Below are 57,281 nucleotides of genomic sequence, written 5' to 3' on the forward strand. Positions count from 1 at the left end.
TCTAAACAGAGAGGTTTTAATACCCGCCTACTGCTCAAGGGCAACAGGAATTTCCTTAAATTTGCCACAATCGGCCACCGACTAATTTACCTTTAAGCGCTATTGTTAAGGGCTATGGTTGTTAAGGACTGAGGTTGTTAAGGACTAAAGTTGTTAAAGGCTGTGATGCAAATAAGTAGTCGTTAATTTAACGAGCGTTAGCGGGAGTGGCGGCAATGGCGGGAAACATTCGAAATACGGCGGTACTGGGCAGTGCCGTTTTGCTGGGCGGGCTGCTGGCGCTGGGGCTGGTATGGAGCGGTAGTTATATCAAGGGAGCAGCGGAAGTATGGCAGCAGTCGTCACGTAGCGTCACAGTGCGTGGCTTAGCCGAGCGAGAAGTGCCTGCGGATTTGGTGCTGTGGCCGTTCAACTACAGTGTCAGCGCCAATAGCTTGAGCGAGCTTGAGCAGCAGTTATCCAGCGATGAGCAGGCTATTCGTGATTTTCTGGAGGCGCAGGGGTTTGCAACGGAGCATGTTAGTTCCACTCCACCAAGGATTACCGATCAATTTAGCAATCAGTACGGCGGTCAGCGCCCGGATGAGCGCTACCGCGCTGAAGCGACGCTGCTGCTGCGCTCACCGGATGTTGAGGGTGTGATTGAGGCGATCCCCCGTGCGACTTCATTGGTGCGCGAGGGCGTATTGCTCTCGCCCAGCTACGAATATCGCACGGAGTTTCTATTTACCGGTCTTGATGCTATCAAGCCCGACATGATCGCGGCGGCCACTGCTGATGCGCGCAACGCCGCACAGCAGTTTGCCGAGGATTCCGGTAGCCAGGTGGGCCAGATTCGTCAGGCGACCCAGGGCTATTTTTCCATTGAGGACTTGGATAGCTACACGCCGCAAACTAAGCGTGTTCGCGTCGTCACCACAGTGGACTATTCCTTACAAGACTAGGTCTTACAAAGCTAGGCGTTAAAGGAACAACGCGTTAACGGAGCAACGGTTAGCCAGTGTAATCAATAGCGGTGATGGTATAAAACGTATCACCGTTAGGCGTGAGCACCTTTGCTTCGTCACCCACCTGTTTGCTAAGCAATGCTTTGGCCATGGGGGCATCGATACTGATCCAGCGCTTCTTGGTGTCGATTTCATCGTGGCCCACAATCCTAAGATGAACCTTCCCGCCGTTTTCATCTTCCAGGCTGACGTAGGCGCCGAAAAAAACCTTACTGGTGTCGGCAGGTAGGCGGTCGACGATTTGCAGCTCGTCCAAACGTTTTGTCAGGTAGGTAATCCGGGCAATAACGCGGTTGAGCTCTTTTTTGTTATAGGTGTAATCGGCATTTTCACTGCGGTCACCCTGGGCGGCCGCTTCACCTACTTTCTCTGAAATAGCGGGGCGCTTAACCCGCGACAGGTGATCCAAAATAGCGCGCAAACGAGCCGCCCCCTCTGGAGTAATCAGGTTGCTCTTAGGGGCTTGACGCGGATCTTTGGCTGGATCGCGCCAGCGGGTCATATTGCGGCCTTTCATTACCTATTCCCTATCGTGTTTCGAGCTATCTACCTTACGTTAATTGCGCGAAGCAACCAAGCAGCATACTGTTGGTAAATCATTCAAACGTTCGTTAGGTTTTTTGCTATATTGGGTGAGAGGCCCGCTGTTGGTGGGTCTCATGGTAGGTAAGAGCAGGACAACAATAATTTAGGAGCAACTATGCGAACTCCCTCTTTTTCACGTATATCCTTATCACGCTCATTGATCGCTGCCGCTATTGGCAGCACGCTGGTGCTATCTTCGTTAACCGCTAGCGCATTTGAAGGTGAGTTATTCTCGCTGAAGAACCGCTGGGAGCATACCGTGACTGAGATGCCCGCCAACGAACGTGAACGCACCCTGAAGTCCTTGGCTGGCGAAGCGGAGCAATTAGCCGAGCAGCACAGCGACGAAGCTGACGTACTTGTCTGGCAGGGTATTATTCTGGCTTCTTATGCCCGTGAACGCGGTGGTTTAGGCGCATTAGGTACCGCCGGTGATGCGCGTGATGCCTTGGAAAAGGCGATTAAAATAGATCCCCAGGGGTTGAATGGCTCAGCCTATGTCACGCTAGGGGCGCTTTATGACCGTGCTCCGGGGCGACCACTTGGCTTTGGCAATAGCGATACCGCTGAACGCATGTTCCAGCGTGCCCTGGAGATCCGCCCAGACGGTATTGATGTGAACTACTACTATGCCGCCTTTTTGAAAGAAGAGGGCAATGAGCAGGCCGCCCGCGAGCACGCCCAGCGTGCGGTTAACGGCACCGCTCGTGAAAATCGGCAAGTCTCCGATGAGGCGCTACGCCGCGATGCCGAGGCGTTGCTTAATCAACTGTAAACTACCCACTGAATTGGCATTCCCGGTGGCAAGCATTGATAATAGATCGATTATCACCACTGGGAGTGCCTCATGGCGTCCAACTCCAAGAACGATTCTGTTCAGAATTCTCTCCTTCAGCGCTCTCCTTTTAAAAACACGGCGCTTAGCGTTCCAGATTTAAAGCGCGATGATGTTGAGCTGCTTAAGCGTGAAACGCTGCACCAGGGGTTTTTCCGCTTAGAAGCTTTAGAGCTTCGCCACCGGCTATTTGAAGGCGGTTGGAGCGAACCTATGCGCCGCGAAGTGCACAATCGCTTTGATGCGGTGGGTGTCCTGCTTTACGACCCCGAGCGCGACTCACTGGTGCTCATTGAGCAGTTTCGTGCTGGCGCCATTGATGACGCCGTATCTCCCTGGAAGCTTGAGATCGTCGCCGGTTTGGCAGAAAAAGACGAATCGCTGGAAGACGTGGCGCGTCGCGAGGCGTGGGAAGAGGCCGGTTGCAAAGTGGCCCAACTGACCAAACTACACACTTATTATCCCAGTCCTGGCGCCTGCAACGAGCAAGTAACACTATTTTGTGGTTTGGTAGATACCCAAGGATTAGGTGGGATACATGGCTTAGACGAAGAGCATGAGGATATCCGTGTTCATGTCATGCCTTTTGCGAACGCCTGGGAACTCTTAGAGCAGGGGCGACTCGACAACGCCATGTGTTTAATTGGTCTACATTGGCTTAATAGCCAGCGAGCTTCACTGCGTGCCGCCTCTCAGCGAGCTTTGTCGACAAGTGAGACGACGACAAGTGAGACGACGAACAGCGAAACGACGCAAAGCGAAACAGATAAGGAGTGAACATGGCGAGAACGGCCTATGTCACCGATTTAAAATCGCTCCAAGGGGAGTGCAGCGCCAACTATTTACGCTTGGTGCGCCTGGTGGGCGATATGGAGACCGGCCAGCGCCGTGATATTGCCCTGCGCGGTGATAAACAGCATTTCGGCGATCTGCATCTCTATATTCAACAGCAGGCGCCTTACACCACCATGGTGGATGTGTCCCAGACCGGCCCGCTAGACGCTGTTCTGGAAGGGCCGCGTATGCGGGTACACCTCTATCACGATGTGCGTATGGCGGAGGTGACCGACTTTCAGCGCGAGCGCCACTTTAGTGGCCGCTATCGCTATCCCAACGCTCGCATGCATCAGCCGGATGAGAAGCTGCAGCTCAATCGTTTCTTAGGCGAGTGGCTGGCTCACGGCCTTGCCCACGGCCATACCGCTGATGTGCCGGAGATGCCCTAATGCGGGTAGTACAGATTACCGATGCTCACTTGTATGCGGATACTCAGGCACGCTCCCGCGCTGGCATCCCTTGGCGGCAGTTTCAGCAGGTGTTGAGCGCCGTTGTCGCCGCAAGGCCCGATATCGTGCTGTTTACCGGTGACGTTAGTCAGGACGGCTCAGCCGCATCCTACGCTTTAGCAGTGCAGGCGATGGAACAGTTGCCTTGCCCCTGGTACTGGCTGCCGGGTAATCACGACCAGCTCGAGTTGATGGCTGCCGAGCGCCCGATGGTCGACCAAGTGGACATGGGGGCGTGGCGCATACTGCTGCTCAATACCCAGGTAGAAGGCAAGCCCTATGGGGAACTGGGAAGCGAGCGACTTGCCAAGCTCGCTGAGCAGCTTGAACAGGATGGGCGACCCACGCTAATCGCCATGCACCACCCGCCTGTGGACGTAGGCGCGGTGTGGATGGATGCCATTGGTTTGCAGGATCGCGACGCGTTTTGGCAACTGCTAAGCCAATGCCCACAGGTCAAAATCGTCCTATTTGGTCACGTACATCAAGCCTACGCCGAGCACCATAGCTTAGGTGAAGGTTTAGGCGAAGGTGCAGGCGAACCCACTATTGATGTGTATGGCTGCCCAGCAATGGCAGATCAGTTCCTGCCTGCCGCTGAGCAGTTCGCCGTTGATGAGGCCTCTCGGCCTGGCTATCGCATTGTTGATTTGACTGGGAGTGATGCTCAACAGGGCGAGTGGCAAAGTTGGATTGAGCGCATCGAATAGAAGACAGTCTCCAGAAGTTATCTCTTTCTCACTCTCAGATAGGTGATTTAGGAATAAAAAGATAGTTATTAATTCTTTTGGGTTATTATCAGCTAGGCGTTACCCTAACTGCATACGAACGTACAATATTAGAACGTACACTGTTTCTAGCTTGTGTGACGAGCATGTTTTTGTGAGGTAAGGGGCCATGACCCAATTGTCTACTGTTTCTTCAGCGACGCAGGGGGAAGCTTTTAACGCCCCTGATGCTGCGCGTTTGACCCACCTTAAGCAGTTAGAAGCGGAGTCTATTCATATTATCCGCGAAGTCGCCGCTGAGTTCTCCAACCCAGTGATGATGTACTCCATTGGTAAAGACTCATCAGTCATGCTGCATCTGGCGCGTAAAGCCTTCTACCCAGGTACGCCGCCTTTTCCGCTGCTGCACGTAGACACCACCTGGAAATTTCGCGAGATGATCGAGTTCCGTAACCGTATGGCTGCTGAAGCGGGTATGGAATTGCTCGTGCACACCAATGAAGAGGGGCGGGCGGCGAATATCAATCCGTTCGACCACGGCAGCGCTAAATATACCGACATCATGAAAACCCAGGCGCTTAAACAAGCGCTGGAAAAGCACGGGTTTGATGCAGCCTTTGGTGGTGCCCGTCGCGATGAAGAGGCGTCACGGGCCAAGGAGCGTGTCTACTCGTTCCGTGATAAGTATCACCGCTGGGATCCCAAAAATCAGCGTCCTGAGCTGTGGAATGTGTATAACGCCAAGGTTAATAAAGGCGAATCGATTCGCGTGTTCCCGCTCTCCAACTGGACTGAGCTGGATATCTGGCAGTACATCTATTTAGAGTCGATTCCTATTGTGCCGCTCTACTACTCGGCCAAACGGCCTATCGTTGAGCGCGACGGTATGCAAGTTATGGTGGATGACGAGCGTATGCCGTTAGCGCCCGACGAAGTACCGGAAATGAAGTCGGTGCGATTTAGAACGCTTGGCTGCTACCCGCTGACCGGTGCGGTGGAGTCCGAAGCGGCGACGCTGCCGGAAATTATTCAAGAGATGCTGCTGACCCGTACCAGCGAGCGCAGTGGCCGCGCCATTGACCGTGACCAAGTGGGTTCGATGGAGAAGAAAAAGCGCGAGGGGTACTTCTAATGTCTCACCAATCCAATTTAATTGCCGACAATATCGAAGAGTACCTGCACGAGCATGAAAACAAAGACCTGCTGCGTTTTATTACCTGCGGCAGCGTTGACGACGGCAAATCGACGCTGATTGGTCGGCTGCTTCATGACTCGAAAATGATCTTTGAAGATCAGTTGGCGGCGATCACCCAGGCCTCTAAAACCAGCGGTACCACCGGTGATACCGTTGATCTGGCGCTATTGGTGGATGGCCTACAGTCTGAACGCGAGCAGGGCATTACCATTGATGTGGCGTACCGCTTTTTCTCTACCGATAAGCGTAAGTTCATTATTGCCGATACGCCGGGGCATGAGCAGTACACCCGCAATATGGCCACGGGCGCTTCCACGGCCAGCCTGGCGATTATCTTGATCGATGCCCGTTACGGTGTGCAGACCCAGACTCGTCGTCACAGCTTTATCGCCGACCTGCTGGGTATCCAGCATCTGGTGATTGCGGTCAATAAAATGGATCTGGTGGGCTTCTCCGAGCAGCGCTTTAACGAGATAGTCGATGAGTACCGTGCCTTTGCCACTAATCTCCAAGCGTCGGATATTCGCTTTGTGCCAATGTCGGCGCTGAATGGCGACAATGTGGTCAATCGTAGTGAACAAACGCCCTGGTACTTTACCGGCAGTTATCAGGGGAAAACGCTGATCGAGCTGTTGGAGAGCGTCGAGATAACCCGCGATCAAAACCTCACTGACCTGCGCTTGCCTGTGCAGTACGTCAACCGCCCAAACCTTGATTTTCGCGGTTACTGCGGCACTTTGGCGGCTGGTGTGTTGCGTCCCGGGCAAGCTGTTAAGGCGCTCCCGTCGGGTAAAACATCGCGGGTTGAGCGGATTGTTACCTTTGATGGCGACCTTGCGGCGGCTTATCCTGGCCAAGCCATCACCGTAACACTGGAAGATGAGATCGATATCTCCCGTGGCGATTGGCTGGTAGCGGCAGATAGCGAACTGCCGCTCTCCAATAGCTTTAAAGCCGATATTGTCTGGATGCAGGACGAGGCTTTAACGCCGGGTAAGCTGTATGATTTCAAGCTGGCGACCCGCGACCTTTCCGGCCAGGTCAGCGCGATTGATTACCAAATCGACGTTAATACTCTGGAAAAGCATGCCACGCACTCGCTGGACTTAAATGCGATTGCCCGCTGCGATGTGGAGCTGACCGCGGCCATTCCGGTGGATGACTACCGCACCAGCCCGGGCACCGGCAGCTTTATCATTATCGATCGGCTGACCAATGTGACCGTAGGCGCAGGTATGATTCGTGGCACTGCAAGCGCTTCAGGCAGTGCATCAAGTGCCACCGACTGGGCGGCCTTTGAACGCGATCTGAATGCCTTGGTGCGTAAGCATTTCCCCCACTGGGAAGCGAAAGATATCAGCGGCTTGTTTAACCGCTAAATGTAATCGCTTAAAGCAAAACGGCACGCCTGCAAGGCGTGCCGTTACTATTTTGGGGGCTTGCAAGATTACTCGGCGTTAGGGAAAAACAGCTGCTGCCCATCCACCTCGTAATCGGCAATCGCTTGCTGCCCCTCGTCTGATACGAGCCACTCGTGCCACTGGGCAGCGAGGTCGTGTTTCAAGTGCGGGTGACGGTCGGCTGAAAGCAGCAGGCTACCGTACTGATTGAACAGCGCTTCATCGCCTTCAAACAGTAGCGTTAAGTCTTGTGGATTTTCAAACGCAACCCAGGTAGCGCGATCGGTAAACGTGTAGGCGCCCATACCCGCGGCGGTATTCAGCGTAGGGCCCATGCCACTACCCAGTTCGCGGTACCACTCGCCCTGGGGCGTGATGCCCGCATCTTCCCATAGACGCAACTCAGCGCGGTTGGTGCCGCTATCGTCACCCCGTGAGGCAAAGGGCGACTCGCTCTCGGCGATGCGTTGCATGGCATCGGTGACTGATTCACTGGCGCTGATGCCAGCAGGGTCATCGCTGGGGCCAACGATGACAAAATCGTTGTACATCACATTAAGGCGCTCGGTGGCGTAGCCATCGGCCACAAACTGCTCTTCGCCCGCGGTGTCGTGTACCAGCAGGCTATCGGCATCGCCACGGCGACCAATTTCAAACGCCTGCCCGGTGCCTACGGCTACCACGCGTACATCAATCCCTGTTTCTTCAGTGAAGGTAGGAATAATAGCGTCGAACAAACCTGAGTTTTCGGTCGAGGTGGTCGAGGCCAGTGTGATGTAGTCATCCGCTGCCAGCAGCGTGCCGCTCCAGGAGAGCCCTAGCGTGCCTGCGATTAACAATGCAGTAGTCTTATTCATGGTATGGCTCCTTGATCGTTTTTCATTTATCTAGCTGTTTCAGGGCTACCAAACGAGTTCGCCGCGAATAAACGCACCAGCCTCACGTGAGGAGGGAGCGGTAAAAAAGTCGTTGGCGGAGGTGTGTTCCAGCAACTCGCCGTTATGCAAAAACAGCACGTCATCGGCCAAACGGCGTGCTTGGTGTAGGTCGTGGGTGGTCATCACAATGCGCGTGCCGCTGTGGTGAAACTCAAGCACGGCATCTTCAACGGCCTTGATGGCGGCAGGGTCGAGTGCGGAGGTGGGTTCATCTAGAAACAGCACCTGTGGATTGAGCAGCCAAGCACGTGCCAGTGCCAAACGTTGCTGTTCGCCGCCAGATAGCACCCGCGCTGGCCGTTTGGCGAGATGCGCCAGACCAAACCTCTCTAACGCACTCATTGCCTGGGATTTGCGGTTTTGACGGGCTGTTTTATGAATGGCTAATACGTAGGTCAGGTTATGTAGCGCCGAGCGGCGCAGCAGCACGGGGCGCTGGAAGACCATGGCTTGGGCAGGTGGCGCGCCTTGCCAGCGTACTGTGCCGCTGGTAGGCGTTAATAGGCCATGGGCCAAGCGCATGAGCAGGCTTTTGCCCGCGCCGTTGGGGCCCATGATGAGCGTTCGCTGGCAGCCTGTCAGGCGCAAGGTAGTAGGCTTGAGCAGCGTATGGCCGCGATGGATAAAACCCACGCTATCGAGCTCTAGGGTGGCGGTGGGAGGAGCGTAGTGTGCGTTCATCCCAGCCGCCGTTTCGCCGTTTCGCCGATTATATGGGCGATAGCATTAATCAGGGTGACCAGGGCGAGCAGAATAATCCCCAGGCCAAGCGCCATAGGCAGGTTGCCCTTGCTGGTTTCCAGCACAATGCTGGTGGTCATTACGCGGGTAACGCCATCGATATTGCCACCCACAATCATCACCGCGCCGACCTCGGCGCTGGCGCGGCCAAAGCCGGCCAGGATCACCGTGATCAGCCCAAAGCGCGCATCCCATAGCAGAGTGGGGATCATGCGTAGGCGCGTAAGCCCCAGTGAGTTCAACTGCTCGGCATACTCGCTGTGGAGCGCTTCAACCTGTTGGCGGGTAAGGGCGGCGATAATGGGAAGTACCAGAATCACCTGAGCGATCACCATCGCCGTCGGCGTAAATAGTAGCCCCCAGGCGCCTAGCGGGCCTGCCCGTGAAAGCAGCAGATAAACGCACAGCCCGGCGACTACGGGTGGCAAACCCATCAAGGCATTAAGGGCAATAATCACTACATTGCGACCGGGAAAGCGCCACAGCGCCAGCGCGGCGCCTAAGGGCAGCGCTATTAGGCTGGCAATAATCACCGCCACCAGAGATACCTGCAGCGAGAGCACCACAATGGAGATTAACGCGTTATCCATACTCAGGATTAGGGCGAGGGCGGTACTAAAGGCGTTGTCACTGGTCAGCATTGAGCATCGGCGTCATTATTATGTGATATTGAGCATGATGTACTGAAAAATGACCTAATGCACTTGAGGCTGAAATTCATGCAGTCTTATGCAGTAAATTGCTTATACCCAGCGAAGGGCTCGTTGCGATGGCTGAACAATATGCTTACCTGACCACCGCAGAAGTCGCTGACTATTTACGCTTAAAAGAGCGCAAGGTCTACGACCTGGTTCGCCAAGGCCAGATTCCTTGTAGCCGGGTAACGGGAAAGCTGCTGTTTCCCCGCCAACAGATTGATTTATGGGTGCTGAGCCATTTGGAAGGCGACCAGGCGCAGCGTTTTTCGGTACCGCTGGTCGTCGCGGGGAGTCAGGATCCGCTGCTGGAATGGTCGATTCGAGAGAGCGGCTCTGATTTAGCGATGCTCTGCCAGGGCAGCGGCGACGGTGTACGGCGTTTGATTGATGGCAAGGCGATGCTGGCAGGTATTCATCTGCTGGATGCTTCCACCCAACGCTACAACGAGCCCAGCCTGCTTGGTTTAAGCGGTATGAGCGACCTGCTGATAGTGCACTGGGCCAAGCGACGCCAGGGGTTGCTCTTGCCCACAGATAACCCGCTAAAAATCCATGGGCTGAACGACTTGAAGCGGCCCGATATTCGCGTGGCATATCGCCAGCCAGATGCGGGAGCAGCGAGGCTGCTGAGCTGTTTGCTAGCACGGGCGGGGATTGATAGCTCCGCGCTTAACTGGGCGCCACACGCTTCATTAAGTGAGGATGATTTGGCAATTAGCATCAGCCAGGGCGAAGCTGATGTAGGGCTTGGCATTGAAGCTGCCGCCCATCGTCAGCAGTTAAGCTTTATTCCGCTATGCGAAGAGCCATTTGATTTAATTATGCAGCGGCGTAGCTATTTCGAACCCGCCCTGCAGCGGCTGTTGGCATTTACTCATCAGGCACGCTTTGCTGAGCGAGCGAGGCAGCTGGGCGGCTACGATCTTGGTGAGGCAGGCAAGATTGTCTATAACGCTTAGTGCAGCCAGTTAACTCGTTAGCAGGTTAGCTTGACGCTGTTACTGTATGCGCCACAATGGTGAAGCGTTACTAACGCAAATCATCACGAAAAGGAGAGCATGATGAAACAAGCATTAAACGGACAACGCGTGGCGATTTTAGCCGCCGATGGTTTTGAAGAGTCAGAACTCAGCGTGCCGCGTGCTGCCCTGCAAAAAGAGGGTGTCGAGGTTCACATCATCACTCCCGATGGAAAAGGGATTCGCGCTTGGGCGGAAACCGATTGGGGGGATACCTACGAGGCAGATAAAGCGCTTGCTGATGTCAATGAGTCCGACTACCACGGCTTGGTTCTTCCCGGTGGCCTATTCAACCCTGATGAGCTGCGCACCAATGAAGAAGCTCTACACTTCGTCAAAGCGTTTTTCCAGGCGGGCAAGCCCGTCGCGGCTATTTGCCATGCGCCGTGGATTTTAATCAACGCAGGCGTGGTCGAAGGGCGTCGCATGACCTCGGTACCCAGTGTTGCCCAGGATTTGCGCAATGCAGGCGTTGAATGGGTCGACGAATCGGTTGTAGTTGATAGTGGCCTTGTGACCAGCCGCACGCCGAAAGACTTGGATGCCTTTAACGCCAAGTTACTTGAGGAGCTTCAAGAAGGGCGTCATTCTGGTCAGCACGCTTGATGAGCTTATTGCGTGAGTGGGCAAGCTTTGTCAAAAGGCTTGTCCACGTAATTGCCAAACCTATCAAAGGTGACAGTGGTCGCGGTGGTATGGTGGTGCATCCTTACCGTGGCTATGGATCTCAGCGTGAAGTGTTTGTCATGGGAAGGGTGTTTCGCCAAGCCGCGCTAGGACGCATCATCCCTCGCCATGGCATGCTGCGCGACACCGCCGATGTTGCACGGCGGGTTTTGCGCCGAGGGCTGGCTGATGCTCAGGTTGAGATACATATTGGCGAAAACCAGCTCTGCGTGGGCACTGATCGCGATGGCTATTTTGATGTGCACTTGCCGATTAGCCATACGCTGCCGATCGACGTTTCCTGGCACCGCGCTGATATCTTGGTGCATTGCCCCGGTCAGACCCCGGTACGCACCCATGTAGAAGTTTACGTGCCACCGCCAGAGGCGGACTTGCTGGTGATTAGCGATATTGATGACACCGTCATGTTTACCGGCGTAGCAGAGAAGCTGAAAATGCTTTATCGCCTGTTCGTTAAAAAACCTCACCGGCGTACGGCTTTTCCTGGTGTCGCATCGCTTTATCAAGCGCTGCATCGCGGTGTAAGCGAACGCGCTGAACGCCCCATTTTGTATGTCTCTCGTGGGCCGTGGGCGATATACGAAATGCTCGAAACCTTTTTTCAGATTAATCGCATTCCTGTCGGGCCGATTATTTTTTTACGCGAGTGGGGTATTTCTTTGCGCCGCCCCTGGCCACGCCGTGCCGAAGAGCATAAGCGCGACCTGATTGATCGTATGTTGACCCTTTACAGCGAGCTGCCGTGCATACTCATCGGCGACAGCGGCCAGCACGATCCAGAAGTGTATATCGAAATTGTCAAAGCCTACCCAAACCGCATTAAAGCTATCTACATTCGGCGTGTGGATAAAGATCCTAAGCGGGAGGAGGCCATTCAGCGCTTGCGCGATGAGCTGGTGGGTACCCAGTGCGAGCTGGTACTAGCTGCCGATAGCGTGCTGATCGCCGAACACGCCCACGCCCAAGGTGATATCTCTTCACACGGCTTGCAGGCGGTTCAGCGCGACGTAGAAGAGCACCGCAACGATCCTACCTAACCACACTCCCGCATAACGCTGTTGCCAAGTCAGTCCCCGTGGTAAAACAGCCATTCGGTCTGTGAAAAATATGTGCGTGTGGCTATTCGCGTGCATTGGCTTATCAACAGGGGCTGCCATGGTTGTTCTGCTGATCATTTTTGCGCTGGCGGTTTTTGTGCTCCCCAATGTGTGGGCTAAATGGGTGCTCAAGCGCCATACCCGTGGCCGAGACGATTATCCCGGCACGGGGGCCGAACTGGCAGATCATTTGCTGCGCAGGCTGGGCATTGAGGGAGCAAGTGTAGAGCGCACCGAATTTGGCGATCATTACGACCCCGAAACGCGCTGCGTGAGGCTTTCCCCAGACAACTATGATGGCCGCTCGCTAACTGCCGTCACCGTGGCCGCTCATGAGGTCGGTCACGCTATTCAACATCATCAGGGCTACGCGCCACTGCTGGCGCGCAGCCGATTAGTCGGCGTTGCGCAAAAAGCCGAAAAACTCGGCGCTCTATTGATGATGGCCGCCCCGTTCCTGTTTCTATTGACCCGTTTGCCGGGTGGCCTGGCGATTGTGATTGCCATGGCGGTCATCAGCTTTGGCACCGCGGCATTGGTGCATCTAGTGACCTTGCCGGTAGAGTTCGATGCCAGCTTTAACCGTGCACTACCGCTGCTAAAAGAGTATGTGCCACCTTACGATATGCCCGGCGCCCGGCATGTGCTTACCGCCTGCGCATTTACCTATGTGGCAGCCTCACTCGCTAGTGTGATGAACTTAGGGCGCTGGCTGGTGATTTTGAGAAGGTAGCTTTCACCCAGGCTTATTGGCCAAAATCACCGCTCTTCGCGGTGCGGGGTAGCCTTCAATAGTGCGGGTGCGGTCTTCAGGGTCGAGAAAGTCGGCCAACGATTGGTAAGTCATCCACTCGGTTGATCGCTGCTCGTCTAGCGTGGTAACGGCTTCATCAACCACGCGTACGTTAGTAAAGCCGCAGCGCTCCAGCCAGTGGCAGAGCGCTTGGGAAGAGGGCAGGAAGTAGACGTTGGGCATGGCGGCGTAACGCTCGCCGGGTACAAAGACCGTCCGCTCATCGCCTTCGACCACTAGGGTCTCCAGCACCAGCTCGCCACCCGGTGCCAACGCCGCTTTTAGCTGCTGAAGATGTTCCAGCGGAGCAGGACGGTGATAGAGCACGCCCATGGAAAACACCGTATCGAAAAAGCCTAGGTTGTCTGGCACATCTTCTATACCCACGGGTAAAAACTGCGTTCTACCGTCATCGGCATCGCCGACGAAGTGGCGAACCGCCTGAAACTGCCAGTAGAAGCGTGGCGAAGGGTCGATCACCAACACAAAAGCCGCACCTGCCCCAGCCATGCGCCATGCGTGGTAGCCGCTGCCGCCGCCCACATCGAGCACCTTGCGATATTTTAGCGGTGCCAGGTGTGGCGCCACTCTCTGCCACTTCCAGTCCGAGCGCCACTCAGTGTCAATATGGATGCCACCCAGTTGAAAAGGGCCTTTACGCCAGGGGGCAAGCTTTCTCAGCAGATTGAAGCATTGGCGCCGCTGGCTGTCGCTAAGATCGAGATCGACGCTGACAGTATCGCTGTCCAGCTGGACGTGCCGCTCATTGGGGAGCGCAGGAAGTTTGGCCACGGCCTTTTCCCAGGCAGACAAGTCGCCGTGGCGGTTGCGGTCAAGCCCATAAGCTAGCTGCTCGGGCAGCTTCGCTAACCAGGGTGTTAGCGAGGCATCCAGGCTAGCTTGATCTAAAAACGCCTGATAAATCGCGCGATGATCGTCGGATAACGGCGACACCTTTAACCCTCCTTAAACGCAATCAGCGAGGCAAAGTTGAGGTACTGAAACCAGGTCATTGAGCGCGGAAAGCCTGCCTGCTTTAGCCGCCCATGCAACGCGTCCAGCGTGTCTGGCACCAGAACGTTCTCCAGGGCTGTGCGTTTTTGGCTGATTTCCAAATCGCTATAGCCATTGGCGCGCTTAAAATCGTGGTAGCGTTCGACCCGCCAAGCGTTATCGCGCTCGTCAGCATCCACGGTTTTCTCAGAAAGAATCAGCACGCCGCCAGGTTCCAGCGCTGCATACAGCCGTGCCAACAGCGCATCGCGGTCGGCAGCAGGCAGAAACTGCAGGGTAAAGTTGAGAATGATCATGCCGGAAGGCGCATACTCTAGGGTACGAATGTCGGCTTCTTCCACCTGGATAGAGTACGCTGGACATTCATCCGCAAAGGTTTGCCGTGCCTGAGCCACCATCGCGGGTGAAAGATCGACGCCTGTGTAGCGAAAAGCGTCAGGCGCCAACGCCCCCGCCAGCGCAAGGCCTGAGGCGCCCAGCGAGCAGCCGAGGTCATAGACATGGGCGCCATGGCGAAGATGGCGCTGGGCAATTAAACTCAGCATGCCCAAAATTTGCCCATAGCCAGGCACTGATCGGCGGATCATATCAGGAAAACAGGCGACTACCTTCTCATCGAAAGAGAACCGCGCTACGCGGTCAAGGGGTGTCGAAAAGATAGCGTCACGGTAAGATGCATCACTCATGGGCAAGCCGGTATTGTAAATGAGGCTGAGTAGTTTACGCGCCCTTTGTATGTCAGAACAGTATGTCAGAACAGTACGCCAGAACAGACCTTGCACGGAACGACGCCACTGGAGATGCCACATGGCCTCAGCATCAAGCGCTACCCCCGATACGTTACCTGCGTGGCAGACGTTAAAGCATCACGCTGAAACGCTGCAGCACGTTCACCTAAAAACGCTGTTTGGCACCGAACCCTCGCGCTGGGAGAGCTTTACTCGCCAGGTGGCGGGCTTGACGCTGGATCTTTCCAAGCAGCGCTGGGATGACGATACGCTCGAGCATCTGTTTACGCTGGCTACTGAAGCGGGTGTGCCTTCAGCGATTGAGGCACTGCTAAGCGGTAAGCGAGTGAACGTTAGCGAAAACCGTCCGGCGTTACACACGGCGTTGCGTTTACCTGCCGATGCCACGCTCGAGGTTGAAGGTGAAAATATCGTTGCTGCCGTGCACGAAAGCCTTGCCCAAATGGAGCGCTTGGTCAGTCGGCTGCACGCAGGGCAGTGGCGGGGCGCCACCGGCAAACCGATTCGGCATGTGGTGAATCTTGGCGTTGGCGGCTCCGACCTGGGGCCATTGATGGTTACCCACGCCTTGGCAGACTTTCGGCCGAAAGGTATTCATCCGGTTGAGGTGCATTTTGCCTCTACCATGGATGGTTCGCAGTTGGCGGATTATCTAAGCCGTTTGAACCCTGAAACCACTATCTTTGTGCTGTCGTCCAAGTCGTTCACGACCATTGATACGCTCTCTAACGCTAACACTGCCCGGGAATGGCTGTTGGGCCGTTTGACCCAGCATGGTGCGACTCCGATTAGTGCTGAGTTAGTTGTTCGCCAACACTTCATCGGGGTGTCGGCGAGTCCTGACAAAATGACCGAGTGGGGCATTGCGGACGACCACCAGTTAACTTTTTGGGAATGGGTAGGTGGGCGCTACTCGCTGTGGGGCACTATTGGCTTGCCGATTGCGCTGGTGGTGGGGATGGAGAACTTCCGCGAATTTTTGGCCGGTGCGCACGCCATGGATCACCATTTCGCTAAGGCAGAAATGTCGGAGAACCTGCCCGTGCTGCTGGCGTTAGCGGGGATTTGGAACGTCAATTTTTTGGATATCCGCGCGCACTCCATACTGCCTTATGACGGGCGATTGGAATATTTCGCCGCCTACCTTGAACAGCTGGAGATGGAGTCCAACGGCAAGTCGGTTACCCGTCAAGGCCAGCCGATTAACTACTCGACTTGCCCGGTGCTTTGGGGCCAGCTTGGCCCTAATGCCCAGCACGCGTTTTACCAGTTGCTGCACCAGGGCACGCAGCCGGTGGTGTGTGATTTTATTGCACCGCTCAAACGCTACGATGAGGTGGAAGACCCGGATACCCGGCGCCACCTTAAAACCCAGCACCGTCTGGCGCTGGCCAATTGCTTTGCCCAGTCCCGTGTATTGATGCTTGGTGACGATGCCTTGGAAGATGACGGCCCAAGGCCGGAGCATAAGCGTTACCGGGGTAATCAGCCCTCCACCACGGTGCTGCTTGATCAACTCACGCCTTCTACGCTGGGTGCGCTTATCGCGCTTTATGAGCATAAGGTGTTTGTTCAGGCGGTCATTTGGGATATTAATCCGTTTGACCAGTGGGGCGTTGAGTTGGGTAAACAGATTGCCACCGATACCCAGAAAATCATCGACGGTGAAGGCGATCTATCGCGGATGGATGCCTCAAGCCGCGGGTTGATTGAGGCATTCTGGGCGGCAGAGCAGGAGTGACCTATCCTTGGCGCCCCTGGCAATAAGCATGGCTAGATATACAGCTTTTTGCTTTTCCGCTATCCTGTGCTTCTTTGCAAGCCGCCAATGACTCGTTTCAGCATTCAATATGGCTGCCAGTACGATTTGCTAAGCACGAATTGCTAAGTACGAATTGATAAGTACGCTTTTTCAGGGAACCGACGTTACATGACCCAGTTTGATGCCTCTCAGTACGGCGCGAGTTCCATCGAAGTCCTGTCGGGCCTCGAGCCGGTTCGTAAACGTCCCGGTATGTACACCGACACCACACGCCCTAACCACCTTGCTCAGGAAGTCATCGATAACAGCGTCGATGAGGCGCTGGCGGGCCATGCCACCGAGATCAACGTTGTGCTGCATAGCGACGGCGGGATCGAAGTGCAGGACAATGGCCGTGGTATGCCTATCGACCTGCATCCTGAGCATGGCGTTTCTGGCGTTGAGCTTATTTTTACCAAGCTGCATTCAGGCGGTAAGTTCTCCTCCACTAGCTACCGCTTCTCCGGCGGCCTGCACGGTGTCGGTGTTTCGGTGGTGAATGCGCTTTCGCGCCGCTTGGATGTGGAAGTTACCCGCGATGGCGCACGCCATGCCATGGCCTTCGAGTTCGGTGAAAAAGTCGAAGAGCTGCATGAAATTGGTAAAGCGCCCAAGCGGGCGAGTGGCACACTAGTACGTTTCTGGCCCGATGAGAGCTACTTCGATAGTCCCAAGCTAGCGCTAACCCGGCTCAAACATCTGCTGCGTGCCAAAGCGGTGCTTTGCCCCGGGCTCAAGGTCAAGCTGGTAGAGCCCGAGGGCACCACCACCGAGTGGCAGTTCGCCGATGGCCTGCGCGACTATCTCGTTGAAGCCACAGACGGCTATGAAGTGCTGCCTCGGGAGCCCTTTGTTGGCCATTTTAACGACGACGAACACGGCGTGGACTGGGCGATTCAGTGGCTACCCGAAGGCGGCGAAGCGCTGTTGGAGAGTTACGTCAACCTGATTCCTACACCCCAGGGCGGCACCCATGTAAACGGCTTTCGTTCTGGGCTGTTGGACGCGTTACGGGAATTCTGCGAATACCGCAATCTGTTGCCCCGCGGCATCAAGCTCACCGCCGATGACCTTTGGGAGCGCACTTCCTTTGTGCTCTCGGTAAAAATGCTCGACCCGCAATTTGCCGGGCAAACCAAAGAGCGTCTCTCGTCGCGAACTATTGCGGGCTTTGTCTCCGGCGTGGTTAAAGACGCTTTCTCCCTATGGTTGAACCACCATGTGGATCAAGCCGAAGCGATTGCTGAGCTGGTCATCAGCGCGGCGCAGAATCGCCAGAAAAAAGCTAAGAAGGTTGCCCGTAAAAAGGTCACTTCTGGCCCGGCGCTGCCCGGTAAGCTCGCGGACTGCTCCGGCCAAGACCCCGCGCAAAGCGAGCTGTTTTTGGTCGAGGGAGACTCTGCCGGCGGCAGTGCCAAACAGGCGCGAAACCGTGAAACCCAGGCGATACTGCCGCTGCGCGGTAAGATCCTGAATACTTGGGAAGTGGAAACCCACGATATCTACGGCTCCCAGGAAGTTCACGATATTGCGGTGGCGATTGGCGCCGACCCCGGCAGCGCCGATCTGGAAAAGCTGCGCTACCACAAGATCTGTATTCTCGCCGACGCCGACTCCGATGGTCTGCACATCGCCACGCTGCTGTGCGCGCTGTTTGTGCGCCACTTCCCGAGCTTGGTCGATGCGGGCCACGTCTATGTGGCGATGCCGCCGCTTTACAGGATTGATCTGGGCAAAGAAGTGCACTACGCCCTGGATGAGAGCGAAAAAGCCGCCATTCTCAAGCAACTGGCCAGTAAGCGCGGTACGCCTAATGTGCAGCGTTTCAAGGGCTTGGGGGAGATGAGCCCGCTGCAGCTGCGTGAAACCACCATGTCCACGGAAACCCGGCGACTGGTGCAGCTCACCTTGACCGATGGCGATGGCACCATGGAGATGATGGATATGTTGCTAGCAAAAAAACGCGCGGGCGATCGTAAAAAGTGGTTGGAAGATTACGGTAACCTTGCCGATATCGAGGTGTAGATAAAACAGCTAAGCGTTAATAAGGCGTTGTTAAGGCATCGTTACAGTAACGCGTGCTTTAGCCGATAGTTGAATGTAGGGCTTACAAATTCTAATAACCGCACATTCATAGGGGAAAAAAATTGTTTAAAACCATATCTAGGCAGCTAACACTGGCTGCACTTGCACTTATGCTACTGATGGCCGCCAGTATCTACGCCGTGATGGCGTGGCGGGGGCAACCGCTGGTGATTGAAGCAAGCCAGTCGTTGGTGGATCGAACAGGCGGATCGATCGTTAACGCTTTGGATGCGCAGTTATCGCGGGTTGAAGGCAATACATCGAGTCTTGCCGCGTTGGCTGAGTCGTTACCTCGCGAAGAAGAACTTTATTTGCAAGCCTTCCCTAGAGTGGTGGATGACAATGGTAACAGCGTCATTGTCGGCGGGGGGATTTGGCCAGAGCCTAATGCATTTGAAGCAGGGGTTGAGCGCTTTAGCTTCTTTTGGGCAAGGAACGAGCAGGGCGGGCTTGAGTTTTTAGATGATTACAACGCCCCCGGTATGTCGCCCTATCAGGATGAAGAGTGGTACAGCAGCGCCCGTGACGCCGAACCAGGGCAGTGCGTGTGGTCAACGGCCTATCGTGATCCTGCTACGGGCGTGGCAATGGTGACGTGTAGCGTCCCTTACTATCTCGATGATGAGTTTGCGGGCGTGGCCACTATTGATATGCAGCTTGAGGGTGTGGCCGAGTTCTTAACTGAAAACGGCGGTGCGACCGGTGGTTATGCGTTTGTGCTTGATAGCGCGGGCAATGTGATTCATTTCCCGGGTGCTGATCTGGAAACGGATGAGATGCAAGGTCTGGCGAATTTAATAAGCAGTATGCCTTGGTTGCAGCCGGTAATTGATGGCCTAAATGAAGGGCGTGACGAAGTCAGCGTTGAAACCGCAGGTGTGCTGAATGCCCCCGCTTCGGTGCGTTTGTTTGATATGCAGGATACTGGCTGGACGCTTGGTTTAATGACGCCTCAAGAGGAAGTGACGGCGCTGGCGCGTACCCTAACGCGTGATTTGTTGGTTGTCATTCTGCCCTTGTTAGCGCTGTTGCTTGCTCTTGGTTGGTGGGGTGGACGCATCCTGTTGCGGCAAATTCGCAGTACCACGCTGCAGATTGATCAGTTAGGGCAGGGTGGCTCTAGCCGTGAGCTGACTATTTATCGCGACGATGAAATTGGCGAGCTACGCAGCGCTGTCAACCGCTACTCGGATAAACTGCAGCATCTATTTGGCGACGTGCGCAGCGTGGCGGATGCCATCGCCAGTGAGTCGACGGAAATTGCCGCGGGTAATACCGAGCTTTCTAGCCGCACCGAAGAGCAAGCAGCTTCTCTGCAAGAGACCTCTTCCACGATGGAAGAAATGGCGGCAACGGTGAAGCGCAACGCTGACAACGCCCAAGAGGCAGACCAGCGAGCGAAGGAGTCAGTGGAAAAAGTTAAGCAAGGTGGTGAGCAAGTATCGCGGCTGGCGCAATCCATGGAAGCGATCAACGAAAGCTCCGGTGAAGTGTCTACCATTGTTAGCGTGATTGAGAATATTGCCTTCCAAACCAATATATTGGCGCTAAACGCCTCGGTAGAGGCAGCGCGGGCAGGTGAGCATGGTCGTGGGTTCGCCGTGGTGGCTAGCGAAGTCCGCGAGCTGGCGTCACGCAGTGCTGCCTCTGCCAGAAACATTAATGGGCTGATTAAAACCACTTCTGAGCAGATTGCGACCGGTAGTGGCTATGCTCAGGCGGCTGAATCTGCCATGAAAGAAATTGTAGTGGCGATTGAAGAGGTGACCGCGCGAATTAGTGAAATCAGCCAAGCGTCTGGCGAGCAGACCAACGGCATTGACGAGATCAACCGGGCCGTTACCCAAATGGATACGGTAACGCAACAGAACGCCGGTTTGGTTAGCCAGGCCGCTGGTGCTGCTAATGAGTTGTCGCTTCAGGCCCAGCGCTTGAAAGGATTGCTTGATGAGTTTCACGGCAGTTCTCAAACGGCAGCACTAGCACACGAAACGAAGGCATCAAACGAAAGGTATCAATTAACCTAGCGAGCCATGTTAAGTGGCCGCGCGTCCGCTTATCAGCCGCCCCGACTGGGGCGGTTTTGTTGTTAAGGTAGGATATGATCGATATGGATATTCAAGTAGCGGAGGGCGACGTCGAACGTCTCTCCCTGCGCGACTACACCGAAAAAGCGTACCTCGACTACTCGATGTACGTCATTCTCGACCGCGCTCTGCCCAACATTGGCGATGGTATGAAGCCCGTGCAGCGGCGGATTATTTACGCCATGCGCGAGCTGGCGCTGCATGCCAACGCCAAGTACAAAAAGTCGGCGCGTACCGTCGGCGACGTACTGGGTAAATTCCACCCTCATGGCGATAGCGCCTGCTACGAAGCCATGGTGCTGATGGCGCAGCCGTTTAGCTACCGCTACCCGCTGGTGGACGGCCAAGGCAACTGGGGTAGCCCCGACGACCCTAAATCCTTCGCCGCCATGCGTTACACCGAGGCCAAACTCTCCAAGTTTGCCGAAGTGTTGCTGGGGGAGTTGGGTCAGGGTACCGTCGATTGGGCGCCTAATTTCGATGGCACCATGCAGGAACCGCTGGTGCTGCCCGCCAAGCTTCCCCATGTGCTGCTCAACGGCGGTACCGGGATTGCCGTCGGTATGGCTACCGATATTCCGCCCCATAACGTTTCGGAAATTGTCGAAGCCACTTGCCATCTGCTGCGCAACCCCAAGGCTACTACCGCGGATTTGATGGAATTCGTGCCCGCGCCGGATTTTCCCACCGATGCGGAAATTATTACCCCGCCCGCGGATCTGCGTAAGCTTTATGAGTCCGGCCGTGGCTCGGTTAAGCTGCGCGCCCGCTACATCCGCGAAGAAGCCAATATCGTTATCACCTCGGTGCCGTATCAGGTCAGCGGCGCCAAGGTGCTTGAACAGATTGCCGCCCAAATGCAGGCCAAAAAGCTGCCCATGGTGGCCGACCTGCGCGATGAATCGACCCACGAAGAACCCACTCGTCTGGTGATCGAACCGCGCTCCAACCGCATCGACGTTGAGTCGCTGATGGCCCACCTGTTCGCCACCACGGATCTTGAAAAGAACGTGCGGGTGAATATGAACGTGATCGGCCTGGATGGCCGCCCACGGGTGATGCCGCTGCCCGAAATGCTCGGCGAGTGGCTGCAGTTCCGTCGCAGCACGGTGCGCCGCCGTTTAGAGCACCGCTTAGGCAAGGTCGAAGACCGCCTGCATATCCTGGAAGGCCTGCTGATCGCCTACCTGGATCTGGACGAAGTGATCCGCATTATTCGCGAAGAGGATGACCCTAAAGCTTCGCTGATCGAGGCCTTTAGCCTCTCCGAGCGTCAAGCCGAAGCCATTCTAGAGCTGCGCTTGCGCCACCTTGCCAAGCTCGAAGAGATGAAAATTCGCGGCGAGCAGGACGAGCTGGAAAAAGAGCGCAAATATTTAGAAGGCTTGTTAGGCAGCGAAGCCAAGCTCACCACCCTGATCGAAAAAGAGATCCGCGCGGCGGGTAAAGAGCATGGTGATAAACGCCGTTCACCGCTGGTCGAGCGCGAAGAGTCCAAAGCGCTGTCTGAAGTAGAGCTGCTTGGCGCTGACCCGATTACCGTGGTGCTGTCTGATAAAGGCTGGATTCGCGCGGCGAAAGGGCACGATATCGACCCAGAGGGGCTCTCCTATAAAGCCGGGGACAGCTTCCAGCTGGCAGCGAAAGGCAAAACCAATCAGCCGCTGGTGCTGCTGGATGACACCGGGCGTGCCTATACGCTATCGGCGCATAACCTGCCGAGTGCCCGGGGGCAGGGTGAGCCGGTTACCGGGCGAGCTAATGTGGCGGCTGGAGCGAAAATGGCAGGGCTGATGTTTGCACCACCCGAACGACGCTTTGTGCTCGCTACCGACGGCGGCTATGGTTTTGTGGCGCGGCTGGATACGCTCACCGGTAAGAACAAAGCTGGTAAAGCGGTGCTTAGCCTGCCCAAAGGCTGCAATGTGATGGCGCCGGTTGAAGTGCCTGAGAGCGACGAGCTGTGGGTGGCCTCGGTTTCCAACGAAGGCCGACTGCTGCTGTTCCCGCTAGATCAATTGCCGGAGATGTCCAAAGGCAAAGGCAATAAAATGCTCGATATACCAGGCCCCAGGGCTGCGCGCAGGGAAGAGTTTGTTTGCGGCCTCACCGTACTGGCGTCTAACGAAGCATTAATGATTCATGCCGGTAAGCGCAAGTTAACCCTAAAAGCCGACGATCTGGCCTATTATCGTGGCGAGCGGGGCCGACGTGGTAGCAAGCTGCCCCGCGGCTTCCAAAAAGTTGACCGTTTAGAGGCAGGGGAATAAATGATGGTAGGAGCTAAGTGATGGCAAACGGTGACTTGATCCTAACCGTTTTAGCGCCGCGATTAAGCGCGGATATTCAGGCCCAAGTAAACGCACTTATCGGGCAGTTTGGTCTACAGGAAATCAGCACCCAGCGCCTTGCCGATAGACAGCAGGGCGAAGGTATCGACTGTGTTGAGCAACGACTGGTAGGCGGGGTAGATGTTGAGGCCGTGCGCAATGCCGCATTGGTACTGAGCGAAACCCTGGGCGTTGATATTGTTATCCAAGCCGACACACGCAATCACGTTAAGCCCCGTTTGGTTTGTTTCGATATGGACTCCACGCTGATCAAAGCCGAGGTCATTGACGAACTGGCTCGCCGCCATGGGGTTGGCGAAGAGGTCGCAGAAGTCACCGAGCGGGCCATGCGCGGCGAGCTCGATTTTAAAGCGAGTTTCCGCGAGCGGATGAGTAAGCTGGCCGGTTTGAATGAGTCCGTGCTAGCGGAAATCGCTGAAGAGCTGCCGTTGATGGAGGGCGTTGAACGGTTGATGGCCAACCTAAAGCGCTTGGGCTACCGCACGGCGATCCTCTCAGGCGGTTTTACCTATTTTGCTCATCACTTGCAGGAGAAGCTTGGTTTTGACGAGATCCATGCCAATGAGTTGATCATCGAAGAGGGCAAAGTAACCGGCGCTGTGAGCGAACCGATTGTCGACGCCGAGCGCAAAGCTGCACTGTTAGAAACCATTGCCTTGCGGGAAGGTTTTAGCCTGGATCAAACCATTGCTGTGGGTGACGGTGCCAACGATCTGAAAATGCTCGCCAAGGCGGGTCTGGGTATCGCGTTTCGCGCCAAACCTTTAGTGCGCGCCCAGGCGCGCCAGGCGATATCGTCGGTGGGCCTTGACGGTGTTCTCTACCTGCTGGGTTACCATCAGCAGGATTTAACGCCATAAAAAAGGCGGTGCCATTAGGCGCCGCCTTGTTTTTTATTTTGATGTGATTTTACCCGTTTTAGCCATGGCCTTTATCGGGGTGCGGTACCGGCTTCTCGCCCACTTCTTCAGGACGTAGCTCTACCGGCTTACCCTGGGTTTTATCAGCGTGTTTTAAGCGCAGGTGCAAGCCGGATTTGGCTAACAGGTGGGCGCTGACGGGGGCGGTAATAAACAGGAATAGCGTAATCAGCAGCTCTTGAGCATCCGGTTTACCGTCAATGCTCCAGAAATACAGCATCGAAGCAATCAGCATGCAGCCGATGCCCAAGGTGGTGGCCTTGGTAGGGCCATGTAGACGCATATAGAAATCGCGCAGGTGCGCCATCCCCAGCGAGCCGATAAACACAAACACACCGCCAGCGATCAGCAGCAGCGAAATAAGCGCTTCTATGATGACTGGCATAGTTCCCCCTGACGCATATTTATCAAACGACCGCTTGTATTCATCATTCGACAGCTCATGTTAATCATTCGATGATGTCTCCGCGTAGAATATATTTGCACACCGCGACGGTGCTGATAAAACCTAGCATCGCGATCAGCAGCGCCGACTCAAAATAGGTTTTACTGTTCAACCAAAGCCCTAACAACACAATTAGCGCAATCGAGTTGACGTACATAGTGTCTAGAGCCAGTACCCGGTCGGGCAGGCTGGGGCCGATGGTCAGCCGGTAGAGGTTCATCAACAGTGCCATCACCACCAGCGCTAAGGTGATATAAAGCGCAATGCTCAGCATTCGTAAATCTCCTTGAGCGGGCGTTCATAGCGCTCACGAATCTGGTTAATCAGCGCTTCTTCATCGTCGACATTTAAGGCGTGAATTAGCAGAGACTTACCATCCATACGCAAATTGGCCGATACGGTACCTGGGGTCAGGCTGATCGTGTTGGCCAGTAGCGTGATGGTGAAGCGCTCTTCGAGCATTAGCGGATATTCAATAAAATGAGGCTTAAGTCTGCGCCATGGGTTGGCAATTAAGTAAGCCACTTCAAAGTTGGCGGTGATGATGTCGCCCAGTACCCGGAAGATAAACCGCAGCAGCATGAAGGGCTTGCCGATCAGTGGACGGGCATCCCAAAAGCGGTGGGTCAGTAGGGGAATCAAAATAGCTAATGAGCCGCCGAGTACGAACTGACCAAAAGCGTAGCTGCGTACTAACAGCAGCCAAACGACCAGCAGCAGTAGGGATAATACAGGCGTGGGTAGCCAGGAACGCGGGGCGATCATTGGGCATCTCCAGCATCAGGTAGTAGCGTGCGAATCAGCACTTGAGGGTTGGCTAATTGCTCAGCCGTGGCTTGAGTGTAGCTGCTCACAGGCCCTGCAAGTGCGACTAATAGCGGGGCTGCACTGAGCAGCCAGATAACCCCAAACCATTGGCAACGGGGCAGTGAGCTACCGCTGATCGTGCCCCGGTGGCTGCGCCAAAACAGCGTAGAGCCTGCCCGGGAAAGGGCAATCAGCGAAGCAAGGCTGGTCAGCAGCAGCAACGGCCAGAGCCATAGGCGCTGGGAGCCCTCGGCGGCATTAAGCATTAATGCCTTGCCGAACGCGCCGGAAAACGGCGGCACGCCTGCCACAGCGATGGCGCCGACAAAAAACAGCATGGCGAGTCCTGCGCCTTGCACCATAGGGCGACCCTTGACCAAACGGGTGCCGGCTTTACCACGCTGTAGGCCAATCATTTCTGCTAGCAGGAATAGACCACCGGTGATCAGCGTGGTGTGGATCAGGTAATAGAGTAACGCCGAGACCGCCTGGGAGGAGCGCATGCCGATACCTGCCAGCAGCGTGCCCACCGATACTAACACCAGGTAAGCCACCAGCAAGCGCAAATCCCGTGCGGCCATTACCCCAACGCCAGCGGCGGCCAAGGTGCCGAGCGACAGCCACCATACCCAGGGCTGCTCCAGCGCCTCCAAGCCGCCAGCGCTATCGCCAAAAATAAGTGAGTAGACGCGCAGAATGGCGTAAATCCCCACTTTGGTCATAATCGCAAACAGTGCAGCCACCGGCGCGGGGGCCGAGGCGTAGGCTTTGGGCAGCCAGAAGTAGAGCGGCAGAATCGCCGCTTTTAACCCAAACACCACTAGCAGCATGAGTGCACCGGCGGTCACTAAACCATCGCGCTCTGCCGGTAGGTCAGCGACCCGGATCGCCATATCGGCCATGTTTAGCGTGCCCGTGGCGCCGTACAGAATCCCCACCGCAATCAGAAACAGAGAAGAGCCCGCCAGGTTGAGCACTACATAGTGGACGCTTGCCTGAATGCGCGCTTTGCCGCCGCCGTGCAGTAGCAGGGCGTAAGACGCCAGCAGCAGCACTTCAAAGAAGACGAACAGGTTGAACAAATCGCCAGTTAAAAAAGCGCCGTTGATGCCCAGCAATTGCCACTGAAAAAGGCCGTGGAAGTTACTGCCTTTCTCGTCATCGCCCGCGCAGGCAAAGACCACTGCGCCAACGGCCAATAAAGCAGTCAGCAGCAACATTAAGGCCGAGAGACGATCAAGCACCAGTACGATGCCGAACGGAGCTTGCCAATCACCGAGTGCGTAGTAAGTGATTTCACCGCTAGCCGCTTGGCGTAACAAGCCAATCGCTACCAGCAGCAGTAGCGCGGTGGCGGTAACACTCACTGCGCGCTTGTAACGTACTAATCCTTGGCGCTGATAAAGCAGTAGAATACCTGCCACTAACGGTAGAACAACAGGAAAAACAATCAGGTGCTGCATCATTCTCGGTCTTCCTTTTTACCGTCGACGTGGTCGTTACCCACTTCGCTACGTGCGCGCATCGCCAAGATCACCACAAATGCCGTCATCGCAAAGCCGATCACAATGGCGGTGAGCACCAGCGCCTGGGGGAGCGGGTCGGCGTAGTCAGTTCCTTCAGACACAATGGTGGCCCCGTCAGTGGTCAATCCACCCATCGAAAACAGGAAAAGATTCACGGCATAAGAGAGCAGCGTAAGGCCCACTACGACCGGAAAGGTGCGGCCGCGAAGAGTGAGGTAGAGCCCACAAGCGGTCAATACGCCGGTGGTCATCGCATAGAGCAGTTCCATTAGCGAGGCTCCTTGGCAGAGGGCGTTGCAGCGCTGGCTTCGGCATCTTTTTCAGAAGCTTCGGTCACAGGGCGGTGGGCGGTGGTCACTTTGCCCAGGTTGGCAAGAATCATTAACGTAGCGCCCACGACGGCTAAGTAAACGCCGAGGTCGAATAGGAGTGCGGTGGCTAATTCAAAGGTACCGATCAGCGGTAGCGTGAAGTAACCAAATGCGGAGGTTAAGAACGGGTAGCCAAACAGCCAACTGCCTAACCCTGTTAGCGTGGCAATGGCCACCCCAATGACCGCCACTGGCTGGAAGGGGAAGTTTAAGCGCTCTTGCGCCCACGCCACGCCTCGCGCCATATACAGCAGAATCAGTGCTACCGCGGTAATCAGCCCGGCAATAAAGCCGCCGCCAGGCTCGTTATGGCCGCGCAGGAAGATAAACGCTGACACCAATAGCGCCAATGGAAGTAGCGTCATTGAGATGGAGGTTAGAATCGCCGGGTAGCGATCAGGTGACCATACTCGGCCTTCACCATCACTGTGCGGTATAAACAAGCGTAAACGATTTAGTAGCTTGAAAATCGCCAGACCTGCGATGGCGAGTACGGTGATTTCACCCAAGGTATCGAAGCCCCGGAAGTCGACCAAAATGACGTTGACCACGTTGTATCCGCCACCGCCTGGCTTGCTGTTTTCCATAAAGAAACTAGAAATCGACAGCGTGTCACGGGTCATCACCGCGTAGTTAAGGCTGGCGATCACCAGACCCAGTGAGCCGGCTAGCAGCATGTCGCGGATATTCCTCAGCGGGCTGGATTCGCGGGGCGTTTTCTGCGGCAGGAAAAATAGCGCCAACATCAGCAGAATCATGGTCACGACTTCTACTGAAAGCTGTGTCAGCGCCAGATCCGGTGCCGAGAAACGGGCAAAGGTAAGCGCCACAAAGAGCCCTACTACCGACAGCATCAGCAAAGAAATCAGCCGGTAGCGGTGGGTGGCGGCGGTCGCTATGCCGCCAAACATAAGCATTCCCGCCCCGAGTATGAGGATACCATCCAGCTCTTGATTGCCAGCAGCACCCGTTAAGTCGGTGATCTGAACCAGACCGACCCCACCCATGACTAATGCGCCTAGCCAGAGCCATCCCACATAGCGCTGTAGTGAATTGCCTTCCAGTGCGGCGATAAGCTGCTCGGAGCGATAGCCCATGGAAACCAGGATACGTTCGAACACGCGCCGGGCATCCACCCCGGCAAACTGCTGGGTAAATCGACGCAAATCGGCATGCCGCCAATACAATGCGATACCCACCACAAAGGCAAGCAGGCTCATGATGAGCGGCAGATTAACGCCGTGCCAGATCGCCAGATGAAAATCGAGCGGACTCCCGATTACCGCTTGGCTGGCAAGCTCTAACAATCCCGTTGCCATAAAGGCCGGGAACAGACCCACCACTACGCAGAGTACGACCAATATTTCTACTGGCAAACGCATAAGGTGTGGCGGCTCGTGAGGCGATTTTGGCGGCGCTTCACGAGCCGGCTTGAAGAACACGGCGTGTACTAAACGCACAGAATAGGCCACAGAAAGAATCCCGCCGAGCGCTGCCAACGCAGGCAATAACCAACTTAGGCCACCTAAAACGGGCGTCGCTAGCGCCTCGGTGAAGAACATTTCTTTGGATAAAAAGCCGTTAAACAGCGGTACGCCCGCCATCGCTGCCGCTGCCAGGGTAGTTAGTAGCGCGGTCACCGGCATGGCTTTTTTCAGCCCACCGAGCTGTTTCAGCTCTCGGGTGCCGGTTTCATGATCGATAATGCCAGCACTCATAAACAACGCGGCTTTAAAGGTGGCGTGATTAAGAATGTGAAATAGCGCCGCCAAAATCGCCATGGGGCTGCCGATGCCCAACAGCACGGTAATCAAGCCTAAATGGCTAACGGTGGAGAACGCCAAAATGCCCTTCAAGTCGGTTTTCATCAGCGCAAACCAGGCGCCATATAGCATGGTGACAATGCCCACCAACGAGACCACTACGCTCCACAGTTCGCTACCCGCAATGGCGGGGTGCAGCCGTGCCATTAGGAAAATGCCCGCTTTTACCATGGTGGCCGAGTGTAGGTAGGCCGATACCGGCGTGGGCGCCGCCATGGCGTGGGGCAACCAAAAATGAAACGGAAACTGAGCTGATTTGGTAAACGCACCCAACAGGACTAAACCCAACATAAGCGGGTAGCGCGGGTCGGCAAGAATAACGTCTCCGCTGGCCAGCACCTCGCCCATGTTGAAGCTGCCCGCCATATCGCCGATCAGCAGTAAGCCTGCCAGCAGTGCCAGACCGCCTGCGCCCGTCACCGTTAGCGCCATACGTGCGCCTTTACGGGCGTCCGACTGGTGCGACCAGTAACCGATCAGCAAAAACGAGGAAAGGCTGGTTAACTCCCAGAATAGCCAGAGTAGAATCAGGTTGTCCGACATTGAAATACCCACCATTGATGCCATAAAAAGCATCAGGAAGGCGTAGAATCGGCCATAGGGCTCATCTTTGGCTAAATAGTAGTGAGCATAGAGAATAATCAGCAGGCCAATGCCGAGTATCAGCAGATTGAACAGTAGCGACAGCCCATCCAGGCGGAACGCTAGGTTCAGCGCCAGCTCAGGCATCCAGGCGGCCGAAAAGCGCAGCTGCTCACCGTCTAGCAGAGCCGGCACGTTGAGTAGCGTCATTACTAAGGCAGTCGCCGGCAGCACAGCAGTCGCAAGTGAACAGAAACCGCGACCGCGCTGTGCGGTAAGTGCCGGTACCAGTACGCCTAGCAGAGGCAATAAGGCTATCCAAAGCAGTGTCATGGGGTCATCCAGCGGCTAAACAAAAGAGTACCAACAGGGCGCCTATAGAGGCGTTCTGGTGGCGTAGGATACATCAAGTGAAACAACAGGATATCACTTGTGTAGTAGGTGTGTAATTTTAGTATAAAGTGTGCGGATTAACCGTTAAGAGATTTTTTGTTACATGAGTGACGCCTTTACTACCTGGCAGGCCCGCTTTGAAAAGCTGCGCTCAAATAAGCTTTTTGAAGCCGTGGTGATCGCCATTATCGTTATTTCCGCCCTGGTAATAGGGGCAAAGACCTATGACGAAACCACTCAGGTTGAGCAGTGGCTGCTCTATCTTGATATTGCGGTAACAATTTTTTTCCTGATCGAAATTTTAATCCGAATGGCCGCCGAACGCAGCCTGCTAAGCTTTTTCAAAAAGGGCTGGAACGTTTTTGACTTTCTGATTGTGACCGCCAGCCTAATTCCCATGGACGATTCGGAAATGGTACTGCTGGCGAGGCTGCTGCGTATTTTCCGGGTACTGCGCTTGGTGTCGATGATTCCTGAACTGCAGATGCTACTCAGTGCGCTGGTGAAATCAGTTCCACGGATGGGCTACGTGGTACTGCTTATGTTTATCATTTTCTATATCTACGCCGCTATTGGTAGCTTTCTGTTTCACAATGTAGACGAGGGGCTGTGGGGCAATATTTCCCTGGCGATGCTAACGCTGTTTCAAGTGGCGACGTTTGAGAGCTGGGCCACCGCCGTGCTCTACCCCGCCATGGAGGTTTACCCCTACGCCTGGATCTATTTTTTAACCTTTATCTTTTTGAACGCCTTTATCTTTCTCAATATGATGATTGGTATTGTGTTGGACGTGATGCAGAAAGAGAGCGCGCAAATGGCGCTGGACAACGGTGAAGGCGAAGAGGCTGAGCTGCAGTCGCTACGCAATGACGTTCGCGTGCTGAAAGCACAGCTTGATCGCATGGAGTCAGCCCTCACCCAAGCCTACTCAATAGCCCCCACACCCCAGAACAAAGTGGGCGGCAAGCACATCGACAAGCCCACAACTGACTGATTTTCGGAGAGCCGCCATGATGTTGACTGATCCTGCCAAAAAATACCGTCCCTTTGTGGCCGTTGATCTGCCCGACCGTCAGTGGCCGAGCCAGCGCATTGAATCAGCGCCTATCTGGTGCAGCGTCGATCTGCGCGACGGCAATCAATCGCTGATTGATCCCATGGATCAAGAGCGCAAGCAGCGCTTGTTCGACATGCTGCTTAGTGTCGGTTTCAAACAGATAGAGGTGGGGTTTCCGTCAGCATCGCAAACGGACTTCGATTTTGTGCGCTCGTTGATTGAGCAGGATAAAATTCCTGAGGATGTGACCATTCAGGTGCTGACCCAGGCGCGTCCGCACTTGATTGAGCGCACCTTTGAAGCCTTGAAAGGCGCCAAGAACGCCATTGTCCACGTTTATAACGCCACTGATCCGATGTTTCGCCGAGTGGTATTCAACGTCGATAAGCCTGAGTGCGTGCAAATCGCCGTGGAGGCTACCCAGCAGATTCGCGCACAAATGGATGCCGCGCCGGAAACCAATTGGACGTTCCAGTACTCGCCGGAACTTTTCACCACCACTGAGATGGACTTCGCCGTTGAGATCGTCGAAGCGGTCATGGCCGCTTACGGTTCCAGCGCTGAAAAGCCCATGATCGTCAATCTGCCCGCCACGGTGGAAGTTGCAACGCCGAATAACTATGCCGACCAGATCGAGTGGTTCTGCCGCCATGTCAAAAATCGCGACCACTTGATTGTCAGCGTTCACCCCCATAACGACCGTGGCACCGGCGTTGCGGCAGCCGAGCTAACGCTGATGGCTGGCGCTGACCGTGTAGAAGGCACTCTATTTGGCAACGGCGAACGTACCGGCAACGTCGATATCGTGACCCTGGCGATGAATATGTACACCCAGGGCGTTAACCCGCAGCTCGACTTCTCCAATATCACCCCGATCATGCGCGAAGTGGAGTACTGCAACCAGTTGCCGGTACACCCGCGCCATCCTTACGTGGGTGATTTGGTGTTTACCGCTTTCTCCGGTTCCCACCAGGACGCGATCAAAAAAGGCATGGCGGATCGCCGCGCTAATCCTGACGCTCTGTGGGATGTGCCCTATCTGCCCATCGACCCGCTGGATGTGGGCCGCAGTTACGAAGCGGTTATCCGGGTTAATAGCCAGTCGGGTAAAGGCGGAGTTTCCTACTTACTTGAGCAGGAACACGGTATTGAGCTGCCGCGTCGACTATCTATTGAATTCAGCCAAGTGGTGCAGGAAGTCGCAGAGCGTACCGGACGCGAGATTACCTCGCAGATGATCTATCAGGCCTTTGCGGATGAGTATTTAGAACAGCGTGCGCCCTTTTTATTAGTTAACCATCGTTTGTCGTCTGAGCCCGATAGTCCCAAAGTAATGCTGGACGCCGTAGTTGAAGAGAACGGCGCGCGGCAAACGCTAAAAGGCGAGGGCAATGGCCCGCTAGCCGCTTTTATTAAGGCACTGGCTGCAGCAGGGCACGATGTAGAGATTATCGACTACCACGAGCACTCCCGCGGTCAGGGCGCTGATGCGGAAGCCATTGCCTACGTGGAAGTGCGTATCGACGGCAAAGCGGTGTTCGGCGTGGGCACGGATGAAAGCATCACCAGCGCCTCCATGAAAGGCGTCCTTAGCGCCATCAATCGCCACCATTCGACCCAACCCGCAGCGGCGAACGTGACGGCGGAGTCGTTAGGGTAATCCTGCGGTTACCAATTGAATGAGGTGAATGGCGATGCGGCCCTGGCAGATAATGGTAGTCATCGCGATAGTAATCGCCGGGCTAGCATCGACGTTGGCCTCTCATGAACCGTTTGAGTCCAAACTGGTGCGCCTGGAAGCTCAGCGGGCGCTGCCCACCCTAGCGGCATCGCTTCAGCACGAGTCGCCAGAGCTCAATGCGCTGTTTCTCAGCTATGCTGACGATCAGGCGCTGTGGATGAGCGCCTCTTTGGCGATTTTGCGCCACGGTGGTAGCGCCCGCGATGTATTAGTGGAGTACGGATTACTGCCCGATTTTCAGCGAGTATTGGTGCGCTATGGAGCCGATGCCGTACTGCCCATCAGCTACTTTCGCAGCCACGATGTGGCCACGCTAAGAGCGCAACACTGGGTCGGCGAGCGCTATCAACAGGTTAGCCGCTGGTGGAGCGATGAAGAGGGTGAGACAGATTCAGCGTTTACTCCTTATCGTCGTGGGCAGATGGGCATCGCGCTGCTGGATGCCAACGGCCATGCGCTGCTTAACCAATTTGTGGTCAGCGAAAAAGGTGAAGTTGAATGGCTACAGGGTGAGCGTCTGGTGGCGGGCCTAGGCGATTTCTTTACCAGCGGGCTACGCGATTTGGAAAGCCAGTGGAGGCGGGGCGACGACATTGGCGCCGCCGACTTAGGCTGGGCCGGGGTAGATCTGCTGGTCATGGCCAGCACCGTTAAAGTGCTGCGGGCAGGCCGGGCCGCGCGTGCTGCCCGAGTGGGCAGTGTGGAAGCCCAGGGCGCTCGGGTCGGGCTGCGCCAAGGGTTGCTAGCTACTGGTGGGCGCTTTGCAACGTTACCGCGCATGGCCAAGATCGCCGCAGTAGCGGGCACTGCCTATGTGGTGGTGCGCCACCCAAGCTTAGTGAGCGCACTCGGCGCCAATCTCTCTACCTGGCTTGGCTGGCCGGTATGGCTTGGCCAGTTTCTTATCTGGCTGATTGTGCTACTGCCGACTCTGTTCATTGCTCGCTTTATCTATCGCTGGTTACTCACGCCACTTTTGTGGCTGATGGTGCCACTGACGCGAGTATGTTTTAAGGCTGCTAATCGGTCGTTGGCCAAGCGCACCCAAGGGTAGCCGGAAGATCTCAGTTAAAACCTATTTCAGTTAAAAAATAGTTAAAGAGGCCCCTGAGCAGAGCTCCACATGCCAATGGGCCTCGTATTAGCGCTATGATCGACTCGAGAGCCACTCCCGCCAGCCGCCAAACTCGGTAATGTCTTCTGCTTCACCGCCTTCATTAAGCGCCCCTGCGGTGCAGATAAAACCACACTTCCAACTACCGTCGCCGAGCTCCACTTGGCCTAAGCCGAGCGGAGCAGGAATGCCTGCGAGAAAACTCCCCAGGGTCTCAATCGGCAGTCGCCATACTTCCACTCCAATGGCTTGGCCGTTCTCGTCGCGCAGCATTGCCGGGCGTTTGGGTGGCCCGCCTGCCAGGGCAAACAGTTTGTAGCGCGGTGCGCTCTGTGTGGTGCTAACCAATACGCCGCCGCGTTCGGTCAACTGGTGGTTAAGCGGCAGACCTTGCAGGTGCGCACCGCATACCACCAGCTCCATGCTGCCGTCTTGGGTAGCAACGGGGAGTTCGGCCAGCGGTGGGTGTTTTACGCCGGAGGCACCTAACGGCAGCATCAAGCGGGCTTCGAGGGCGCGGGCCAGGGAGAGCAGCGTTAAGTCAGCAAACACCGGCCCAAACAGCGTGACGCCCACCGGTAAATTGCGCTCGCTAAAGCCCACCGGCACCGCCAGGGCGCTGTAGTCGAGCAGGTTCATAAAGTTGGTCCAGGTGCCCAGGCGGGAGTTAACGCCGATGGGATCCGCCGCCACCTCGGCCTTGCTCGGATGCGTGACCGTGGTGGGCGAGAGCACCACATCCACCTGACTGATGATTGCGTCGGCCTGCCGCTTGTACTCGGCGAGCTTATAGCGCGCATCGAAGGCGTCGACCGCCAGTGGCGTGGCGCCACCTTGGGTGATCTGGAAAGTGACCGGATGTACCGCCTCGGGAGTGCTCGCCATTAGGTCGCGAATCACATGGTAACGCTCGGCCACCCAGGGGCCTTCGTAGAGCAAACGCGCTGCGGCCAGTAGCGGTGAACAGTCAAGCTCGACCTTTTCGCCGCCAAGGGCTTCCAGCTCGGCAATGGCCTGGTGCATGCCTTGGGTATAGGCCGCATCGGTTTGCCACTGGGATTCAAGCGGCACCCCAAAGCGAAACGCTGCGGGTGCTTTGCCGTAGCGCTTACCTTGCACAGCAAAGTTATGCTGACGCGACCAGGCGCACTGATCATCATAGGCTGCGGTGATATTTAGCAGCTTGGCGCCATCGTCAGCGGTCAGCGCAAACAGGCTGATAGTGTCCAGCGTGGCGCAGGCAGGCACTACGCCGCGGGTGCTAAGCAGCCCTAAGCTCGGCTTAACCCCGTAAAGGTTATGAAAGCAGGCGGGCACACGCCCAGAGCCCGCGGTATCGGTACCCAGCGCAAAGCTGACCATGCCTGCTGCTGTCACTACCGCCGAGCCGCTACTGGAGCCACCCGGCACCAGCGTCGGGTCGAAGGCATTGGCGGGCGTGCCGTATACGTCCAGCGCCCGCTCGCCCACCAAGCCTGTGGCGAACTGATCTAGGTTAGTTTTACCCATGGGGATAGCGCCCGCATCGATCAACTGCTGCACCACAAAGGCGTTTTCGCTGGGCGTATAGGCATACGCTGGGCTGCCCGCGGTGGTGGGTACTCCGGCGAGATCGATATTGTCCTTCATCGCAAACGGAATGCCGTAAAGCGGCAAGGTTTCCGGCGATTCGCCTTCCAGGCGCTTCAGGTAAGGTTCCAACTGCTCACGGGTCAAGCGAGTAATCCAGGCGGGCTCTTTACCGTGGGCGTCCGCTTGGGCGAGCAGCTGGTCGATCAACGTAGCAGGGGTGAGCTCACCCTGCTGGTAGGCGGTGTGAAGGCTTGTGATGTCGAGGGCTAGGCGATGTGGCATAAGTAAACTCCTGTATTCATTAACTGTGACGGAAGGCGATAAAAGCAATGTTCACTGGTCAGCATTACGCCTCCTATTCACCGCTAAGCACAACGATGGGCTGCCCGGGGGCAATGGACGCGCCTTCAGCAATCGGCAGCCGCACTACGTGACCCGCGCAGTGGGTGGTGATCTCGACTTCCATTTTCATCGACTCCACCACCGCCACCGGCTGACCGGCCGTAACCTGATCGCCTTCTTCAACCAGCAGTTTCCACAGGCTGCCGGTTACTGGGCTCTCAATGCCGACTTCGTCTTCGCCTAGGGTTTCGATCTCCGCGCTTTCTGGGGCTTGATCTTCAAAGGTGAACTGGCCATTGGCCCGCCAAGCGGCCATTTCCGCCTGGAAAGCGGCTTCGCGTTTTGATCGAAAAGTCTCAATCGCCTCGGCGTTCTTGTCGATCTCGGCCTGGTAGTCCGCCAAGCGGAAGCGCGCGGTTTCAATGGATAGGTCGTATCGACCATGGGGGAAGTCGCGACGAATTTGCTCCAGCTCTTCGTGGCTGACTTCATGGAAGCGCAACTGATCAAAAAAACGCAGTAGCCAGGGGTTCTCGAAGTGTTGGGTGGTGCGGTAGCGGTTCCACATTTGCAGCGTGCGGCCGACAAACTGGTAGCCGCCGGGGCCTTCCATGCCGTAAACGCACAGGTAAGCGCCGCCGATGCCCACGGAGTTTTCGGCGGTCCAGGTGCGGGCTGGGTTGTACTTGGTCGTCACCAGACGCTGACGCGGGTCGAGCGGCGTCGACACAGGGGCGCCCAGGTAGACATCGCCCAGGCCCATCACCAGATAGCGGGCATCGAAGACGATATCGCGCACTTGCTGCTCGCTTTCCAGGGCGTTGATACGGCGAATAAAGTCGAGATTGCTGGGGCACCAAGGGGCATCCGGGCGCACACTGCGCTGGTATTTATCGATGGCTTCCTGGCAGGCAGGGTCGTCCCAGGAGAGCGGTAGATGCACCACCCGCGACTCGACTTCCAGTGACTCTACATCGACCAACGCCTGCTCGGCGTTTTGCAGATGGGCGAGCAGCGTATCCAGGGGCAGTTCCAAAGGCTCGTAGTGAATCTGCAGCGAGCGAATACCGGGAGTTAGTTCCCGCAAACCGGGTAGCGAATGCTCCTGTAACCACAGCATCCAGGCGTGTACCCGAAAGCGCAGCGCGATATCCAGCTCCATGGCGCCAAACTCGATGAGCAGGAAATCGTCCCCAGCGCGGCGGTAAACGATGCGCTCACCGGCCTGCTCGGCGGGCACATCGCGCAGGATAGGGGTGTCGCGCTCTGGCTGAATCTCTTCGACGGGCACTACGGTGAGAGACGCCAGTTGTTTTAGCTGGCGCTCTTCAAGGGCGCGGGCGGTGGCGAGGCTGACCGGCACAAAGCGCACTTTATCGCCGGCGGCGAGCTGGCCCAGCTTCCAGCGCTCGGCGCGCACCACGGTGGCGGGGCAGACAAAGCCGCCCAGTGATGGCCCGTCGGGGCCAAGAATCACCGGCATATCGCCGGTAAAATCGATGGTGCCGAAGGCGTAGGCGTTATCGTGGATATTGGAGGGGTGCAGGCCCGCCTCGCCGCCGTCGGCGCGGGCCCACTCGGGCCGTGGGCCAATCAGCCTGACGCCAGTGCGGCTGGAGTTGTAGTGGACTTCCCACTCGTGGTCGAAGAAGCGCTCGATATCGTCATCGGTAAAAAAGTCCGGCGCGCCGTGGGGGCCGTAAAGCACGGCCACCTGCCAGGTTTTTCCGCCGCTTTTATGGCCAAAGGTCGGGATAAGCGCATTATCCAGCTGGACCGCGGAGACGGGCGTTAGCGTGGGTAAATCGAGCATATCGCCGCTGCGCAATGCACGGCCACCATGGCCACCAAACTGGCCTAGGGTAAAGGTGCTCCGAGAGCCCAGATAGCGCGGGCACTCGATACCGCCACGTACCAATAAATAGGCGCGAGCGCCCACGGCGGCTTTCCCCAAGGTCAGCGTGGCGCCAGCGGGAACATCAATCACCTGCCAGAAGGGAATCGCTACTTCACCGAGGGTTGCAGGCAGCTCGGCACCCGCCAGCACAATTTGCGTCGCGCGGTGAAAGCGCAGCGTCGGGCCGGTGAGGGTGATCTCCATCCCGGCGGCGTCGGCGGGATTGTCGAGCAGACGATTACCCAGCCTAAACGACCAGTCATCAAAGGGCCCCGAGGGCGGTACGCCCACATCCCAATGCCCCTGGCGGCCGGGGAAATCCTGAATGGTCGTCATTGTGCCAGGCGCGAGCACTTCGATAACGGGCGGTGCCCACTTCAGCGTGGTGAGCCAGTGTGTGTCTAGATCCGCCTGCTGAAAACGCTCGGCGCGCAGCACATGGGCGAGCCAGGTGCGGTTGGTGGTAATACCGTAGACGCTGGCGTGATCCAGGGTGTCCGCTAACTGTTCAATAGCAGTGTCACGACTGTCGGCGTGAACAATCACTTTGGCCAGCATGGGGTCAAACAGCGCAGAGATTTCAAGCCCAGCTTCAATGGCGTGGTCGATGCGCAGGCCGTCAGCCTTTGGAAAATCAACTTCGGTGAGCAGCCCCGCGCTGGGGCGGAAGTCGTGGGCGGGGTCTTCGGCGTAAAGACGCGCCTGCACTGCGTGGCCGCTGGGGGCGAGATCTTTGGTCAGTGTTTCAAGATTGGGCAGCTCGCCTGCGCCCAGTTTGACCATCCACTCGACGATATCAACGCCATACACCATCTCGGTAACGCCATGCTCAACCTGTAGCCGGGTGTTCACCTCAAGAAAATAGAACGCTTGGCGCTCGGTGTCGTAAATAAACTCAACGGTTCCGGCGCTGCGGTAGTTGACCGCTTTGCCCAACTGAACGGCGGTTTCGTGGAGGGCCTGGCGAACGTCGTCCGGCAGGTTGGGGGCGGGGCACTCTTCGAGCACTTTTTGGTGGCGGCGTTGGGTCGAGCAGTCCCGCTCGCCGAGCGCGACGACATTGCCCTGACCATCGCCGAATAGCTGTACCTCGATATGGCGGGCGCGGGCGATATAGGCCTCCAGAAACACGCCGCCGTCGCCAAAGTTGCGCTGGCCCAAACCTTTGACAGAGTCAAAGGCACGCTCGAGCTCGGCGGCATTTTGACATACCTGCATGCCGATACCGCCGCCGCCCGCGGTGGATTTGAGCATCACCGGGTAGCCGATCTGCTCGGCGCTGGTGACGGCTTCGTCAACGCTGCCGAGCAGTTCAGAGCCTGGTACCAGCGGCACACCGGCTTTTTCGGCCAGCGCACGGGCTTGGTGTTTGAGGCCAAACTGTTCAATCTGCTCGGCGGTGGGGCCTAAAAAGATCAGGCCTGCTGCATCGCAGGCTTCAATAAAGCGGGTGTTCTCTGACAGGAAACCGTAGCCGGGGTGCACTGCCCGGGCGCCGCTCTGTTTGGCAATGGCGATCAGCTTGTCGATATTAAGATAGGTGTCGCTGGCGCCACCCTCGCCGAGAGAGTAAGCCTCATCGGCCTGGTGAACGTAGGGGGCGTCGCGGTCCGCATCGGCGTAAACCACCACGCTGCCCACGCCAAGGGCTTTCAGGGTGCGTAAAATGCGTGCGGCAATGGCGCCGCGGTTGGCAATCAGGACTTTGCTAAACGTTGTATTGATGGACATGGCACTGCCTGCAAACAAAGGCGGGTCGTCCCGCAGGTTGCTTGGCCTTCTAGGGTCGTCCCTAGGGCGAATTACTTATTCCCAAACCAACAGCTCAATGGGGGTGGGGTTGTAGCCGTTGCAGGGGTTGTTGAGCTGGGGGCAGTTCGAGACCAGCACGATCACATCCATTTCGGCGACCATCTCCACGTACTTGCCCGGCGCGGAGATGCCGTCCTCAAAGGTCAGCCCACCGTCGGCGGTGACTGGGACGTTCATAAAGAAGTTGATGTTGTGGGTGATATCGCGCTTGGTCAGGCCGAACTCTGGAAAGTTGGCGATGGCCTGCATCCAGTTATCCCGGCAGGAGTGCATATGGCGCTTTTCCAGGTCGTAGCGCACGGTGTTGCTCTCGCTGGCGCAGGCGCCGCCCAGGGTGTCGTGGCGGCCACAGGTGTCGGCGCTGATCGTCAGCATGGCGCGTCCCTCGCTGGACATCAGCGTGGTGCCCGCGGTGAGGTAGACCGCCACCTGCTCGCGCACCGTATCCATGGCGCTGTAGCGCTCGGCAGTATCGTCGGCGCTGAAGAACAGCGTGTCGGCGGCCTGGTTGCCCTCTAGGTCGAGGATGCGCAGGGTCTGGCCGCGCTTGACGGTGCCAATGTAGTGATCGCCCGCGTTCACCGTGGTGCGGCTCAAGGCATTTTCGGGGCGTAAAGTGCTTTCAATAATCATACGGCGTCTCCCTTATAAGCCGAGGTGGTAGAGGCGATTGTTGGCAAAGCCGCGCGCGTTTTCCGGCCGTGAGCGATAGCAGGGGTCGTCTTCTGTCGGCGGCTCGGCGGTGCCGAGCGCAATATCCACACCGCGGCGGGGGTAGTCAGCGCTGGGGTCGAGCGGGTGGGGGCAGGTGTGCAGCAGCACCAGCGTGTCCATTTCAAAACGCAGCGTTACACTATTGCCGGGTTGGCAGTGGCCGGGCACATAGCGCAGCTTGCCTTCGTCGTCGCTCTCCACGCGGGAGAAAATATTGAGATTGGCGGCCATGTCCCGACGGCCCAGGCCATACTTGGCGAGCTCGACCAAAAAGGCGTCGAAACCGGTGAGGGTCCAGTCGTTGTGGGCCTGCTGATAGCTGATTGGCTGCCAGCCTTTTTTCAGCAGATGATGGGGCATCAGGTTGCCGCTCACGCTGTCGTGCCAGCCTAGGTCGTCATGGGTGATAGAGGCGAAAATGCGCCCCATATCTGAGTAGAGGCAGTGGCCCTGGGTGAGCTTAAAAGTGTGCTGGCACTTCAAGGTGTCGGGCAGGTTTAAGCGTTCCAGCAGGTTTTCCGGGTTGTAGCACAAAAGCCCTACGTTGCTGTCGGCTTCCTGCGCGGTCAGGGTCAGAGTGGTGCCACGGCGCAGGCGCAGCGACCAGTGGTGCCCGCCGGGTAAATGGGTGGTGTAAGCGGGCTGGCTATTGATAACAGCGTCTGTCATAGCAGCGTCTCCTGGGAGTGGGTATTCAGACCGCCTTGTTGAAGCGCCTCTTGTAAATCTGTTGAGGGACGGTCTCTGGAAATGGGCAGGTCGTAGGTGATCGTGGCCCCAAAGGCTTCAGGTGCCTGTGGGTCGTGGCGGGTTTTATCGAAGACCCACAGCCGAGTACCTAGCTCGAAGGCCTCTTTTAAGTCGTGGGTGATCATGAAAATCGTCAGCTGCTGCTCTTGCCATAGGCGATTGATCAGCACGTGCATATCCTGGCGGATGCCCGGGTCAAGCGCGCCGAAAGGCTCATCGAGCAGCAAAATACGCGGCCGCATCATCAGCGCCTGGGCAATGGCCAGGCGCTGCTGCATACCACCGGAAAGCTCGTGGGGGTATTTGTTAAGCGCGTGATCCAGGCCGACTTCGTCGATGCGCGCGCGGGCTTTTTCCACAGCGCGACGCTTGGTAGCGCCGAAGCTTTTGCCCAGCAGCTTGGAACTGTGCAGCTCATCGGCAATCATCACGTTGCCGAGCACGGTTAAGTGGGGAAACACGGAGTACTTCTGGAACACCACGCCCCGATCCGGCCCCGGTTCATTGGGAATGGGCTGATCATCCAGGGTTAAGCTGCCGCGCGAGATGGCTTCGGTGCCTAACAGCATTTTTAGAAAGGTGGTTTTACCGCAGCCTGAAGCACCCACTAAGGTGACAAACTCCCCAGGCTCAACGCTGAAATTAAGATTTTCGAGCACCACATGGTTGCCGTAGTGCTTTTCTAACCGTTTGGCCGCCAGCAGGCTCATGACTTATCTCCTTCGCCTGAGTGGTACCAAGGGAATGCCAGCCGCGATACCCAGGCCAATAGCTGGTCAAGCAGGAATGCCAAGAGGGTGATCCAGGCGACATAGGGCAGAATTATGTCCATGGAAAGATACCGACGGACGAGAAAGATGCGGTAGCCAAGCCCTTCCTGAGCGGCAATGGCTTCTGCAGCGATCAAAAACAGCCACGCTGTGCCTAGCGCCAACCGGGTGGCGTTCAGTAACCGAGGCGTAAGCTGGGGCAGCAGGACCCTTAACAGCACCTGCCAAGAGCTGGCGCCTAGCGTTTGCGCCTTGATCAACTGCTCGTCGGGAAGCCGTAGGGCGTGGCCTTGTAAATCCCGAATAAGAAACGGGGTGACCCCAATGACAATTAGCGCGATCTTGGCAGCCTCGCCAGTGCCAAAAGCGATAAACAGAATGGGGAGTATCGCCATGGGGGGAATCAGTGAGGCGACGGTGACCAGCGGTGAGAACTTGGCGCGAATGATGGGGATGCCGCCGTTGATGATGCCCACGACTAAGCCAATCAGGGCGCTAATGCCCACGCCGATGACGATGCGCTCTAGGCTTGCGAAGGTGTCTGTCCATAGCACAATCTCCCCCGTACGCACATTTTCGGCGGTGGCCAAATGATAAAAGGTGCTGGCCATATTAGAGGGTGTCGGCAACAGACGGTCGTTAGGGTTTTCTGCCAATCTTGCATTGGAGAGGCTCATATAAAGCATCGCCAGCAGCAAAAAAGGCAGTAGCCCTAATAGCCAACGGCTTCCCCGGGAAGGCGTTAGGTTTATTAATCGCTTCATGGCGGTGTCCACGGAAGGTGAGAGCAGGGGGAGCGGCAGACGCCACTCCCATCGCGCTAAAGTAGTCGCAAGCCATTACTGGGCGTCGAGGTAAGCTTGGGTAAAGCTTGGATTGAAGCGCAGTAGTACGTTGTTCTCATCGCCAAACACGCCGCTGGGGGTCTCGATGCCGACAACGCCCGCATTAGGCGCCATGTCGCCGAGCAGACCGTGCTCAAAGCTGAACTCGGCGACCCGCTCCATGGTGTCGAGCAGCTCGGGGCTCTCCATCAACTCAATAGCTTCAGCGGGATCGGTATATAGATAGGTGGCCGCCAACTGATTCCGATAGCCCTCCAAATCTGTACCTGCCGCATCGGCCATCATCGTTAGTGCGCGCTCGTCGTTATTGGCCATCAGCTCCATGACTTCGTACCAAGCACCGACCAGTGCGTGACCTAGCTCGGGGTTTTCGGCAAGGGTTTGAGTGTTGACGACCATCAGATCAAGAATTTCACCGGGAATTTCGGCAGAGGTGTACACAACATTGGCGTTGGGCATCTCAGTGATGGCACTGAGTTGAGGATTCCAGGTAGTAACGGCTTCGGTTGATTCGCTGGTGAAGAGTCCGACAATGTCGGCGTCGGCGGTATTGATAGTTTCGATATCACGCTCAGTCAAACCGACGCTCTCCAGCGCCCTAGCAAGCAGGTAGTGCGATACGCTGAACTGAACCAGATTGACGTTGCTGCCCTCAATATCGGCAAGTTCGTCGCTGTTTTTCATGACAATGCCGTCATTGCCGTTGGAGTAATCGCCAACAATTAAAGCGGTAGAATCAACGCCACTGGCGGCGGGTATGGTTAGCGTATCCATATTGGTCATGGCGCAGCCGTCAACGTTGCCCGAGGTAAACTGGTTAATCGACTCGACGTAGTCGTTGACCTGTACCACATCGATGCTGATGCCGTACTCGTCGGCCCATTTGTCGACTACGCCTTCAATATCGGCGTAGGCCCAAGGCATCCAGCCCGCATAAATTGACCAGCAGACACTGAACTCATCGCGTTCTTGGGCTTGGGCGGGAGAAATGGCAAGCGTAGATGCGAGTAGCGCGGCAGATAGGGGAGCGAGGGAAAAGCTTTTCAGGGAGATACGATTGGCACGGGTCATGACAGCCTCCAGCGGCTAAGAGAAAACTCGGGGGCATCGGCGCATCACTGCACCTTATCCTCCCGGGCTTTTGTCCCGCCGTGTAACCTTCTGCCTTAGCATTAGGTCGATTGCTCTCGGACCAGCCACAGCCATCAGGGGTAATACGTTGATGGTGTCGGAACCCTAGCGATCTATTGGAAACTAAATTGTCTGGCAGCGTTAGCTACCGATACCCCGTTTGTTACGCTTAGATACAGAGCAAAATCGTGGCCGATTCAACCTAAATCTTTCCATTTCAGTTAATTACAGTGCAGGCACTGTAAGAACAGTTAAGGCACTGATTTGCTGTATGCATTTTAATGGTGCGAAAAAACAGCTTTATGCACTAATTTGTGCCGCTTGGTCAGCGTCAAAGTGGCGTTTTACTGCCCTTACTAGGAATTTCCCGCACCAGGCGCGGCATCAAGAACCCCGGTAAATGATCGCGCAGTTGAGCAACAAGCTCACGGGCTTCACTATCCGGCACATCAAAATGCGCAGCGCCCTGTACGGGGTCGAGTACGTGTAAGTAGTAGGGCAAAATGCCCGCTTCAAATAGCCGTTCCGACAGAGTAGCTAAGGTTGGCACATCGTCGTTAACATCACGCAGCAGGACGCTCTGGTTGAGTAGCGTCACTCCGGCTTGTTTAAGCCGCGCGCAGGCGTCGACCACTGCTTGGTCAATCTCGTTGGCGTGGTTGATATGCAGCACCACGACTTTTTGTAAGCGGGTCGATGTCAGCCAGCCAAGGAGGGCGTCGTCAACCCGGTCGGGAATCACCACCGGCAGGCGGGTATGAATGCGTAGTCGTTTAAGATGCGGGATGCTTTCTAACTGTTCCACCAACCATGCCAACTGGCGATCATTGGCTGCCAGCGGATCGCCGCCGGAGAGAATCGCCTCGTGAATAGTGGTGTCGCTGCGAAGGTAGTCGAGAGCTTGCTGCCACTGGGCCCTGGAGGGCGAGTTGTCGCTATAGGGAAAATGGCGACGAAAGCAGTAGCGGCAGTTGATCGCACAGTTAGGGCTGGCGATCAGCAGCACGCGGCCCGCATACTTATGAATCAGCCCTTTAACGGGCTGGTGTTCGGCTTCTTCAAGTGGGTCGTTGACGTAGCCATGGGGCGTGAGCGCTTCTTCGCCTAACGGAATCACTTGGCGCAGCAGCGGGTCGTTTATGTCGGCATAGGCTATTCTGTTGAGATACGCTTCAGGCACACACACTTCAAACAGATCGTGGCCTACTTTGGCGCCTGCCCACCATTCGCGGCTGAGTCCTATACGTTCGCAGAGGACTTTTGGGTCGCGAATGGCATGGGAAAGCTGCTGTTGCCAATTGGAATGCGCCATTGAGCTGCCTTGGCTTTGCGATTCAGACGCGGCAATAATGATGTTCTCCTGCAAAAAGCACTCCTTCGGGTTATCATGCGCGCACTTATTTAACGACGCCATTTACAACGCTGCTGGCATATAAACAAGCGGGCTGCGGCAAAGTAGGGCGTTGCGCACCACCTGTTGAAACAAATAACTGAAATGGATGATTGAGAGGCATTATGGCGAACTATTCTACCAACGAATTCAAGGCTGGTCTGAAAGTAATGCTCGACGGCGATCCTTGTTCGATCGTTGAGAACGAACTGGTCAAGCCCGGTAAGGGGCAGGCGTTTAACCGCGTTAAACTGCGTAACCTGATGACTGGCCGTGTAGGTGAGAAGACTTTCAAATCCGGTGACTCGCTGGAAGGTGCCGACGTCATGGATTTGGAGATGGAGTATCTCTACACCGATGGTGATATGTGGCACTTCATGAAGACCGATGGCTCGTTTGAGCAGTATGCGGTAGAGAAAAAAGCGCTAGGCGATTCCGTCAAGTGGCTGAAAGAGCAGGTGCCCTATATCATTACGCTTTGGAATGATAAGGCTATTTCCGTGACGCCGCCTAACTTCATCGAGCTGGAAGTCGTTGAAACGGATCCAGGTTTGAAAGGCGATACGGCCCAAGGCGGTTCTAAGCCTGCGACGCTATCGTCTGGCGCTGTTGTTCGCGTACCGCTGTTTATCAATCAGGGCGAAGTGCTGAAAATTGATACCCGCAGTGGCGACTACGTCTCCCGCGCTTAATCGCTTTTCAGAGCGCTAGTATGTCTTAATGGCCACGCACGCATTGTGTGTGGCCATTTTTAAGTGGGAATTGTGTGTCTAAGGAGTAGTTATGGCCAGTGATTGGCAACCCTCAGCGTCAATTGAAACGCTGCGCGAGCGAGCGCGGTTACTGGCCAAAGTACGCGCTTTTTTTGCCCAGCGTGATGTGCTGGAAGTCGAGACGCCGGTGCTTGGGCAAGGTGGCAGCACGGATGTCCACTTGGTGTCACTTCACACCTTGGCACGTACGGATAAAGGTCAACGCCGTCTCTGGCTACAGACGTCTCCTGAATTCCATATGAAGCGCCTGTTAGCGGCGGGCAGCGGGCCGATCTTTCAGCTTGCGAGAAGCTTTCGCGACGCTGAAATCGGGGCCCGTCATAATATCGAGTTTACTATGCTGGAGTGGTATCGGCCGCAGTTTACGCTGGAGAAGCTGATTGATGAGACCGCTACTCTCATTATGTCACTGTTACCCAGGTTTCCCGGTTCGCTGGTGCATTACCGCTACCGGGAGCTATTTCATACCCATTTAGAGGTCGACCCTTTTACCACGTCACTGGAAAAACTGCGTTCGCTAGCTGCTAAGCGAGCGCAAATGCCAGACAAGGCTTTGGCCGGTGAAGGCCGCGACACCTGCCTTGACCTGTTGATGAGCGTGGTGATCGAACCGCAGCTAGGTCAGCATGAGCTCAGCGTGGTGGTTGATTATCCGGCCAGCCAGGCGTCCTTGGCGCGCCGCCATCAAGATGCTGAGGGTGAGTGGGTGGCTTCCCGCTTTGAGGTCTATCTGAACGGTATTGAATTGGCCAACGGCTACGATGAGCTAACCGATGCGGCTGAGCAGCGCGCGCGCTTTGCAGCAGACAACGCTGAGCGCCGTCGTTTGGGCTTACCGGAGGTAGATGTCGATGAACGTCTGCTGGCTGCGCTAGCGCATGGACTGCCTGAAGGAGCTGGTGTGGCGCTGGGGATAGATCGTTTGATTCAGTTAGCACTTGGCAAAGCACGCCTGGAAGACGTGCTCGCATTCTCAACGCCTAACTGCTAGAAAACCGTTAACTAGAGACCAGCTAACTAGAGAGCCGCTAGCGACTCTCCCATGCTGACCATCGTCGCGAGGGGGCGTTCTTCGAAATTCACCGGCTTGGCGAAGCACATCACCACGGTGGAACCGAGCTTGAAGCGGCCCATCTCGGCGCCTTTTTCTAGCGTGATCGGTTGGCCAAACTGGATGCGCTGTGGGTGGTCTGAAAGTGGCGTTACCTGCCCTGACCATACTGTTTCGATAGCGGCGACAATCATGGCACCTACTAATACCATCGCCATTGGGCCTTGCGGGGTATCAAAGATACATACTAAGCGTTCATTGCGGGCGAAGAGGCCCGGCACGTAGTTGGCGGTGGCTTGGTTGACGGAGAACAGTCGCCCAGGTACGTAGATCATTTCGCGCAGGGTGCCGGTTACCGGCATATGCACCCGGTGGTAGTCTCGTGGTGAGAGGTAAACGGTGGCAAAGCTACCGCCTAAGAACTCTTCTGCCAGTGCCGTGTCGCCGCCGAGCAGGGTTTGGGCGGAGTAGGTGTGGCCTTTGGCTTGCACCAGTTGGCCGGCCTGTAGGCGCCCGTGTTGAGAGAGCGTGCCGTCGGCGGGGCTTAGGATGCCATCGCCTAGTGGGCGCGCATCTGCTTTTAGTGCGCGGGTGAAGAAGTCATTAAAGGTGGCGTAGGCGGTGGGGTCAGGTTCCAACGCTTGGCTCATATCGACATCAAAGCGTTTGATAAACGCCTTGATCAGGTTGTTTTTCACCCAGGGGTTATCGCACTGGGCGAACTTGCCTGTCAGGCGCGAGAGCGCGTGGTGAGGCAGCGGGTATTGGAGTAGCGAAAAGGCTTTTTGGGAGAGGGTCACAGTAATATTTTCACTTCTCAATCGGTGTGTCGTCGCGGTTGCCCCATTCGCCCCAGGAGCCTGCATAGCCGCGCATATTAAAGCCCAGCGCCTTGCCCACCAACCAGGTAAAGCTGCTGCGGTGGTGGCTCTGGCAGTGGGTGGCGATTTCCATATCGGGCGTTAGGCCTAGGGCGCCTAGCTCGGTGATCAGCTCGGCATAATCGCGAATGCGCAGCGCGCGTTGGCGATCCATGGCGTGCAGCCAATCCATGTTGACTGCACCGGGGATGTGGCCCAGGTGCTTGTTGTTACCGCGCACGCCATCGTACTCATCTTTGGAGCGCGCATCCCAGATCGCAAACTGCTTATCGTCAAGCTTCTCTTTAATCTCTTCAAACGTGATCAGAGTGTCGGGGTTAAGAATCTCCGCTTGGTATTCACTGGGCGATGGAGCCGTCGGTTCGATGCTCTCTTCAAGGCCTGCATCCCGCCAAGCGTGAATGCCGCCGTTTAAGTAGGAGTAGCGGGTGTGGCCGATCAGATCTAGCGTCCACAGTAGCCGTGCCGCCCAGCCGCCGCCTTCGTCATCGTAAGCCACGACGTGGGTGTCGCGGGTCAGGCCTAAGGCACTAAACAGCCTTGAGAGGACATCCACATCGGGAACGTCGCTGGGGACTGGCCCTTCGCCGCGCATCAAGTAGCGGAAGTCGAGGAATATAGCGCCGGGCACATGGCCCTGACGATAGCTGTCGCCGTTGACCGGTACATCGATAATCAGCAGCTGCGGATCATCCAAATGCGCCTGCAGCTGTTCAGGCTCAACGATCAGCGGCAGCAGGTTGGTTTCCGACGATTGGCGTTCAGTGCTCATGGCTCACTCCTGTAAATCCTAGCTATCCAAACTATCGAGAATGCGCCGATAGCTGGTAAAGCGTGCTGGATGAATCTTGCCTGCCTCAACCGCTGCAAGTAAAGCGCAGCCGGGCTCATTGCGATGGCGGCAGTCACGAAAACGGCAGTGACCAATATAGTCGTGAAACTCAATGAAGCCGTCGGTGACTTCCTGCTCATTGAGGTGAACCAGGCCAAACTCGCGAATACCCGGTGAGTCGATGAGGTCGCCGTCGGCCACCTCGGCACGACTCATGGTGTAAAGGCGTGCCGTGGTGGTGGTATGGGTGCCTTTGCGGGAGTCTTCCGAAAGCGCACCGATGCGCAGCGTTTCGTCGGGTAGCAAAAGATCAATCAGCGATGACTTGCCGACGCCGCTCTGGCCAACAAACACCGACGTACGCCCTTCAAGCTGGCTGCGTAGCTCGTCTAGCCCGTTCTCTGTGGCAGTGGTGGTACGCACCACGGGATAGCCCAACGCGCGATAGCGTTCAAGTAGCTTACCCAGCTCGCCGCCATCTTCTGGCAGCAGGTCGGTTTTATTGAGCACCAGCACTGGCGCAATACCGGTAGCTTCGGCAGCCACCAGGTAGCGATCAATAAGGTTGGCGTGGGGCGCGGGTTCTACCGCGAACACGATCAACAACTGGTCAATATTGGCGGCCACCGGTTTAAGTAAGCCGCGGGCGTCAGGGCGCTTAAGTACGCTGTCGCGCTCCTCCCGGGCGACCACCACGCCTGAGCCTTCTTGCCCGGCGCGCCAAATTACCCGGTCGCCAGTGACCAGACCGTCCAAATTGGCGCGTAAGTGGCAGCGCACCGGCTCATTATCGCTGTTGCGCACCTCAAGGGTACGCCCAAAGTGAGCAACGACACGGCCCGGCTGTTCGGCGCCGTATTCGCCTGCGGCAAGTTTTTCAGCGTCCTGCACATCGCGTTTTTCTGCGCGCTGGGCACGTTCCGACTGCACTTTATCGACGCGCCACTGCTGCTGGCGACTTAATTTACGTTTGCTCATGACCACCTGATGATCGTTACAATAGCGGTCATTGTACCTAGCAAAGGTGTCATTGTATTGATCTAGTCGCTACGCTTGCCTGTATAGCTGCTTGACGGACTTATTTAAGGCACACTTACATGATGTTAATCGTAATTTAGGCTAAGGAAGAACGCTAATGAGCAACGAAGCGGCGGGTGCGGCGAAAGATCAAATGGCGCCACGGGATGATCTGCTGGTGTGGATTGATCTAGAGATGACCGGTCTGGATCCTAATAAAGAGCGCATTATTGAGGTGGCCACACTGATTACTGATGCGGATTTAAACGTGGTCGCGGAAGGGCCGGTGATCGCGGTGAAACAGCCCGATAGCCTGCTGGCGCAGATGGATGACTGGAATCAGAAAACCCACGGCGAGTCGGGCTTAGTCGCACGGGTGAAAGCCAGCCAGGTAGAAACCGCCGAAGCCGAGCAGCAAACCCTGGCGTTTCTACAGCAGTACGCGGTGGCAGGTTCGTCACCGATGTGTGGCAACAGTATCCACCAGGATCGCCGTTTTTTAGAGCGTGAAATGCCTGCGCTGCTGAACTTTTTCCACTACCGCAATCTTGATGTGTCGAGCATAAAAGAGGTGGCCAAACGCTGGAACCCAGGCGCGCTGGCGGGCTTTAGTAAGCAGAATGTACACTTGGCCATGGACGATATTAAAGAGTCGATTGCTGAACTGGCGCATTACCGGGATACATTTTTGCGCGTTGATCAGCGCAGCGACGAAGAAGAGTAGTTAAGAAGAGTAGTTCAGAAGAGTAGTTCAGAAGAATCGTTAAGAAGAGTGGCTAAAAGAGTAGCGCTTAAGACGCGTCAGTGGCAATGCGCTCACTGCGTTTAAGACGTTGCTCCTCAAGCGCCCAGGCGACGTGTTCGCGCACCAGTTCGCTTGGGTAAGCCCTGCGCGCCCATAGTGCGGCTTCAACGCTCTCGCTCCAGGGCGCGTTACCCAGGCCAATGGCGATATTGCGCAGCCAGCGCTCATAACCAATGCGGCGGATAGGGCTGCCGGCGGTCTTATCTAGAAACTCTGCTTCGCCCCAGGTAAATAGGCTTATAAGCGACGTGCGGTCTAGGTCATGGCGCGGCGCAAAATCACCTTCCTGGGTGATATGGGTAAAGCGAGTGAATGGGCACACAAGCTGGCAATCATCGCAGCCGTAAATACGATTACCCATGGCGCGGCGGTACTCCACCGGAATCGTGCCGTGCAGTTCAATGGTCAAGTACGAGATGCACTTGCGCGAGTCGATGACTTTGTCGTCCACGATGGCGCCGGTGGGGCAGGCCGTTCGGCAGGCGCTACAGCTGCCGCAGTGTTCATGCTCAAAGGGTTCATCAACGGGAAGCGGGAGGTCGGTGTATAGTTCGCCCAGAAAGAATAGCGAGCCCGCTTTAGGGTTAAGTAGCATGGCGTTTTTGCCAAACCAGCCTAGCCCAGCTTTTTGCGCTAGGGCGCGCTCCATGACCGGCGCCGAGTCGACAAACGCGCGGTAGCCGAAGTCGCCGACTTCTTGCTCAATTTTTTTGGCTAACAGGGCTAACCGTTTGCGTATTAGCTTGTGATAATCGCGCCCTAAAGCGTAGCGCGAAACATAAGCGCGGCTGGGCTGGCCGAGCACCTTGGTGCTCTCCACCTCAGCGGGTAGGTAATCCATGCGCACGCTGATAATGCGCTGAGTGCCGGGTTCAAGTTCTGCAGGACGGGTACGCTTAGTGCCGTGCTTGGCCATAAAGCCCATTTCACCGTGATGGCCGTTTTCCAGCCATGCGTCGAGGTAGGCTTCATGAGCGGACAGTTCAGTATCGGTGATACCCACCTGCTGAAAGCCCAGCTCGCGCCCCCAGGATTTAATGAGGCCGGCAAGATCGGTAAGCGTGTTTTCTGAAAGCATGGGCGCCGTTTTGTCGCGAAAAATGAAAAGCCAAAGGAACTGGACGTTGATACTCAGCGGTTAGGCGTTAGCCGCGCTATGCTAACGCATTGGTAGCCATCAAAACATGTGAAAGGAGCGATCGTGTCGATCTCGAATACTTCCATGCTACGCCCATTATATAAAGCCGCCCAGGTGCGGGAGCTCGATCGGCGCACCATTGCCGGTGGTATCGATGGCTTTGCATTGATGCAGCGCGCCGCCTCAAGTGCCTGGCACAGCTTCCGATCGCGTTGGCCTCAAGCGCGAAGCATCAGCGTGCTATGTGGCAGCGGGAACAACGGCGGCGATGGTCATGTGCTGGCAGCGCTGGCCATGCAGTCCGGTCTTAAAGTTCAGCGGGTAACCCTTAAACCCCTTGAGGAGCTAAACGGTGACGCGGCACGTGCAGCAGAGTTGGCGACCTCCGCAGGCGTAGGCTGCGAAGAGTGGAGTGCTGGGATAACGTTCACCGGCGAGGTAATTGTCGATGCGCTGCTAGGCACCGGTTTAAGCGGGGAGGTAGAGGGGCGTTTCAAGCGTGCTATTGAAATGATCAACGCCGCCGACCAGCCGGTACTGGCGATTGATATCCCTTCCGGGTTAGTGGCTGACACCGGCGCTGTATTGGGGATTGCCGTTAAGGCCGCCTGCACGGTGACGTTTATTGGCGATAAAGTGGGTTTGCACACCGGGGATGCACCGGCCTACACCGGCGAAATAGATTTTCGCCCTCTTGGCGTCAAGGCCCAGGCCTATTTCGATATTCCGCCCACGGCCTGGCGCTTGGATGATTCGTTATTGACAGAGGCCTTTGCGCCACGCCTACGCACTCACCATAAAGGAGACATGGGCCACGTGCTGGTGATGGGCGGGGCTCCTGGATTTGGCGGGGCGGCGCTACTCGCCTGCCAAGCCGCCGCACGGTTGGGGGCGGGTAAAGTGAGTTTGGCGACCGCCCCAGAGCATATCACCGCTAGTTTGGTGCGCTGCCCTGAAGTGATGGCCCATGGCGTTCGCGGTGGCGCTGAGGCCGCTGAGTTGCCTAGCAATGCTGACGTTGTGGTGGTCGGGCCAGGACTTGGTCAGGCTGCCTGGGGACAAGCGGTGCTTCAGAGTGCGCTGCAGTCAGACGCGCCTTTGGTAGTCGATGCCGATGGCTTGAACCTGTTGGCGCGACAGTGGCCGGATGTTCGCCGCGATAACTGGATATTGACGCCGCACCCCGGTGAAGCCGCGCGGCTATTGGGCTGTGAGGTGGCTGATATTCAGGCGGATCGGCCCGCAGCAGCCCTAGCGCTGCAACGCGCCCGAGGGGGCGTGGTGATTCTAAAAGGTGCGGGAAGTTTAATTGCTGGCCCCAGTGGTTTGGTGATATGCCCTTACGGTAATCCAGGCATGGCCAGCGGTGGCATGGGCGATGTGCTCAGCGGCATGCTAGGGGCGCTGATGGCGCAGCGTGGTGACGTGGAGTTTAGCGCTTGGTTGGGCACCATGGTGCACGCGTTAGCGGCAGATCGCGCAGCCGAGGAAGAAGGTGAGCGTGGCCTGCTGGCCAGCGATCTGGCATCCTATGCGCGAAAATTGATTAATCCGTGAAGGCAGCCCACATGCAGGTGCGATTAGACAGTGAAGAAGCCCAGGTTGCTTTTGGCGAAGCATTAGGGCAGGTGTTGCAAGGACGCGGACGGGTGTATCTAGAGGGTGAGCTGGGCGCCGGTAAGACGACGCTAACTCGCGGCATTCTGCGCGCTTACGGGCATCAAGGGGCCGTTAAAAGTCCTACCTATACGCTGGTGGAGCCTTACGAACTAGGCTCCCAGCGGATTTATCATCTAGATTTGTACCGTTTGTCGGATCCAGAAGAGCTAGAGTTTATCGGTGGTCGAGACGTGCTGGCCGACGATGCACTTAGCATTATTGAGTGGCCTAGCCGCGGTGAAGGATGGCTGCCAGAGCCGGATCTTCGTCTGGTGCTGGAAGTAGTGGATTCAGGGCGTTTGGTTTCCTTAGTAGCGGGAAGTGATCAAGGTGAGCGCACATTGGCCTCTTTGCAACGTCAGGTAAGCAATGCCAATAAGCTAAGCAATGCCAGTAAGATAGGTAACGCAAGTAAGCTAAGTTCCGACCAGTTGGAGAGTGGTGTGATTCAATGGAAATAAAGGGCACAGCGGCACGCGTATATCGCTTTTTAGCCGTCAGTTTTTTTGCCCTGGCGGCGGTTAATGTTCAAGCGTCCAGCGTGGAAAGTATGCGTTTGTGGGCGGCGCCGGATCATGCCCGGCTGGTATTTGATCTCTCCGCTGCCACCAATGCCAACGTGTTTTCGCTGGAGAACCCGGCGCGGTTGGTGATTGATTTAGATGATACCCAAATGGATACCGACCCAAGTACGCTGCCTTTGCATGATAGTGCAATTACCTCGGTGCGCACTGGTACGCGTGAGGGTGGTGGACTAAGGGTGGTGCTTGAACTTAACCGTGAGATTGAGCCGCGTCATTTCACTCTGACGCCCAATGATCAATACGGGCACCGTCTGGTAGTGGATCTCGAATACCCCGGTGAGAGCGCTGTTGATAACCCGATCGACCCTATCGAGGCGATGATACGGGATCAGGAAATTCAGGCCCAACGGGCATCGGCGCAAAGTCAGTTGCCAGGCACCGTAGAGCCGCCCAGTGACGCAGTGCCGGTTGAGGTTCAGGAAGCCAAGCCGCATCCGCGCAGAGACATTATTATCGCCGTCGATGCCGGTCACGGTGGCGAAGACCCAGGGGCAATCGGCCCCTCAGGCACTCGTGAAAAAGACGTAGTGCTGGAAATTGCCCGTCGTTTGGCCTCGCGGGTCAATGACACGCCGGGCTTCAAGGCGGTGCTAACGCGCGACGGCGACTATTATATAGGGCTGCGTCAGCGTACGGCATTGGCGCGTGAACAGAAGGCGGACTTCTTTGTTTCCATTCATGCTGATGCCTTTACTAGCCCACGCCCTCAGGGCAGCTCGGTGTATGCGCTCTCCCAACGCGGCGCCACCTCAGAAACCGCCCAATGGCTGGCGGATAGCGAGAACCGCTCTGATCTGATCGGCGGCGTTGATGGCAGCCTCTCTTTGCGCGATAAAGATCAGGTGCTGCGCGGGGTATTGTTGGACTTAACCATGACCGCTACCTTAAACGATTCGCTGTCTATCGGCGGGCAGGTGTTGGAGCAGTTAGGGCGGATTAATCGGCTCCATAAGACACGCGTTGAACAGGCTGGCTTTATGGTGCTGAAGTCTCCCGATATCCCCTCGTTGTTGATTGAGGTGGGGTTTATCTCGAACCCAGACGAAGAGCGTCGCTTGCGCGACCCGGTGCATCAGTCAGGACTTGCTCAGGCTATCTTCAGCGGCATGCGCGAGCATTTCGAGCGCTACCCGCCGCCAGCCAGCCTGCTTGCATGGCAGCGTGATAACCAGCGTAGGCCTTCGGGTAACGAGTACCGTATTCAGTCGGGAGATACTCTATCGGCGATTGCCGTGCGCCACGGCGTGCCGGTGAATCAACTGAAGCAGGCCAATGATCTGAATGGTGACGTTATTCGCGTTGGTCAGGTGTTGCAGATTCCCCGTTCATGAGGTGTCGTGTTGACTGATGTGACTGCTAGTGCACCGCGTATTCATGTGCTCGACCCGCGACTGGCTAACCAGATTGCCGCCGGTGAGGTGGTTGAGCGCCCTTCATCTGTCACCAAAGAGCTGATTGAAAACGCCATCGATGCCGGCAGCCAGCGTATCGAGGTAGACATTGAGCAGGGTGGCGCGCGGCTGATTAAGGTGCGCGATGACGGTATTGGCATTGGTGAAGAGGATTTGCCGCTGGCCCTAGCCCGCCACGCCACCAGTAAGATTGGCAGCCTCGAAGACTTAGAGGGGGTTAGCTCGCTAGGCTTTCGCGGCGAAGCGCTGGCCTCTATCAGCTCTGTCTCACGGCTGGAATTGATCTCTAATGCTGAAGAGGATCCCCGTCACGGCTGGCGGGTGGTGGCGGAAGGGCGGGGCATGGATGCACGCGTTACCCCCGCGCCCCACCCGCGTGGCACCAGCGTCGGCGTGCGTGACCTGTTTTTCAATACCCCGGCCCGACGCAAGTTCCTGCGTACTGAAAAGACCGAGTTTGCTCATGTGGAAGAAGCATTCCGCCGCCAGGCGTTATCGCGTTACGACATCACCTGGGTATTACGCCATAATCAAAAAGTCATTCACCAACTCCCGGCAGGCCATTCAGCGGCGGCTCGCGAGCGGCGGATCGCCTCGCTGCTGGGTAAGAATTTTATCGAGCACGCTCGCTATATCGAGCGCGAAGCGGGCGGTTTGCGGTTAAGCGGCTGGGTGGGGCTGCCCACCCATTCGCGCTCCCAGGCAGACCAGCAGTACTTCTTTGTTAATGGTCGCGTAGTGCGTGACCGCCTGGTCGCCCACGCGGTGCGTCAGGCCTATCGCGACGTTTTGTTTAACGGCCGTCACCCGGTGTTTGTGCTCTATCTGGAACTAGATCCAGATGTGGTGGACGTCAACGTTCACCCCACCAAGCACGAAGTGCGTTTTCGCGATGGCCGCATGGTGCACGATTTTCTCTACTCAAGCCTCCACCACTGCCTAGCCTCCGCTAAACCGGCCGACCGTTCAGGTGATGGCTCAGGTGACGGTTCAGGTGATAGTTCAGGTGACGGTTCAGATAGTGGCTTAGACGAGCGTGCCGCAGAGAGTGGTGCCGATGAGGCCGGTGCATTAGGCGCAGCGCCAAAGAGCGTAGCGTCACAAGCGGGCATTGAGCAGCCCCGCTGGCAGCAACAGGGTATCGCCTTGACTCACTCGCCGGATCGCCACCCTGGTGCTGCGCGCGTGCGGCGCTTTATGCAGGGCTATCAAGCGCTTCACCCTGATCACGAAGAGACGCTGTTAACGCCTCAGCCGAGTGCCCCCCCCGGTGAGTGGGGTAGTGAGGTGCGTGAAGCACCTCTGGCAATGCCCGACAACGATCCCACTGCAGCGCCGCCGCTGGGGTTTGCTCTGGGGCAGTTGCACGGTATCTATATTCTGGCTCAAAACGCTGAAGGGCTGGTGCTGGTGGATATGCATGCCGCCCACGAACGCATTGTCTATGAGCGTATGAAAACACAGCTGGCCGCCGCGAAAGGGTTGGCTGCGCAGCCGCTGCTGGTGCCTGTCTCCATTGCCGCTAGCCGAGCAGAGGTGGCTACCGCAGAGAGCGAGCAGCAGGCGATCTCCAAGCTGGGTATTGAGTTGGATATTGCCGGGCCTGAGACGCTACTGGTACGCCAATTGCCCGCCTTGCTGGCCCAGGCTGATCCTGAGGCGCTGGTGCGCCAGATGCTGGAGGAATTGGCGCGGTATGGGCGTACCCATCAAGTGGAGGCTCGCTTACATGAGTTGCTCTCCACCATGGCGTGCCATGGCAGTGTGCGCGCCAACCGGCGCCTGACGATCGACGAAATGAACGCGCTGTTGCGGGATATGGAGCGCACCGAGCGCAGCGATCAATGTAACCACGGTCGCCCTACCTGGACACAGATGGGGTTAAAAGCGCTCGATCGGTTGTTCTTGCGTGGTCAATAGCCGCATAGATAATCGCAACGACTCTTTTGTAGCGACTCTTTTTAACTACCCTTTTCTTACTTGATGGAAACGCGCATGGCTGATACGCGCCCCTGGGCAATTTTTTTGATG

At 56.5% G+C, this 57,281-nt stretch carries 51 protein-coding genes and 1 riboswitch (1 of these 52 running past the window's edge); of the genes, 27 read left to right on the plus strand and 24 right to left on the minus strand.

Features of this window, described 5'->3' with window-relative positions; all coding sequences use genetic code 11:
* The first annotated feature begins 215 nt into the window (after positions 1-215).
* Positions 216-944 carry an SIMPL domain-containing protein gene (locus J7J49_RS13895; protein ID WP_215093418.1) on the plus strand — a complete coding sequence of 243 codons (729 nt, stop codon included), beginning with the start codon at positions 216-218 and terminating at the stop codon, positions 942-944.
* Between the two features lie 49 nt (positions 945-993).
* Here the strand turns inward: J7J49_RS13895 and greB are convergent, their stop codons facing one another.
* On the minus strand, positions 994-1,524 hold the full coding sequence (gene greB / locus J7J49_RS13900) for a transcription elongation factor GreB (RefSeq protein WP_082906775.1): 531 nt from the start codon (positions 1,522-1,524) through the stop codon (positions 994-996).
* Between the two features lie 183 nt (positions 1,525-1,707).
* Between greB and J7J49_RS13905 the strand changes: the two genes are divergently transcribed.
* The 6 genes from J7J49_RS13905 to cysN all read left to right on the plus strand — a co-directional run bounded on the left by J7J49_RS13905 (position 1,708) and on the right by cysN (position 7,015).
* Entirely contained in the window at positions 1,708-2,367 is a 660-nt protein-coding gene (locus tag J7J49_RS13905; protein ID WP_064236465.1) for a tetratricopeptide repeat protein, read from the plus strand.
* Between the two features lie 72 nt (positions 2,368-2,439).
* The gene (locus J7J49_RS13910) at positions 2,440-3,204 is read left to right on the plus strand and encodes an NUDIX domain-containing protein (protein ID WP_215093420.1); all 765 of its coding nucleotides are present in this window, start codon (positions 2,440-2,442) and stop codon (positions 3,202-3,204) included.
* A gap of 2 nt (positions 3,205-3,206) precedes the next feature.
* Complete coding sequence (locus tag J7J49_RS13915) at positions 3,207-3,653, plus strand: DUF1249 domain-containing protein (protein WP_064236467.1); 447 nt, start codon at positions 3,207-3,209, stop codon at positions 3,651-3,653.
* Positions 3,653-4,423, plus strand: coding sequence for a phosphodiesterase (locus tag J7J49_RS13920; RefSeq protein WP_064236468.1), 771 nt, complete (start codon positions 3,653-3,655; stop codon positions 4,421-4,423). The genes J7J49_RS13915 and J7J49_RS13920 overlap by 1 nt, the downstream gene beginning before the upstream one ends.
* A gap of 187 nt (positions 4,424-4,610) precedes the next feature.
* The gene (gene cysD, locus J7J49_RS13925; RefSeq protein ID WP_064236469.1) at positions 4,611-5,573 is read left to right on the plus strand and encodes a sulfate adenylyltransferase subunit CysD; all 963 of its coding nucleotides are present in this window, start codon (positions 4,611-4,613) and stop codon (positions 5,571-5,573) included.
* Positions 5,573-7,015, plus strand: a complete 1,443-nt coding sequence (cysN, locus tag J7J49_RS13930) for a sulfate adenylyltransferase subunit CysN (RefSeq protein ID WP_215093422.1) — start codon at positions 5,573-5,575, stop codon at positions 7,013-7,015. Before cysD ends, cysN begins: the two co-directional genes overlap by 1 nt.
* A 68-nt stretch (positions 7,016-7,083) precedes the next feature.
* On the opposite strand, the gene J7J49_RS13935 is transcribed toward cysN, so the two are convergent.
* Genes J7J49_RS13935 through J7J49_RS13945 form a run of 3 tightly spaced genes read right to left on the minus strand, consistent with a single transcriptional unit; the run spans position 7,084 to position 9,356 of the window.
* Positions 7,084-7,893, minus strand: coding sequence for an ABC transporter substrate-binding protein (locus tag J7J49_RS13935; protein ID WP_215093424.1), 810 nt, complete (start codon positions 7,891-7,893; stop codon positions 7,084-7,086).
* 45 nt (positions 7,894-7,938) lie between these two features.
* Positions 7,939-8,655, minus strand: coding sequence for an ATP-binding cassette domain-containing protein (locus J7J49_RS13940; protein WP_215093426.1), 717 nt, complete (start codon positions 8,653-8,655; stop codon positions 7,939-7,941).
* Positions 8,652-9,356, minus strand: coding sequence for an ABC transporter permease (locus tag J7J49_RS13945; RefSeq protein ID WP_215093428.1), 705 nt, complete (start codon positions 9,354-9,356; stop codon positions 8,652-8,654). Before J7J49_RS13945 ends, J7J49_RS13940 begins: the two co-directional genes overlap by 4 nt.
* Before the next feature lie 128 nt (positions 9,357-9,484).
* On the opposite strand from J7J49_RS13945, the gene J7J49_RS13950 reads away from it, so the two are divergent.
* The 4 genes from J7J49_RS13950 to J7J49_RS13965 all read left to right on the plus strand — a co-directional run bounded on the left by J7J49_RS13950 (position 9,485) and on the right by J7J49_RS13965 (position 12,949).
* The gene (locus J7J49_RS13950; RefSeq protein ID WP_215093430.1) at positions 9,485-10,372 is read left to right on the plus strand and encodes a substrate-binding domain-containing protein; all 888 of its coding nucleotides are present in this window, start codon (positions 9,485-9,487) and stop codon (positions 10,370-10,372) included.
* 102 nt (positions 10,373-10,474) lie between these two features.
* Positions 10,475-11,038 carry a type 1 glutamine amidotransferase domain-containing protein gene (locus tag J7J49_RS13955; RefSeq protein ID WP_215093432.1) on the plus strand — a complete coding sequence of 188 codons (564 nt, stop codon included), beginning with the start codon at positions 10,475-10,477 and terminating at the stop codon, positions 11,036-11,038.
* Entirely contained in the window at positions 11,038-12,156 is a 1,119-nt protein-coding gene (locus J7J49_RS13960; RefSeq protein WP_215093434.1) for an App1 family protein phosphatidate phosphatase, read from the plus strand. Before J7J49_RS13955 ends, J7J49_RS13960 begins: the two co-directional genes overlap by 1 nt.
* 118 nt (positions 12,157-12,274) lie before the next feature.
* On the plus strand, positions 12,275-12,949 hold the full coding sequence (locus J7J49_RS13965; protein WP_064236477.1) for a zinc metallopeptidase: 675 nt from the start codon (positions 12,275-12,277) through the stop codon (positions 12,947-12,949).
* 3 nt (positions 12,950-12,952) lie between these two features.
* On the opposite strand, the gene cmoB is transcribed toward J7J49_RS13965, so the two are convergent.
* A complete protein-coding gene (gene cmoB / locus J7J49_RS13970; RefSeq protein WP_215093436.1) occupies positions 12,953-13,963 on the minus strand; it encodes a tRNA 5-methoxyuridine(34)/uridine 5-oxyacetic acid(34) synthase CmoB in 1,011 nt (336 codons plus the stop codon).
* A 2-nt stretch (positions 13,964-13,965) separates the two neighbouring features.
* On the minus strand, positions 13,966-14,709 hold the full coding sequence (gene cmoA, locus J7J49_RS13975; RefSeq protein ID WP_215093438.1) for a carboxy-S-adenosyl-L-methionine synthase CmoA: 744 nt from the start codon (positions 14,707-14,709) through the stop codon (positions 13,966-13,968).
* A 121-nt stretch (positions 14,710-14,830) separates the two neighbouring features.
* On the opposite strand from cmoA, the gene pgi reads away from it, so the two are divergent.
* The 5 genes from pgi (at position 14,831) to serB (ending at position 23,956) form a co-directional block, all read left to right on the plus strand.
* The gene (gene pgi, locus J7J49_RS13980; RefSeq protein WP_064236480.1) at positions 14,831-16,513 is read left to right on the plus strand and encodes a glucose-6-phosphate isomerase; all 1,683 of its coding nucleotides are present in this window, start codon (positions 14,831-14,833) and stop codon (positions 16,511-16,513) included.
* Positions 16,514-16,702: 189 nt separating this feature from the next.
* Positions 16,703-18,598: a DNA topoisomerase IV subunit B gene (gene parE, locus J7J49_RS13985; protein WP_215093440.1), complete on the plus strand. Its 1,896-nt coding sequence runs from the start codon at positions 16,703-16,705 to the stop codon at positions 18,596-18,598.
* Between the two features lie 122 nt (positions 18,599-18,720).
* Positions 18,721-20,685: a methyl-accepting chemotaxis protein gene (locus tag J7J49_RS13990; RefSeq protein WP_240488291.1), complete on the plus strand. Its 1,965-nt coding sequence runs from the start codon at positions 18,721-18,723 to the stop codon at positions 20,683-20,685.
* Between the two features lie 74 nt (positions 20,686-20,759).
* Positions 20,760-23,015, plus strand: a complete 2,256-nt coding sequence (gene parC / locus J7J49_RS13995; protein ID WP_251048313.1) for a DNA topoisomerase IV subunit A — start codon at positions 20,760-20,762, stop codon at positions 23,013-23,015.
* A 20-nt stretch (positions 23,016-23,035) separates the two neighbouring features.
* Entirely contained in the window at positions 23,036-23,956 is a 921-nt protein-coding gene (gene serB, locus J7J49_RS14000) for a phosphoserine phosphatase SerB (protein ID WP_215093442.1), read from the plus strand.
* A 58-nt stretch (positions 23,957-24,014) separates the two neighbouring features.
* On the opposite strand, the gene J7J49_RS14005 is transcribed toward serB, so the two are convergent.
* From J7J49_RS14005 to J7J49_RS14030, 6 genes are all read right to left on the minus strand, one after another.
* Positions 24,015-24,401 (minus strand): Na+/H+ antiporter subunit G, encoded by a 387-nt coding sequence (locus tag J7J49_RS14005; protein WP_064236483.1) that lies wholly within the window; start codon positions 24,399-24,401, stop codon positions 24,015-24,017.
* A gap of 64 nt (positions 24,402-24,465) precedes the next feature.
* On the minus strand, positions 24,466-24,735 hold the full coding sequence (locus J7J49_RS14010) for a K+/H+ antiporter subunit F (RefSeq protein WP_008958594.1): 270 nt from the start codon (positions 24,733-24,735) through the stop codon (positions 24,466-24,468).
* Positions 24,729-25,226, minus strand: a complete 498-nt coding sequence (locus tag J7J49_RS14015; protein WP_064236484.1) for a Na+/H+ antiporter subunit E — start codon at positions 25,224-25,226, stop codon at positions 24,729-24,731. Before J7J49_RS14015 ends, J7J49_RS14010 begins: the two co-directional genes overlap by 7 nt.
* Positions 25,223-26,734, minus strand: a complete 1,512-nt coding sequence (locus tag J7J49_RS14020) for a monovalent cation/H+ antiporter subunit D (protein WP_215093444.1) — start codon at positions 26,732-26,734, stop codon at positions 25,223-25,225. Before J7J49_RS14020 ends, J7J49_RS14015 begins: the two co-directional genes overlap by 4 nt.
* On the minus strand, positions 26,731-27,063 hold the full coding sequence (locus J7J49_RS14025; protein ID WP_064236486.1) for a Na+/H+ antiporter subunit C: 333 nt from the start codon (positions 27,061-27,063) through the stop codon (positions 26,731-26,733). Before J7J49_RS14025 ends, J7J49_RS14020 begins: the two co-directional genes overlap by 4 nt.
* Complete coding sequence (locus tag J7J49_RS14030; RefSeq protein ID WP_215093446.1) at positions 27,063-29,903, minus strand: monovalent cation/H+ antiporter subunit A; 2,841 nt, start codon at positions 29,901-29,903, stop codon at positions 27,063-27,065. The genes J7J49_RS14025 and J7J49_RS14030 overlap by 1 nt, the downstream gene beginning before the upstream one ends.
* Positions 29,904-30,066: 163 nt before the next feature.
* Between J7J49_RS14030 and J7J49_RS14035 the strand changes: the two genes are divergently transcribed.
* Genes J7J49_RS14035 through J7J49_RS14045 form a run of 3 tightly spaced genes read left to right on the plus strand, consistent with a single transcriptional unit; the run spans position 30,067 to position 33,815 of the window.
* The gene (locus tag J7J49_RS14035; RefSeq protein ID WP_215093448.1) at positions 30,067-30,957 is read left to right on the plus strand and encodes an ion transporter; all 891 of its coding nucleotides are present in this window, start codon (positions 30,067-30,069) and stop codon (positions 30,955-30,957) included.
* A gap of 16 nt (positions 30,958-30,973) precedes the next feature.
* Positions 30,974-32,680 carry a 2-isopropylmalate synthase gene (gene leuA, locus J7J49_RS14040; RefSeq protein ID WP_215093450.1) on the plus strand — a complete coding sequence of 569 codons (1,707 nt, stop codon included), beginning with the start codon at positions 30,974-30,976 and terminating at the stop codon, positions 32,678-32,680.
* A 28-nt stretch (positions 32,681-32,708) separates the two neighbouring features.
* On the plus strand, positions 32,709-33,815 hold the full coding sequence (locus J7J49_RS14045) for a hypothetical protein (RefSeq protein ID WP_251048314.1): 1,107 nt from the start codon (positions 32,709-32,711) through the stop codon (positions 33,813-33,815).
* 93 nt (positions 33,816-33,908) lie between these two features.
* Here the strand turns inward: J7J49_RS14045 and atzF are convergent, their stop codons facing one another.
* The 8 genes from atzF to epmB all read right to left on the minus strand — a co-directional run bounded on the left by atzF (position 33,909) and on the right by epmB (position 45,074).
* Entirely contained in the window at positions 33,909-35,729 is a 1,821-nt protein-coding gene (gene atzF / locus J7J49_RS14050) for an allophanate hydrolase (protein WP_215093453.1), read from the minus strand.
* Positions 35,730-35,802: 73 nt separating this feature from the next.
* Entirely contained in the window at positions 35,803-39,417 is a 3,615-nt protein-coding gene (uca, locus tag J7J49_RS14055; RefSeq protein WP_215093455.1) for an urea carboxylase, read from the minus strand.
* Positions 39,418-39,492: 75 nt separating this feature from the next.
* Positions 39,493-40,131 carry an urea amidolyase associated protein UAAP2 gene (locus J7J49_RS14060; RefSeq protein ID WP_215093456.1) on the minus strand — a complete coding sequence of 213 codons (639 nt, stop codon included), beginning with the start codon at positions 40,129-40,131 and terminating at the stop codon, positions 39,493-39,495.
* Between the two features lie 12 nt (positions 40,132-40,143).
* The gene (locus tag J7J49_RS14065; protein WP_215093458.1) at positions 40,144-40,881 is read right to left on the minus strand and encodes an urea amidolyase associated protein UAAP1; all 738 of its coding nucleotides are present in this window, start codon (positions 40,879-40,881) and stop codon (positions 40,144-40,146) included.
* Complete coding sequence (locus J7J49_RS14070) at positions 40,878-41,672, minus strand: ABC transporter ATP-binding protein (RefSeq protein WP_064236494.1); 795 nt, start codon at positions 41,670-41,672, stop codon at positions 40,878-40,880. Before J7J49_RS14070 ends, J7J49_RS14065 begins: the two co-directional genes overlap by 4 nt.
* On the minus strand, positions 41,669-42,496 hold the full coding sequence (locus J7J49_RS14075) for an ABC transporter permease (RefSeq protein WP_215093461.1): 828 nt from the start codon (positions 42,494-42,496) through the stop codon (positions 41,669-41,671). The genes J7J49_RS14070 and J7J49_RS14075 overlap by 4 nt, the downstream gene beginning before the upstream one ends.
* 75 nt (positions 42,497-42,571) lie before the next feature.
* On the minus strand, positions 42,572-43,648 hold the full coding sequence (locus tag J7J49_RS14080; RefSeq protein WP_215093463.1) for a putative urea ABC transporter substrate-binding protein: 1,077 nt from the start codon (positions 43,646-43,648) through the stop codon (positions 42,572-42,574).
* 57 nt (positions 43,649-43,705) lie between these two features.
* A riboswitch (guanidine-I (ykkC/yxkD leader) is annotated at positions 43,706-43,828 on the minus strand.
* A 211-nt stretch (positions 43,829-44,039) separates the two neighbouring features.
* Positions 44,040-45,074 carry an EF-P beta-lysylation protein EpmB gene (epmB, locus tag J7J49_RS14085; protein WP_215093466.1) on the minus strand — a complete coding sequence of 345 codons (1,035 nt, stop codon included), beginning with the start codon at positions 45,072-45,074 and terminating at the stop codon, positions 44,040-44,042.
* Positions 45,075-45,223: 149 nt separating this feature from the next.
* Between epmB and efp the strand changes: the two genes are divergently transcribed.
* On the plus strand, positions 45,224-45,790 hold the full coding sequence (gene efp, locus J7J49_RS14090) for an elongation factor P (protein WP_007114636.1): 567 nt from the start codon (positions 45,224-45,226) through the stop codon (positions 45,788-45,790).
* Between the two features lie 91 nt (positions 45,791-45,881).
* Positions 45,882-46,862 (plus strand): EF-P lysine aminoacylase EpmA, encoded by a 981-nt coding sequence (gene epmA, locus J7J49_RS14095; protein ID WP_064236498.1) that lies wholly within the window; start codon positions 45,882-45,884, stop codon positions 46,860-46,862.
* A gap of 26 nt (positions 46,863-46,888) precedes the next feature.
* Here the strand turns inward: epmA and asd are convergent, their stop codons facing one another.
* Genes asd through rsgA form a run of 3 tightly spaced genes read right to left on the minus strand, consistent with a single transcriptional unit; the run spans position 46,889 to position 49,613 of the window.
* Complete coding sequence (gene asd / locus J7J49_RS14100; protein WP_215093468.1) at positions 46,889-47,722, minus strand: archaetidylserine decarboxylase; 834 nt, start codon at positions 47,720-47,722, stop codon at positions 46,889-46,891.
* 10 nt (positions 47,723-47,732) lie between these two features.
* Positions 47,733-48,575 (minus strand): sulfurtransferase, encoded by an 843-nt coding sequence (locus tag J7J49_RS14105; protein WP_215093470.1) that lies wholly within the window; start codon positions 48,573-48,575, stop codon positions 47,733-47,735.
* Positions 48,576-48,593: 18 nt separating this feature from the next.
* Positions 48,594-49,613 carry a small ribosomal subunit biogenesis GTPase RsgA gene (gene rsgA, locus J7J49_RS14110; RefSeq protein ID WP_064236501.1) on the minus strand — a complete coding sequence of 340 codons (1,020 nt, stop codon included), beginning with the start codon at positions 49,611-49,613 and terminating at the stop codon, positions 48,594-48,596.
* 157 nt (positions 49,614-49,770) lie between these two features.
* Between rsgA and orn the strand changes: the two genes are divergently transcribed.
* On the plus strand, positions 49,771-50,376 hold the full coding sequence (gene orn, locus J7J49_RS14115) for an oligoribonuclease (protein ID WP_215093472.1): 606 nt from the start codon (positions 49,771-49,773) through the stop codon (positions 50,374-50,376).
* Between the two features lie 67 nt (positions 50,377-50,443).
* Here orn and queG read toward each other — a convergent pair whose 3' ends face one another.
* Positions 50,444-51,535 carry a tRNA epoxyqueuosine(34) reductase QueG gene (queG, locus tag J7J49_RS14120; RefSeq protein WP_215093474.1) on the minus strand — a complete coding sequence of 364 codons (1,092 nt, stop codon included), beginning with the start codon at positions 51,533-51,535 and terminating at the stop codon, positions 50,444-50,446.
* 144 nt (positions 51,536-51,679) lie between these two features.
* Here queG and J7J49_RS14125 point away from each other — a divergent pair, with 144 nt between their 5' ends.
* The 5 genes from J7J49_RS14125 to miaA all read left to right on the plus strand — a co-directional run.
* Positions 51,680-53,152 carry an NAD(P)H-hydrate dehydratase gene (locus tag J7J49_RS14125; protein ID WP_251048325.1) on the plus strand — a complete coding sequence of 491 codons (1,473 nt, stop codon included), beginning with the start codon at positions 51,680-51,682 and terminating at the stop codon, positions 53,150-53,152.
* Between the two features lie 11 nt (positions 53,153-53,163).
* Positions 53,164-53,715 (plus strand): tRNA (adenosine(37)-N6)-threonylcarbamoyltransferase complex ATPase subunit type 1 TsaE, encoded by a 552-nt coding sequence (tsaE, locus tag J7J49_RS14130; protein WP_215093478.1) that lies wholly within the window; start codon positions 53,164-53,166, stop codon positions 53,713-53,715.
* Positions 53,706-55,169: an N-acetylmuramoyl-L-alanine amidase gene (locus tag J7J49_RS14135; protein WP_215093479.1), complete on the plus strand. Its 1,464-nt coding sequence runs from the start codon at positions 53,706-53,708 to the stop codon at positions 55,167-55,169. The genes tsaE and J7J49_RS14135 overlap by 10 nt, the downstream gene beginning before the upstream one ends.
* 18 nt (positions 55,170-55,187) lie before the next feature.
* Positions 55,188-57,170, plus strand: coding sequence for a DNA mismatch repair endonuclease MutL (gene mutL, locus J7J49_RS14140; RefSeq protein WP_215093699.1), 1,983 nt, complete (start codon positions 55,188-55,190; stop codon positions 57,168-57,170).
* Positions 57,171-57,245: 75 nt separating this feature from the next.
* Positions 57,246-57,281, plus strand: the start of a protein-coding gene (gene miaA, locus J7J49_RS14145) for a tRNA (adenosine(37)-N6)-dimethylallyltransferase MiaA (RefSeq protein ID WP_215093481.1). Its footprint extends 903 nt past the window's final position; the window shows 36 of its 939 coding nt (coding positions 1-36); its start codon is at positions 57,246-57,248; its stop codon lies beyond the right edge, outside the window.

The organism is Halomonas sp. ISL-56 (assembly GCF_018612805.1).
Classification (GTDB): Bacteria; Pseudomonadota; Gammaproteobacteria; order Pseudomonadales; family Halomonadaceae; genus Vreelandella.

Excerpts from the sequence above, each read along its gene's own strand:
- parE (WP_215093440.1), top strand. The coding sequence starts at position 16,703 with ATGACCCAGTTTGATGCCTCTCAGTACGGCGCGAGTTCCATCGAAGTC.
- J7J49_RS13945 (WP_215093428.1), bottom strand. The coding sequence starts at position 9,356 with ATGCTGACCAGTGACAACGCCTTTAGTACCGCCCTCGCCCTAATCCTG.
- J7J49_RS14005 (WP_064236483.1), bottom strand. The coding sequence starts at position 24,401 with ATGCCAGTCATCATAGAAGCGCTTATTTCGCTGCTGCTGATCGCTGGC.
- J7J49_RS13965 (WP_064236477.1), top strand. The coding sequence starts at position 12,275 with ATGGTTGTTCTGCTGATCATTTTTGCGCTGGCGGTTTTTGTGCTCCCC.
- rsgA (WP_064236501.1), bottom strand. The coding sequence starts at position 49,613 with ATGAGCAAACGTAAATTAAGTCGCCAGCAGCAGTGGCGCGTCGATAAA.
- J7J49_RS14025 (WP_064236486.1), bottom strand. The coding sequence starts at position 27,063 with ATGGAACTGCTCTATGCGATGACCACCGGCGTATTGACCGCTTGTGGG.
- J7J49_RS14105 (WP_215093470.1), bottom strand. The coding sequence starts at position 48,575 with ATGAGCACTGAACGCCAATCGTCGGAAACCAACCTGCTGCCGCTGATC.
- cysD (WP_064236469.1), top strand. The coding sequence starts at position 4,611 with ATGACCCAATTGTCTACTGTTTCTTCAGCGACGCAGGGGGAAGCTTTT.
- J7J49_RS14030 (WP_215093446.1), bottom strand. The coding sequence starts at position 29,903 with ATGACACTGCTTTGGATAGCCTTATTGCCTCTGCTAGGCGTACTGGTA.
- parC (WP_251048313.1), top strand. The coding sequence starts at position 20,760 with ATGATCGATATGGATATTCAAGTAGCGGAGGGCGACGTCGAACGTCTC.
- J7J49_RS13915 (WP_064236467.1), top strand. The coding sequence starts at position 3,207 with ATGGCGAGAACGGCCTATGTCACCGATTTAAAATCGCTCCAAGGGGAG.
- J7J49_RS13895 (WP_215093418.1), top strand. The coding sequence starts at position 216 with ATGGCGGGAAACATTCGAAATACGGCGGTACTGGGCAGTGCCGTTTTG.
- J7J49_RS13950 (WP_215093430.1), top strand. The coding sequence starts at position 9,485 with ATGGCTGAACAATATGCTTACCTGACCACCGCAGAAGTCGCTGACTAT.
- efp (WP_007114636.1), top strand. The coding sequence starts at position 45,224 with ATGGCGAACTATTCTACCAACGAATTCAAGGCTGGTCTGAAAGTAATG.
- J7J49_RS14015 (WP_064236484.1), bottom strand. The coding sequence starts at position 25,226 with ATGATCGCCCCGCGTTCCTGGCTACCCACGCCTGTATTATCCCTACTG.
- J7J49_RS13955 (WP_215093432.1), top strand. The coding sequence starts at position 10,475 with ATGAAACAAGCATTAAACGGACAACGCGTGGCGATTTTAGCCGCCGAT.
- epmA (WP_064236498.1), top strand. The coding sequence starts at position 45,882 with ATGGCCAGTGATTGGCAACCCTCAGCGTCAATTGAAACGCTGCGCGAG.
- atzF (WP_215093453.1), bottom strand. The coding sequence starts at position 35,729 with ATGCCACATCGCCTAGCCCTCGACATCACAAGCCTTCACACCGCCTAC.
- J7J49_RS13905 (WP_064236465.1), top strand. The coding sequence starts at position 1,708 with ATGCGAACTCCCTCTTTTTCACGTATATCCTTATCACGCTCATTGATC.
- leuA (WP_215093450.1), top strand. The coding sequence starts at position 30,974 with ATGATGTTGACTGATCCTGCCAAAAAATACCGTCCCTTTGTGGCCGTT.
- cysN (WP_215093422.1), top strand. The coding sequence starts at position 5,573 with ATGTCTCACCAATCCAATTTAATTGCCGACAATATCGAAGAGTACCTG.
- pgi (WP_064236480.1), top strand. The coding sequence starts at position 14,831 with ATGGCCTCAGCATCAAGCGCTACCCCCGATACGTTACCTGCGTGGCAG.
- J7J49_RS14075 (WP_215093461.1), bottom strand. The coding sequence starts at position 42,496 with ATGAAGCGATTAATAAACCTAACGCCTTCCCGGGGAAGCCGTTGGCTA.
- J7J49_RS13910 (WP_215093420.1), top strand. The coding sequence starts at position 2,440 with ATGGCGTCCAACTCCAAGAACGATTCTGTTCAGAATTCTCTCCTTCAG.
- cmoA (WP_215093438.1), bottom strand. The coding sequence starts at position 14,709 with ATGAGTGATGCATCTTACCGTGACGCTATCTTTTCGACACCCCTTGAC.
- J7J49_RS13920 (WP_064236468.1), top strand. The coding sequence starts at position 3,653 with ATGCGGGTAGTACAGATTACCGATGCTCACTTGTATGCGGATACTCAG.
- J7J49_RS14080 (WP_215093463.1), bottom strand. The coding sequence starts at position 43,648 with ATGACCCGTGCCAATCGTATCTCCCTGAAAAGCTTTTCCCTCGCTCCC.
- J7J49_RS14045 (WP_251048314.1), top strand. The coding sequence starts at position 32,709 with ATGGCGATGCGGCCCTGGCAGATAATGGTAGTCATCGCGATAGTAATC.
- queG (WP_215093474.1), bottom strand. The coding sequence starts at position 51,535 with ATGCTTTCAGAAAACACGCTTACCGATCTTGCCGGCCTCATTAAATCC.
- J7J49_RS14020 (WP_215093444.1), bottom strand. The coding sequence starts at position 26,734 with ATGATGCAGCACCTGATTGTTTTTCCTGTTGTTCTACCGTTAGTGGCA.
- tsaE (WP_215093478.1), top strand. The coding sequence starts at position 53,164 with ATGCAGGTGCGATTAGACAGTGAAGAAGCCCAGGTTGCTTTTGGCGAA.
- J7J49_RS14035 (WP_215093448.1), top strand. The coding sequence starts at position 30,067 with ATGAGTGACGCCTTTACTACCTGGCAGGCCCGCTTTGAAAAGCTGCGC.
- uca (WP_215093455.1), bottom strand. The coding sequence starts at position 39,417 with ATGTCCATCAATACAACGTTTAGCAAAGTCCTGATTGCCAACCGCGGC.
- J7J49_RS13960 (WP_215093434.1), top strand. The coding sequence starts at position 11,038 with ATGAGCTTATTGCGTGAGTGGGCAAGCTTTGTCAAAAGGCTTGTCCAC.
- J7J49_RS14060 (WP_215093456.1), bottom strand. The coding sequence starts at position 40,131 with ATGATTATTGAAAGCACTTTACGCCCCGAAAATGCCTTGAGCCGCACC.
- J7J49_RS13935 (WP_215093424.1), bottom strand. The coding sequence starts at position 7,893 with ATGAATAAGACTACTGCATTGTTAATCGCAGGCACGCTAGGGCTCTCC.
- greB (WP_082906775.1), bottom strand. The coding sequence starts at position 1,524 with ATGAAAGGCCGCAATATGACCCGCTGGCGCGATCCAGCCAAAGATCCG.
- J7J49_RS14135 (WP_215093479.1), top strand. The coding sequence starts at position 53,706 with ATGGAAATAAAGGGCACAGCGGCACGCGTATATCGCTTTTTAGCCGTC.
- serB (WP_215093442.1), top strand. The coding sequence starts at position 23,036 with ATGGCAAACGGTGACTTGATCCTAACCGTTTTAGCGCCGCGATTAAGC.
- J7J49_RS14070 (WP_064236494.1), bottom strand. The coding sequence starts at position 41,672 with ATGAGCCTGCTGGCGGCCAAACGGTTAGAAAAGCACTACGGCAACCAT.
- J7J49_RS13940 (WP_215093426.1), bottom strand. The coding sequence starts at position 8,655 with ATGAACGCACACTACGCTCCTCCCACCGCCACCCTAGAGCTCGATAGC.
- J7J49_RS14125 (WP_251048325.1), top strand. The coding sequence starts at position 51,680 with ATGCTACGCCCATTATATAAAGCCGCCCAGGTGCGGGAGCTCGATCGG.
- orn (WP_215093472.1), top strand. The coding sequence starts at position 49,771 with ATGAGCAACGAAGCGGCGGGTGCGGCGAAAGATCAAATGGCGCCACGG.
- J7J49_RS14065 (WP_215093458.1), bottom strand. The coding sequence starts at position 40,881 with ATGACAGACGCTGTTATCAATAGCCAGCCCGCTTACACCACCCATTTA.
- J7J49_RS14010 (WP_008958594.1), bottom strand. The coding sequence starts at position 24,735 with ATGCTGAGCATTGCGCTTTATATCACCTTAGCGCTGGTGGTGATGGCA.